The following is a 57,671-nucleotide window of genomic DNA, read 5'->3' as shown; positions in this document are numbered from 1 at the left end:
GATATGTATCACAATAGCAATTGGTAGTTTTTTATTAGGAAAAATAGTATATACATATCAAGATAGCTTCTTCGAAATTCCAATACATCATTTTACAATTTCTGATGTATTTTACATGTTTTTTCTACTCTTTTGTCTTATCGCTTTCTGCTATAAAATCTTAAAAGAATGCGATAAATGGGAAAAAGCGTTCTTTATTTGTGATATATGCATAGTACTTACTTCCATATTCACATTGGAGTGGTATTTATTTAATCAACCAAATTTAAATATATTCTCTCTTTCACTAGGAGATGTTTTCCTTTCATTTCTATATCCAATTGCAGATTTATTATTTCTTCTACTAGGTGTTAGTCTCTTTTTCCGTCCAACAATTTTTAATTCCAAACGGAAAATTTATATCTTTATTTTTGTATTAATAAGTTCTGCAACTTTTAACTATATTTATTTTTACCTAAATAATCATTTATCAACTGAAACGATAACATTATTACGTCTTTTATATAGAATACCTATATTACTTATTGCAATAGCTGGATCTATTTCAGAAGATCATAATAGCCATAAAAATTATTTCATTGTTAACCCTATAATAGGAAAGAAGGCTTTAGTTGTATTTCCTTATCTTGCCGTTGCAATACTAATCGGGTTTACGTTAAAAGAACAAACAGCATCTTCCACTCTCATTACGGGAAATTGTATTACTTTTATTTTCGTACTCATTCGTCATTCTATTGTACGTATGCAAAACAATTCCCTAACCAAACGTTTACAAGTATTTAATGCCCAATTAGAAGAAAAAGTTACATTACGGACTTCAGATTTAGTTCATAAATCAGAGGCTCTATCTCAAAAGCAACAAAAATTCAAATCATTATATGAATATCACCCTGATCCTATTTTTACAATTGATTTAAATGGTGTATTCTTAAATGTAAATAAAGCTGGAAGTATACTACTTGGAGCACCAACGAACGAGTTACTTGGTGAAACATGTTTTTCAATTATTTTAGATGAAGATAAACATAAACTAGCATGTGCATTAGAAAAAGTGAAACAACAAGAATCGGCATCCTTACAACTTAGTTCTCAATATAAAGATGGCTTTACTTATTTTTTATACGTTACTATCGTCCCTATTATGATAGACGGACAAATTTCAGGAAGCTATATTATGGTGAAAGATATTACTGCACTAAAAAAACAACAAGAAGAAATAAAATATTTAGCATTCCATGATACTGTAACGAAAATTGGGAACCGTGCCTTTTTCCATAAGAAATTAAAAAGAATTATAAAAAATGCTAAAACGACAGAAAGCGAGTTTGCATTATTATATTTGGACTTAGATCGCTTTAAAGCAATTAACGATACACTTGGACATTCGGCAGGGGATTACATATTAGAAGAAGTAGCGAAGCGATTCCAATCCTGTCTTCCATCACATACTCATCTGTCAAGAATCGGTGGTGATGAGTTTACAGTCTTAATTGAAAACTATACTGATGAAGATTCTTTATTCGAGTTATGCAACCAGTTATTTGAATGCATGGAAAAATCGTTTGTCATACATGAACATACATTAAGTTTATCACTAAGTATTGGCATCGCTATTTATCCATATTCCGGAATCGATACCGCTACACTTCTGAAAAACGCTAATGTTGCAATGTATGATGCGAAAGCAAAAGAACTTAATTCTGTCTCTATTTATGATGACGTAATTGCAAACAAAATTGAAAGACGATTACGATTAGAAAAAGATTTACCAAATGCAATTCAAAATGAAGAATTGTTCCTTTTATATCAACCTCAAGTTGATAGCGAATCTAACGACATTATCGGTGCTGAAGCTTTAATCAGGTGGAATCATCCTGAATTAGGTATTATTTCTCCATACGAGTTTATTCCGATTGCAGAAGAAACACTACAAATCATTCCAATAGGAAAATGGACATTACAACAAGCATGTCAACAAATGAAACGTTGGCATACACTCGGATATTCTCATTTAAAAATAGGCGTAAATTTATCTGCTAAAGAATTTGAACAAGAAGATTTTGTAAAGTCTATTTCTGCTACATTAACAAATACAGGTTTACCAGCAAGTTCTCTTGATCTTGAATTAACAGAACGAATTGCAATGATGGATGAGCGAGAAACATTAATAAAACTGCGTACACTAAAGAGTTTAGGCGTTCACATTTCAATTGACGACTTTGGTACAGGTTATTCTTCGCTAGCTTATTTACCTTTATATCCAATCGATACGTTAAAAATCCCGAGAGAATTTATTACAATGTCTGAAACATGTGACGATGGAATGGAAATTATTAAAACGATCATCACATTAGCAAATACATTAGGAATGTCAGTTATCGCTGAAGGTGTAGAAACGAAAGAACACGTGCGTTTCCTTCAAAAAAATAATTGTCAATTTATTCAAGGCTACTACTACAGCAAGCCTATTCATGCTGATTCATTTTCTACTCTTCTCAAAAAAGGTGTTCATTCTCTGTAGCGTAAATACATACAAGAAAAGGAAAGAAGAGACGGACTCTTTTTTCCTTTTTTGTACTTTGCAATTTTTCATTTCCTTCACATATCATTTATGTAAGTAGTTACTAATATATTTATGATAACAGACTTGAATAGGAGGGATTTACATGCAACACGACAATCCAAATCATAAACTTTCCAAAAACATTCCTCTATCCCTCTTCTCAATAAAAAACGAGCTAAAACAAAAATGCATCAACGTAAATAACTTCCTTTCTCCCCTTTCGAACGAAGAAAAAGTATTCATACATACAATTAAAGAAAGAACAAAATTATTGAATCAAAATAATGTTACAAGAACTCGTGCTTACTATCAATTTTACAAAAGATATCCTGAAATACATTGGGCATTGCTTGGACATATGGTATCGCGGAACGGCGGTTGGAACATGACAGATTTAAAGGGGGATTTATATACGAAATTGTTATCTGAGAAAGATCAATTTACTTTCTTTTCTTTTTTAGAACGGGGTAATTGGCTTATCTTTCAAGATGTGTATCCACAATTTTTATTATATGAACAGAGTGTTAAAAAAAACAAAAATCTTTTTCATCTCCTCCCTCACCTCAATGTGTCAACATTCATGGAAACAATGTGGAACTTTTTTTGGAAAACTGGAAACAAACAAATATTAACGATTGCGACTATTATTAATGAACAAAACTACTTAGAAAAAAGAGTGATTCAAAATAAATACTTCAAAAAAAATGTACTAAATAGTATTGGATTTAAACTTTTTGATTTCTTTCAATTTAATCATATTCTCTTCCCTTTCTCTGAAGAAAATACTGAACAAAAAACAATATTAATTGGTGATACAATGAAACATTTCACTTCCTTACACGAACGAATTTTGCTCGGAAAACGATTATATACATTATTGTTTCATGATGAACACGTTTTAGCTCGTATACTACAATGGGCTGACACTCATCCACATACTGGATCACGAAAAGATTATTGGCCACATTTATTTTCAAGTGTGAATGAATCCTTTTCAAGAGAGTTTTATAAACGAAGAATAAAGAAATGCCAATTAAAAAGTGATGCCCACCGTATATATAGCCCTGCACTTATGTATGTATGGAAAAATATGAAACATGAAGAAACAGAACATGAAGATTGGTTTAACGACTGGCAAGTCATACATTATTTAACCGATAAGGAGGAAAGGATACATGGACAAATTACAGAAGACTACTGTAAAACACTCGAAAAAATTGAGTTGGCAATTCTTGCAAAGAAAAACGTCCTCCTTCGAGAAGAAGAATAACCTTTTCGCATTAGTTATTACAATCTTATTCTCTTCTATTATCGGAACTTTCTTAGATGCTTTCTTTGTTGCGAAACAAATGTATTCCTTTCCGGTTAGACCTTTCTCATCCATATTTTCAATTAACATTGGCTTTACTTTATTTGTACTACCGATTTTAACAACGATTTTCATACAAATTTCAAAAACATTATCTACAGTTTCTAGAATTCTATTTATTATTTCAATAGGTATTTGTGCTAGCATTTTTGAACAGATTTCTGAAAGATTCGGTTTCTTTATTCATAGTTTGGATTGGAATCATACATATTCTTTATTTGGCTATATGATTTTCTTTTCTTTTATTTGGAAAGTATATTATTTCATAATTAATAAAAAAGAGTACTAAAAGGCTAGCAAACCTTTTCGTACTCTTTTTTATTATGTTTCATATATTTATTACGCATATAATTCGGATAACTCAATTATTTTATTAACAATACTTTGTTCATCTATTTTTAAACATGTGGATGCATGACCCAATAATACTTCATGACTCCCAACACAAATGCTTTCCTTAGCGTGTAGAAACATTGATAAATCGTTCGAATCATTACCAAACACTACGAATTCTCTCTCTTTTATACCCAATCGTTGTAACCCTACCCATTTATCAATATTCTCAGGGCTTATATCCACGATCCCTTCATTATCATGTTCATAAATACGTATAGGAAGTTCTGTTAACATATTCATAATATATTCTTTTTGAACATGGTCAGGAAATAATACCACCTTCACTACTTCCTTAATTTCATCAATATGTACATTATTAGCCAATTGATTAGGATCTATGTTTTTGTAGATAGGATGATTCTCGCTTCCTGTATAAGAATAATTCCAATGACTATCTATCAAATATGAAAGGCTATGTTTCTTTATTATTGAATGTATAGCACTTACCGTTCCTGGATCAAAAGTTATAACTTCAATAGTGTCCTTTCCCTTTGCAATAAATGCCCCATTCCCACCAATCATTGAATAATGATGCATATGATTTGGTAGCACCGGTAATAAGTCCCTAATCGGCCTAGCTGATGCAAATATAACCTCATGCCCTTTACTTTGACATACGTCTAGCGCGTGAATTATCCCTTTCGTTACTGCGTTCCCTTTAAAACAAATAGTACCATCAATATCAAAAATAAATTTCATATACATCACTCCTTTCTTTTTAATGTATATGAATTATTTTATAATAGAAAGGACAGATGTCCCAAAAGGAGAAACATTATGCAAAATATTGTAGATAATACCTTATTATTAAGCTACTTAAATAACGAGTACATAAAAAAGCTATTCCAACAATTCAATCATCCATTTAAGATCCTTAGATATGAAGCGAAAGAAACTGTACTACACGAAGGCGAAATGATTGATGGCCTATATATTCAAATGTCAGGTCGTACAAAAATAACTTCAAGTGTAATTACAGGTAAAGCATTATTACTAAGATTTTGTTCTGCCGTTTCTATCATGGGAGATATTGAATTAATTCAGTCCGTAAACATACAATCTCATGTAACCTCCGAACAACAGACGGATTTTCTTTTTATTGATAAAAATTATGTAACAAGTTACTTATTACAAGATGTAATCTTCCTTCAAGAACTCATTCATCACGTCACTTATAAACTACAAACCTGCACAACAGCTTCACGTATCAATTTACTAGCTTCTGTGGAAACACGCTTTGCTAGTTATTTATGTACAGCCCGAAATCCATCTAATTTATTTGGGCGCGAAATTCATACTAAAGATCATCATGAAATAGCCTCATTAATCGGGACAACTACCCGTCATCTTAATCGAGTCATTGAAAAACTAATAGCTAACAATATCATGCATAAAAATAATAAACAAATTGTTGTTGACGATTGGAAAGCTATTGATACCCTTTCAAATGGACTACGATATGAATAAAAATTTAATAATTATATAACCCACTTTAATAAAGAGACCGTTTTTATAACGATCTCTTTTTAAGCATAATCTTCAGTTATTGCTAATGATGTAGGATTTTGAAGGCGTTTTGAACGCAAACGATAGGCAACGATTTTCTTTTTATACTGCTTTATTACATCAACATGTTCCTCATGACTATACAGAGAAAATCGAATCTCTTTATTCCCTTTCTTCGTGTTAATAACGATTGGTGTTCCTTCCCCGTGCGGCGGAAAATAATGTTTATCTAAAAATAGAGCTTCGTTAAATTCATGAATAACTTGTAGTTTCGTTTCCCCCTCTATATTTTTTCCGTCTATCAATATAGTGGTATTCTCTTCCTCAAGTTTTTGATGCAATTCAAATCTACTAATAATTGATTCTACAACAGAAGTCGGCATACTAGAAACTAGTACTTTAATCGCACCAAAAATAAATAATGTAACTATAAACCATGTTGTCATTTTCATCATCTCCATTACATTTTAAAATATAAATTTCGTTCCATACCGTATAATTATACTAATAAGTATTCCAGTTACAATCATCGTCACCGAACCGATCGTCGCTTCTTTCTCGCCTTCCTTCACAAGACGACTTACCCCGATAATATGTGAGGAGCAGCCCATTCCCACTCCTTTTCCAATTGTACTCGTTATACGGAAAAACTTAAGTACTGTTGGTCCGATAATAGCACCTGTGATTCCTGCAACAACTACAAAACTAGAAGTCATAGACCAACTAAGCTAAATATATATAGCACGCATACTTGAAGCAAAAGTGTCACGTACTTCATTTCTTCTCCTCTTTTCACTATCTCACACCCATGTTATGAAATCTCATTTAACGTATCAGCAAACCGTACAATTCCAAGTTGAATTTGTTCTATATTCACTCTCCCAAAAGTAAAACGAATATATTCACTTTTAGTACCTAAAACACTTCCCGGAACAAACGCTACACCATTTCGTATAGATTCGCCTAATAAATGATATTCATCAAACGTTCCTTGCACTTTGCACCATAAATGTATTCCACCCTCTGGAACAAAAAATTCAACCTGATCCCCTAATATTTCTTTAAGCTTTCTAATTAACGCATCTCTTCTTTCTTTCAATTGTCCACGAAGCATTGTAATATGTGCATGAAAATCTTCTGATTCTAAAAATTGATTTGCCACCCACTGTGTAAATACACTATGGCCAAAATCAACTTGCTGCTTCGCATCCGCTAAACGCTCTATTACACGCGTAGGGCCAATTACCCAGCCAATACGTAATCCTGATGCAACAATTTTTGATAGTGAACTTATATAAAGAACATTCCCGTTTTGATCCATTGATTTTAATGTTGGATTCACTTCACCATTAAATGAAGTTAAACTATACGGATCATCTTCTACAATCGGTATGCCAAATTCAGAAGACAGTTCTAAAATCTTTTTACGTCTTGCCAATGAAAGCACGGTTCCAGTTGGATTTTGATAATCCGGATTTAAAAATACCATACGAATACGATGCTTTTTATGCAAATCAATTAAGTCATCTGGATTCATTCCATGCTGATCAACAGGTAAATGGAATATTTTTAAGCCAGCTGATTTAAATATCGGCAGTGAAAAACAATACGAAGGGTCCTCAATTGCAATCGCATCACCAGGTTTTAATAAGCATTGAACGATAAGATTAAGTGCCTGTTGTGCTCCAGATGTAATAAGGATAGAATTCGAATCTGCTTCAATTTGTTTATATTGCTGAACATGTGCTGCAATTGTTTTTCTCAACATTTCATTTCCAAGTGGATGGTCATAACCGAGGTTTTCCATAAATGTTTTCTCCGACAAAATCGTTCGGAATCTATCACTCGGAATTAATTCTGGTGACAATTCACCACTCGCTAAATTAATTAAGTCGTTTTTTTGTGTTTCCGTTCGAATTTGTTGAACGAGTGGTACATTAGGTAAGAATGACCCATCCTCGACGTACCTACCCCAGTTTGGTATTCGTTTATGCGAAACACCCCATATATCTGTATTCACCCGCGTTCCGCTTCCTTTTTGCCGTTCTACTACTCCAAGTGATTTTAATTCTTCATATGCAGCTACTATCGTACTCCTATTCACCTGTAATTCTTTTGCTAACATACGCTCAGAAGGTAACTTACTGTCAGAAGGAAACTCACCTGAAGAAATACCCCTTTCAATATAACCCGCTATTTGTTTATATACAGGCGTCTTATCTGCACGATTTGGTTTCCATTCCATATAGTTGCCTCCTTTCAAAACGAACTATCCTCAATTTATTACTAACAGTATTCACCATAAAAATAGTATTAATTAGTCACATTTTCTCATCCAAAAATGGATATATTAAAATAGCTCCGTCTCTAATTACTCGATAGCTTCTGAAATTCCAGCTTCATGCTCTCGTTGCAGTTCGGTTACAAACTATCAAATTATTACCGCATACCATGTTACCCCTAGCAGTAGAACAAAAAGAAGGACAATATAGATGGCAGATAAATTTTTCACATTTCTCTTTGTGGACTTGCCGTAATTCTCCTCTACATTTCGTGCAACTAGCACGGTCCCAAACAGTGATACAATTACAATAATAACGACTAGTGAAATCGCAAAGCTCATTGTATTTTCACCTCTCTAAGGCCAGTCTATTTTTATTAAGAACTTCCTCTTTAAAACGTTGATAACATACTACCTTTCTTCTCTTATCATAATAGATGTTTGCAAAAAACGGACCAACCACTTTTATATTTTTTTGCTCATCCACTTTAAAAATAAAAAGCAACTGAACACTTATGATCAGTTGCTTTTTCCCAGGATTATTTATGCCAATTTTCATTTGAAATTAATTCGATTTAAAAGTTTAGTCTTTTCATAATGAAACATCGATTGAGATAAATCGAAAATTGTTCCATTTACAAGATACACTGTATTTTCAATAAGAAGCGACGTATTTTATCGCTTCTTATCCTCATCATCTTTATTCTTTTATAAGTGACTTATTCGCTCTTATAACTTCTTGATACAGCAGTGGTGACCAATTTTCATTTATATAGTCTTGAATAATCCAGCCTACTCTTGTAGGGTTCTTTTGTTTTATATAGTTTGCAATTTCAGGATTTATATAAGAGGCATAGTAATATGGACTATTCCATGCTGTACCACCAGAAGACAAGCTTGTAAAATTAATATATAGATGATTTAAATCCTCACTATCGTTCATCGTTTCATTTATCGTATCTTTAATAGATTTTACTTTCTCATCATAACTCACTTTATATTTATCTTGTACTGTTACATGTACATTTTGATTTACAGTTGTGGTAAATGTCTCATTATCTGGCCAATAGAAATTATTATATCCTCCAGATTCATTACTACCACCATATCTTTTTAGTAGTACAATTTTCCCACGAGCATCTCCCAATTTTATATTTCCTTCTGTTTTTAAAAAGATAGGATCCACAAAATAACTTTTTTCAAACGTATTACTAAAGGAACTTTCTGCTCCTTTCATATCCTCATACTCTTTTTTTAAAGACATAATAATCGTTTCACTTGGGTTATCTTTTAAAAATTGTTTCGCTTCGTTTATGAATTCATGCAGTGTTACATAAAGATATAATGGCCCATGATGAAGGACTATCGTATTATCATCTGTTAAACGTCCTCTTATATCAAAAATACGAGCTCCATGATCCATTTGGTAACGAAAATCATATTCTTGCGTCATTCCCCACACTTGCTTTATTGGATTTTGTAATTTGAACGTCCCGCTATCATGTGTTCCTGGAATTGAAATTCGTGCTAATGAGATATTATCAGGTATAGATTGCATCCACTTTGACCAATTTTCAAACTCATTAACAGAGCTTGCTGCAACTACTTGCTTATCATGTAAAGCAAATACAAATGTGATAAATATCGTACTACATATGAATAATTTCAAAATAAATTTCTTACTGCTCATTATTATTCCTCCTTTTTCTGTTTTATATCAAACTTATTGAATATAATATAATCTGGTGAGTAAAAAATAAATAACATTTCATAAATATGAAATATTACATAGAAGTAAAGTTAAAAAATCATTCACATATCCTAAATTAGAAAAATTTAAAGGAACTTCAACGTATTTTTATATGCAATATTTCATATTCGGACTCTACACTAAATAAATAAGAAACTTATAATGATTATTTATTTTATATGTGCTAATATACTTACATTAAAATATTATATGTAGACATTTTAAGCTACATTACTTAACCGTTTTACCTTATTTTTCCTAGGAGGATTTACAATGAAATTATTAAAAATAAAACATATAATCCCTTTATCTGCAGCTGCAATTACATTCGTATGTAGTCACAGTACAGCTGAAGCTTCTACCATTCATACAGTAAAAAAGAATGATACACTTTGGGGCATTAGTAAACAATACGGCGTTTCAATACAATCCATTAAACAGGCTAATAATAAAGGAAACGATCAAACTTTCATTGGCGAACAGTTACATATCCCGGGTTCCGTCAACTCAAATGAAATCACTGTTCGCCAAAACGCCAAGCCTGCGAACATTTCTGGACAAATTATTTATCAGGTACAACCGGGAGATTCATTAGAAACGATAGCAAAGCGTTACAATGTTACCGTTCAATCTATAAAACAAATGAACAACACAATCGAAAACAAGCTTTATACAGGACAACATTTAAAAATCAACTCAAGTATTTCAGAAAAAGAAAAAGACTTAATGGCACGCTTAGTTACCGCTGAAGCAGGTGGCGAATCATATAAAGGAAAAGTAGCAGTAGCTAAAGTTATACTAAACCGTGTAAACGCAAAAGGTTTTCCAAATACAATAACAGGCGTTATTTATGAACCTATTAAATACGGATATGCATTTACTCCTGTTACAGATGGAAGAATTAATCAGCCTGCAAGCGCAGAAGCAAAAATGGCTGTAGAAGAGGCTATCTCCACAAATGGAATACATTCTGATTGGCTTTATTTCTATAACCCGAAAACATCAACAGACAAGTGGATTACGACACGTCAAACAGTAGCAGTAATTGGTAACCACGTCTTCGCTAAATAACATTTAAAATCATTAACAGACCTCTTCACTTAAAAGGTCTGTTTTTTTGTATGTAAGAATTTATTTATCATGTGATATAGTGGTCTTTGAAAACTAATTCTTCTTGTAAATAAAGACACTTATATTTACTTCATCACTCTAAGAAATTAAAAAAGCGTCAAGTTCAAAAACTCCCCTTTATTAATAAAATTTATTTCTTACCTTCATAAAATTGTTATACACTAGAAAAATAAAAAACAAACTATTCGTTAGCAGGTGAAAGAATATGTATGATGTTACAATTATCGGCGCTGGAGTAAGTAGCATTTTTCTGGCTTATTCACTAGTTAAAAGTAACAAAAAAGTTTTAATTCTTGATAAAGGTAAAGCACTAGGAGCTCGCCATTGTCCTTTAGACGAAGGAAAAGCGTGTAATTGTACTACATGTGATAAATATTTCGGATTTGCTGGTTTAGGAAAATCTGAAGGGAAATTTAATTATACAAACGGATTTGGTGGAGAACTTGAGCAAAAAGTTGGTAAAGAGGGCTTTATACAACTTATGGCTGAAGTAGATGAAATTCTATGTCAGTTCGGAGGAAATTCAGTTTCAAAATATTCTACAGAAAATCCAAATCTCAATAAGAGAGCTGCATCGTGTGGTTTACAAATGCTAACAACAGAAGTACGGCATCTTGGTACTACCCTTTCAAATGAAATTTTTCAGCAACTCTACGAATTTTTACTTACGAAAATAAATATACAATTTCATATAGATGTACAACATATTATGAAACAGAAAGATCATTTTACTATAGATACAAATGAAGGAACATTTCAATCTAGGCAACTAGTATTTGCAACTGGGCGTTCCGGAGCAAATTGGTTAAAGGAGATGTGCACTTCTCTACATATTTCTCAGGAACAAACTCGTGTAGATTTAGGTATCAGGGTAGAGATGAAAGAACACCAATTACGTTCTATATTAAAAGATACATTTGAGACTAAACTTTCTTATGAGCATGAAGATTTCACAGCGACTACATACTGTATGAATCCAAAAGGACGCATTATTAGAAAGTACGAAGAAGGTTTAGTTATGCCTGACGGTCAAAATTTTCGAGAGAAAGGAACTGGTACACCTAACTTAAACTTCACTTTATTTATCCCGCGCTATTTTCCAACTCTCAAAGAAGCAAATGTATATGCAAGTTCAATTATTAAAAACATTAACCAAGGACGAGATCGGATTGTTATACAGCGCTTAGAGGACTTACTAAATAAACAGCCTACAATAGCGAACGACATGAAATATAACCGTATACAACCTACGCTACAAGGAGATTATGGAGATTTGAATACAGAAATTCCTCCATTATATATTGAAGGACTTAAAGAATTTTTATTACGATTAGAACAATTCATCCAAGAACCGATCGATACAGATACTTTATTATATGGAATTGACGGAAAATTTTATGCTCCTACGATAAAACTCAATAATCATTTTGAAACGAGTATAAATGGCCTATTTTTAGTTGGGGATTGTTCAGGCGTCACTCATTCATTATCTCAAGCTGCTGCAAGTGGGTTATATGTTGGAAAATATTTATCTCACATTTAATTTCCTTCATTCAGATTGCAATTAAATATTTTAACTTCCATAGTAATAGCTTACTATTTCCCCACAAAAAATCAGAGTTTTATGAGATACATATTTAACATAGCCATTGACATTCAATTCTCACAAATTGAATGTCAACAGTTTTAAAATCCTCTATTCATTTCCATTTTCATTTGTTCGATATTTTGTAACATCATCATAGTGTTTAATATGTTAGGATGTCTATAAGTATTTTTTACTACAACTATGACTTTTTCTGCTCTGTTCTAAAAAATAGATTTACGCTTTAAATTTCCTCATTGTACGTATGTGAATACTTTATATTATTACCTTTAGAAACCATTAGCTAAATGGTTCAGTATACTATAATAGTTATAAAAATATAATATATAACACAAGTTAAATAAATTACAAAAAGAAGGAGTAAAAATGAAAAATAAAATCAATTTACAAATGCAAAATATAAGCTTTGTTTTAATAATTGCTTTAGCAGTATGGTTAAAAACATATCTTATTACAAGATTCAGTTTTGATTTAAAAATTGAATCTTCTACACAAGAGCTTATTTTGTTTATTAGCCCGCTCGCTGCATCATTAGCTTTTGTCGGATTAGCATTATTTGCAACCGGTGAAAAAAGAAATTATATCGCGCTATGTATCAACTTCGTATTAACAATCGTACTCGTTGGAAATGTAATGTTCTATGATTTTTATAGCGATTTCGTTACGTTACCAGTACTTGGACAAACATCAAACTTCGGCCAATTAGGCGGCAGTATTATAGAAATATTGAACTACAAAATTATACTCGCATTCGTAGACATTATTTTCTTCTTTATTTTATTGAAGAAAAAATCAATAGTCTTCCAAACAGGACGTGTAACTCATCCGGCACGCTTGTTATATTTTCTTTTAACGATTGGTGTATTTTTTGCTAATCTACATCTTGCAGAAAAAGAGCGACCTGAACTATTAACAAGATCATTTGACCGAGTTATGCTTGTTAAAAATTTAGGACTATACACGCATCAAGTTTATGATTTAACACTGCAAGTAAAAGCAGGATCACAAAAGGCACTTGCTGATAGTAGCAAATTACAAGAAACTGAAAACTACGTGAAGGCAAACCAAAGTGAGCCGAACCCTAATATGTTTGGTGTAGCGAAAGGAAAAAACGTAATTGTTGTCACTCTTGAATCCCTGCAAACCTTTTTAATAGGAGCAACAGTTAACGGACAAGAAGTTACACCATTTTTGAATGAATTCATAAATGAAAGCTATTACTTTGATAACTTTTTCCACCAAACTGGGCAAGGAAAAACATCCGATTCTGAATTTCTAATCGATACGTCATTGTATCCATTAAATCGAGGAGCTGTATTCTTCACACACGGTAACAACGATTATACTGCGACTCCAGAAATTCTACGTCAGCAAGGTTATTTCACTTCTGTATTCCATGCGAATAACGCCACATTTTGGAATCGTAACATCATGTACTCTGCTCTCGGTTATGATCGTTACTATAATGAACTTGATTACAAAATTACGCCCGAAACAAATTTAAATTGGGGCTTAAAAGATATCGAATACTTTGATCAATCAGTAGATATATTAAAAACTGTTGATCAACCATTTTACGCTCGTTTTCTTACTTTAACGAACCATTATCCATTTACGTATGATGAAGATACACAATTCATTGAACCATATAACTCTGGTAATGGCGTATTTGATCGTTATATTGTAACAGCACGTTACTTAGACGAATCAATAAAAAAATTTATTGAGCGTTTAAAAGCCGAGGGAATGTATGATGATTCTATTATTGTTTTATATGGTGATCATTATGGCATTTCTGAAAAACATAATCGCGCGATGGCACAGTTTTTAGAAAAAGATCAAATAACAGAATTTGATACTTTAAATTTACAACGCACACCTTTATATATTCATATCCCTGGACAAACAGAAGGTCGAACGATTTCAAAGCCTACGGGACAAATCGATATGAAACCTACTATTCTCAATTTATTAGGAATTGATACTACAAACGATATTCGTTTTGGCCATGATATGTTTTCGGATGAATATGCCGGTTTTGTTGTTTTACGTGATGGTAGCTTCATTACAAACAAGTATGCATACAAAAACAATACTTTCTATGACCGCATAACAGGTGAAATTGTAGACTTGCAAAAAGAAGAAGCAGAAGCACTCATTAAACGTGCACAAAATGAATTACGAATGTCTGACAAAATTATTGAAGGCGATTTATTACGTTTCTCAGAAAGTAATAAAATTAAAACTGGTGAAGTACAAACTAAAATTAAAGAGACTGAAAAATAATCTTAATATGAAAAGGGAGCAACTCGTTATAGTTGCTCCCTTTTATTCTCCTATAATACATGATGCAGTTTCATATATTTCATTTTTATTCTACGCTTGTCTCTAAACTTACATCTGTATAAGCATGATCATCACCTATATGTAAAATCACTTCACATTGACGTAATCTCAATTCAAAGAGCATGATGGAATCATGATAAACTTCAGGGTTTGATTTCATTTTATGTAACATCTCTTGTTTTTCTTGTATTTCTAATTGTATATTCTCTACAGCTTGTTTCAAGGAGTTAAATGGATTCCTAAAGAATATATGAATATCTCGCTCTTGTGTGTTTTCGAATAGCTCAAATTGCAAGAAAAATTTCTTCATAATAGAATCAGTTACCTCGGTATAATCTTCATTTTCTACATACTGTTTGTATTTGCTATATAGCATAGTTTTGTTTTTCGGAAGAACTCCAAATAATTTACCGGCACTTTTCAATAAAAATTGTGCTGGCGTAAATCGACGTAAAATATTTACTTCATCCATTTGTATTCTAGTCGTCATTCTGTCAGTATCTCTGCGCCAGTCATCAAGCACTTTAAAGTCACATTCTAACTGTATTCGATTTTCTCCAAATAAAGAATTAAGTCCTTCACTAAGTTCTTCTAAGTACGATTGACTTTGAAGGAGCTCATTATGAGAAGTGGCAATCCAATTTTGCATAGAAAGAGCAAGATTAGGTAATACAGTTTGTTCTAAATATTTATGCACTCTTTCGTTCATTGCTTTGTTTAGTTCTGTATCCATGTGACCGAAATCACTGTCTTCACTCATTAAATCAGAACAACTCTGTAATATCTTCGGTATATTTTCAGTAAGATCGTTTGTAATTTCCATTTTCATTGTACGATATGACTGTGTAATGAAATGAATTTTTTCCCTCTCAAATGCAGTAAGGTTATTCATGCTACCGTTTAGTTTCACTAGCATATCTTCATTCCAATTAATAGCATCCACTAGATTATTTTCTTTCTCAACTCGTTTATCCAAAAGATATGTAATTGTTTTTCGAATGAAAAATAATAGCTTTTCAGTACGTTCTGCATCGATATTTTTATGATTAAAGTTAAAATGAATAAACTCTGTTAATTCATTCAATTGTTGATTACTTGTATATAACGAAGAGTAAGGGAAAATCCTCGCATGCGGGAAATATGTGTTTATTCTCGTTGCCGTATCATGTAGTACTCTTTTTACTTCTGCTTCACTATAAATGTTATCGATTTTATTTAATAAGAAATGCACTTGTAAATTTGGTGTATGCTCTTGAATGTTTAATAGAATATCACGCTCTTTATCAGTAAAAGGTGAATCTGCATTCAATACAAACAATAATTCATCTACAGAATTTAGATATTCAAATACCTCATCCCTAGTGTCGTTATTCCTATTAAAGCCGGGTGTAACTACAAATGTAAGTTTATTTTCACTTAAAAATCTGCATGGTAATTTAAATTCGACACATGCTCTATCTCTATATGTTTGATGGTGCTGAGACATCATATTATGGTAATCAGAGATATCTTCCGTTGTTGTAATTGCAGCGTCTGTTATGGCGTTAATTTCTGTATGAGCATCATTTTTTAAAACTACTACATTTGAAATTGATTTTTCTACTATATTTTCTCCTAATATAGAGTTAATAAATGTAGTTTTTCCGTTCCCTGAAGTTCCCGTTACTAAAATACGATTTGTTCTTAAATCCGCAAGTTCGTCAACTAACCATCTAAATCGGTGACCTATTTCTATATTTTGCTTTTGTGCCCACTGTGTAATAGATTCAAAAAGATGTAGACTGTACTCTAAAGCATTCACATGATTCATAGAATATGACAGTAGGTTTTCCGCATGTTTTATATTTGATGAATCTATTTGGGTAGGAAAAATTTCATCCCATGCCAATACAGCTGCTGATGGAAATACAGCATACGATGGATTAACTACTTTCAACCAATTTGTTAAAAGATTGGGAATGATATCGTGTAATTGTCTAAGCGTATATTTCCCTTGAATTAATGCAAAGTATGTTTCTTCGTAAAGAGAAGAAATTTTGTCCCATATATCGGAAGACTCTATTTCAATATGTAAGAAAAATTCATTTATTGTGTTAAGCCACAATAAGTAATTTTGTTCATTTTTATAACTGTTCCAAAGTGATGAAACCATTTGCGTAAATTGTACTTGATCTACATTATTTAATGTAACTAATGCATCATAAAAATAATCTGGTGAAATATGTTTAGTAAATCCTTTATCGATATATCCTTTTAACACCTCAAACCACGGATAAGATTCTGTTCGAATCAACTCATTCACAGCAAGCTCTACTGCACTATCAAAATCTTGTTGTTCCTCATAAAAGGAACGGGCAATTTTTGTAACATTCGGATAGTCTGGATTTAAAGAAACTGCTTCTTTAATAACAGCGAAAGCTGAATCAAAATTATTTTGCTCTATGTAAAGAGAAAGTAATTGTAATCTAATTTCAGTCATCAATATTTTATTATCAGTAGTAATGGAAGTGTATACATTTTCAGCAATTGATAATTGATTCAGTTCGAAATACGCATCCGCAATATTTTTTTGTGCCCACGGTGCTAATTCATTACTAACCTTCTCCCATTTAAAAATAGCTGCTTCAAAATCTTGATGGCGATAATAAAATTCACCTTGTGCAAAACGAATATAAGATCCATCAGAAACCTCATTTTTTTCTTCGTTTACATAAGCTTCTCCAAGTACGTCAAGAGGTGATTTTGTTACATTCTCCATTAGAAATGTTTCATAATACATCTTTTTTATTAATTGTTTTTCTATTCTCATCTTTTCCCCCACTATATCTTGAAAATACATTTTTAAGATATGTCAACACTTTATTTATGTATGCTTTTTATCTTAACAAAGAATATCTTTTGGAAAATTTCATTTTCCTTTCATTTTTCAAGTTAGATTGAATTTTTATGAGAAAAGTTTCAGTTTTTTTTCAATTCCCTTTCAGTTATGAAACAGCATTAAATGTTCCTAATAACATAATAACACTATAATATTCCGCATTATATTATCAGGAAAAACCTATATGAATCATATTATAAAAACAATTTATAACGAATATATATACAAAATTCACTTCACCTAACATAAAAGAGTTCATCACATAGTGCTTGTTAGATAGACATATATACTAAGTCTCTTCAGAATTTCACATACACCATGATAATTTAAACAACAACAACAATAGCGAGCAGCTATTCATACAATATCTTTCTCGAATTGTTTTCCTTTAGAACACTTCAGTAGTTACGTAATTAAATTCCATTAACCTATATAAATAACTAGTCCAAAAAAAATCTATATGCATATCATGTTATAGTAAAGAATTCAGGAAATCCTAAAAGGAGGCTTTTTCATGTTTGAAGATAAATCTAAAATCAACTACCCATATGAATTTACAGAAACTACAACAATCCCTCTAAAGAATCCTATCAATAAAAATTTCAAAAACGGCTCTGGTACACATACTTTCCCAATTAAAAAACACTATAAGGAACAGGTGCTATATACGGAAAAAATTAATAATAATAAAAACAAATAACCTTATAGACCCTTATAGCAATGAATCAAATAATAACCTATATTAGGCCTTGTATAGTTAATAAATCTTTCTTATACAACTCATGTACTTTTAAAAAGTGCTGATATACAGCGCTTTTTTATACATAGATAATGGAAGAACAAAAAAGGTATGGATATTTTCCGCACCTTTTTTGTCCTTTACTATTTATAAATAAAGCCTACCAGCAAAACTTTACTTGTTGAAGTAATCGGAGAAAGGAGTAGATTTATGATGAATCACAAAGTTAAAGAAGCACCCATGAATTATATAGGCCATTATTGTTCTATTATATATATTTAAAAATTTACCAAACGTTGTTTCAAAGCTACTTAGTTTTCGTAAAATATTTTTTGTTTCCGTTGGAACGGATAGGCTTTAATCTCATCTGTATCTAAATTTTCATGAAATAAATGAATGGCTATAATTTGTCTACAATCGTAAGTATGATAATAATATGTTCCGGACTCCATACACATTACACTTGTATATATGGTATTATCTAGTGCACCTTCTTCTGTTATTACTCCACCTTTAGGAACCTCGCAATTTGATAAGATATGAAAAAGAGCTGATACTCCCTCTTCTTCACTATCTATACCTTGAATGTTTTGTTTGCCATATGCTGCCCGCACAAATCTTGATGGTGGAGTGAAATCCCCTGGAAGTCCCATTGAGCCCGATCCCTGACCAAAAGCACTTAATGGTAAGTTACTCCACTCTGTTGGCGCGAATGGCTGCGATTTAAGACCTATGTATTGTCTTAAATTTTGCAAATGCCAATTAAACTCCGGACTATTCGTCATCACTCCTAGTGGGTTGTCATACATTTTTAATCCTTCATTTGTCGGCTCCAGTACAATACAATCTCCCCATTTATCTGCCAAAATCCAATGTAGTGGTGGCGTAAGTCCTAAATCCGGTAACGGTATGTCCAAAAAGGTAAGGCTATCTACAGATTTCTTTAACTCTTTGACAGAATTGAATTGTGTCAGACTCCAAGTTACAAAATCAAATGGAGCTAAATTCGTTTTGTTGTCATCTATGCTTTGACTATAAGTAGCGAATCCTGGAAAATAGAGTGTTGCACATGTCATACCTGCTTCATTTACTCCGTCCGCCATAATGATCCTTCCTTGATGATTAATTCCCATTCCGACCGCAGCATGTTTCGTATTAATGATTTCACCAGTTATATTATTCCACTGGTAATGCCGAGGAATGATTATTACTTCTTGATTCATATCTAATGTGAAGTCCATCGTTCTTGCAAAAAGATGCTGATCGTTTTTTGTCTGTAATGTCAAACTAGTACACATAGATAACACCCCATTTTATGATTTTATCTATACTTTACATAATTCTGATAAATCTGTAAAATAAAAACCTCTTTCCTTACAAACAAATTGAGAACGCACATATAAAGTATACATAAGTTGAGGTTATCTCTAGTTTATAAATTTTTAAAATATAGTTGCAAAAGAATTATATGAAAAAGGAGCGAATTGTTACTATCGCTCCTTTTTATTTCTTTCTATATTTTATTAAAATAACTAGAGACCATTTTCTCTATGAACAGTATCCCTACATAACCCTCTTAAACATCTTCTCCAACTCATAAGTAGAATGATGCACAATAATTGGTCTTCCGTGCGGGCACGTGTATGGGTTTGTTGTTGTACGAAGTTCTTCCAGTAAAGCAAATATTTGATCGTTTGTTAAATATTGATTAGCTTTAATGGACGCCTTACAGCTCATCATGATGGCTGCTTCTTCACGTAGTTTTTTAATATCAACTTTTTTTAGTTTAACGACTTGTTCCATCATTTCGTCGATAATTTCTGTTTCTTGTCCTTTTGGGAACCACGTTGGATGTGAGCGGACGATAAAGGATTGATGACCGAATTGCTCCAAAAATAGTCCAACTTTTTTTAGTTCTTCTAGTTGCTCTTCAACACGTAAAAATTCGGTAAGAGATAAATCAATACGGTATGGTACGAGTAGTTCTTGTACTTCTTGTGCTACTCGTCCTACTTTATCACGGAAGTATTCATAATTAATACGTTCCTGCGCAGCATGTTGGTCAATCATATATAAGCCTTTATCATTTTGAGCGAAAATATATGTTCCATGCATTTGTCCAATTGGATAAAGTGGTGGTAAGTCATTACCGTTCATTTCGATCTCTTTGATTTCCTGAACTTCTTCTTCCAATTCCTCTAATTCAAAGTCTTCATCGTTACTGTCCCACGATTTCTCTTCTCGAATCGGTTCTTCTATTATCGATTTTGTAGATGGTTGCCAACTTTGTTCTTCCCTTACGAGCGATTGTGGTGGTTGCCATTCTTGCTTCGGCGGTTGCCACAGTTGTGCTGGCTGCTTCACTGCCAGCGGTTCTTCTTGTTTTTCATCCATGCCTGTCGGTAAAATAATTTCCGGCATAGATGGCTCCTTCGGCTTCGCATGCTCAAACTTGAACTGTTCTTGCACACTTTCATCTTTTTCTTTTTTCTTCGTTGTCACACCCGCATCTGGAATGAGCTGTATTTTTTTGAATGCTGCTTGCAATGTTTCTTCGATAAGCTTTAGCAATTCTTGTTCTTTACTAAAACGAACTTCTAATTTCGCAGGATGTACGTTAACGTCAACTAGCATTGGATCCATTTCAATCGATAAGAAGCCGATTGGATATCGTCCGACTGGCAATAATGTATGGTATCCTTGCTGAATAGCTTTCATTAATACGAAATTTCGAACGTAACGACCATTTACAATCGTTGACATATAATTTCGAGATGCTCTCGTTACTTCTGGTAATGTTACATAGCCTTTAATTGTGAAATCTAAAGATTCCGCTTCAATTGGAACAAGCTTCTTCGCAACTTGAATGCTATAAATCGATGCAAGTACTTGTCTTACATCACCGTTTCCTGATGTATGAAGCAATTTCTTTTCATTATGAAATAGCTTTAACGATACTTCTGGATGTGACATTGCAATACGATATACGATATCTGTAATATTACCAAGCTCTGTATGAATGGTTTTCATATATTTAAGACGCGCTGGTGTATTAAAGAATAAGTTTTGTACTGTAATATCTGTTCCTTTTCGGCTCGCTGTTTTCTCCTGCTTTATAATGTCTCCACCTTTAATAATAAGGTGCGTACCAGGTGCATCACCTGTGCTAGTGATTAATTCTAATTCACTAACTGAGGCAATACTCGGCAATGCCTCACCGCGGAAACCGAGTGTTCTTATGCGAAACAGATCGTTTTCATCTTTAATTTTGCTCGTCGCATGTCGTTCAAAAGCGACAATACAATCTTCTTCTGCAATACCATCACCGTTATCAATGATACGAATTTTCGATAACCCAGCTTCTTCTAAGTGGATTTCAATAGATGTACTATTCGCATCGATAGAATTTTCCACAAGTTCTTTTACAACTGAGGCAGGACGCTCTACTACTTCCCCTGCCGCAATTAAGTTTGAGAGTTGGTCATCGAGTTTGCGAATTTTCCCCATCTACTTACTCATCCTTTCTTTAACTTTTTCTGTAAGCGATACAGTTCATTCATCGCTTCTAAAGGTGTCATATCAAGTAAATCAATTTTTTTAATTTGCGCAAGTACTGCCGTTTCTTTTGTATCTAGAACTGGCTTGTCTTGTTTTTTCGGGGACTGTTCTCCACCAAAGAATGATAGTTGTGATTCTTCTTCATTCTCTACCTTTGTTTCTTCTATTTCTACTGGCGCTTCTTTTACAACTACAGGTTCTGGAATTACTTCTTGCTCTTGCATTTTCACTTCTACACGCTTTGGAATAATAATTTCTTCTTGTCCTTCTAATTGCGCTAACACTTCTTTCGCACGAGCAATTAAGCTATCTGGAAGCTCCGCAAGTTGCGCAACGTGAATTCCGTAACTTTTATCTGCTGCCCCGTCTTGAATTTTATGAAGGAATACTACTTTTCCGTTCTCTTCAATAGCTGAAACGTGTACATTCTTCAGTTGATCCAAACTTTCTTCTAGCACTGTCAATTCATGATAATGTGTAGAGAATAACGTTTTTGCACCAATTTGGTCGTGAATATGTTCAATGATGGCTTGTGCAAGTGCCATACCATCATACGTAGATGTACCGCGTCCAATTTCATCGAATAAAATTAAACTTCTTTCTGATGCGTTTGCAATGGCATTTTTCGCTTCTAACATTTCGACCATAAATGTACTTTGACCTGAAATTAAATCATCCGCCGCGCCAATTCTCGTAAAGATTTGGTCAAATACAGGTAATACTGCTTCTGTTGCTGGTACGAAACAACCGATTTGCGACATAACCGTTACAAGTGCTAATTGTCTCATATACGTACTTTTACCAGACATGTTCGGTCCTGTAATTAAAAATACATCCATACTCTCTGGCATAATACAATCATTCGGTACATACAATTTCCCGTTCAATACTTTTTCTACGACAGGATGACGACCATCTTTAATAAAGATTTCGCGCTTCGTTGTTAGTACAGGTTTTACAAACTGTTCTTCTTCACTCACTGTCGCAAAACTTTGCAGTACGTCTAATTCACTGATTACTTTCGCTAAATGCTGTAATTTCGGAATAAATACTTTTACTTCTTCACGAAGTGCTGTAAATAGATCATATTCTAGTTGTACAATTTTTTCTTCTGCTTCTAAGATTAATGTTTCTTTTTCTTTTAGTTCATCTGTAATGAAACGTTCCGCATTAGCAAGCGTTTGTTTACGCTCATAGCGGCCTTCTGGTAATGCTCCAAGGTTTGCTTTCGTTACTTCAATGTAGTACCCGAAAATACGGTTGTATCCGATTTTTAACGATTTAATTCCTGTAATATCACGCTCTCGTTTTTCAAGCTCAGCAATCCACGTTTTTCCGTTTTTACTCACGTAACGATATTGATCAAGCTTGTCATTATAACCATCTTTAATAATATCTCCATCTTTAATAGAAAGTGGTGGATTTTCTTGAATACTTCTTCCTAGTAATTCTGTTAAGCTCTCACATGGATCTGCACCTTGAATTAATCTCGCTGCATACGCGTTATCTAACAAACTAATCGCTTCTAAAATAGCTGGCACTTGCAGTAACGAGCGTCTCAACTGCAATAAGTCCCGTGCATTCACATTACCAAATGCAACTTTCCCTGCTAAACGTTCTAAATCATATACTTCTTTTAACTTTTCTTTTAAATCTTCACGCAAGAAGTAATCATTTACAAACGTTTCAACCATTTCTAAACGCTCTTCAATTCGTTCCTTCTGTATAAGTGGACGTTCCATCCACTGTTTTAACATACGACCACCCATAGCAGTCTTCGTCTTATCTAATAGCCATAATAATGATCCTGTTTTTTCTTTCGTTCGAAGTGTTTCTGTCAGCTCTAAATTTCGCTTTGAATGCACATCAATCTTCATAAATTGATTCGTATAATAAATTTCCACAGGCTGCAAATGATCTAATGAACGTTTTTGCGTTCTTATTACATAGTTAAATAAGCGCCCAACTGCTTTAATTAACTTTGCTTGTGAAACATTTTTCACAAGATGTTCTAGCCCTTCAGGAATTGCCGTTGCATCTTCATATGAAATCGTCATTTTTAACGTTTCAGTTAACTTGTTTAGTTCATCTTTAGAAAAGGAAGAATCTACAACAATTTCTTTCGAACCAGTTGCATACACTTCTAATAAAATATCTTCTACTGAACCAGTCAATAACGTTACTGTATTTTGCCCAGTCGTTAAATCGTTACAAGCTAACGCATATGATCCATCTTCAAAATGTGTTAATGCGGCTAAAAAGTTATTTTCTTTCTCATCAATCGTACGCCCTTCCATCATCGTTCCTGGCGTAATTAATTGTACTACTTCACGGCGCACTACACCTTTAGCTGTTTTTGGGTCTTCTACTTGCTCACAAACCGCTACCTTATATCCTTTTTCAACAAGTTGTTCAATATAGTTTTTAGCCGCATGATACGGTACACCGCACATCGGTATACGTTCACTACTACCACCGTCTCGGCTCGTTAATGTAATTTCAAGTTCATGGGCTGCTTTAACCGCATCCTCAAAGAACATTTCATAAAAATCACCTAAGCGGAAAAATAAAAAGGCATCTTGATAGTCTGCCTTAACTTTTAAATATTGCTGTATCATAGGCGTATATTGCGTCATACTTATCCTCCATAATTCTTACATAATAATCTATATTCATATATGTCACATTTCACGGACACTCTTATCTCCTATTTCAGGAGTCTTTCTTCATTATAGCACATTTCATTAGCAATCATGTTCATCTAAGCACCACTTATGTAAAGTAAAAAGCTAGGAAGAACTTCTCCCTAGCTTTCTATTACTCTTCTTCTGCATCAACGATAAAGTTCGGATCTAACTCTTCAAACTCATCATCTTCAATTTGGAAAGCATCATCTGATTCTACACAACCTTCAGGGTTTACACTTACACAAATTTTCGTTTCGCCAACTACTTCTGTTACAAATTCACGTTCTACCGTTACAACAATTTTATTACCATTTGGTGATACAAGAGCTTCTAAACAATTTGGTGGCTGAATGACACGAGCAATAATTTCTAAATCATCACCAGAAAAGTTTTTATCACGATATCCAATGCTTACTTCATCTGTGTAGTTTACACGTTCTGTTACAACTTCTGTCTTTGTATTGCCATCGAATGAATACCAAGTGTTCACATCGTAGAAACCTTCAATTTCCACATGTTTTCCATTCTTTCTTGCTTCGTACGAGTGGTTAATTACCCAGCACCCTAAAATACTTGTTGGCTCATTATTCGATTCACATGTATGCGTTGACTTTGTATACTTACGTCCTTTTCCAACCACTGCTTTTGTAATAATCTCTCTAAATTCGGACATTCGTAACCCTCCTCAATCACTATTCACTTAATCATATGCGTGACAATAGCGGAATGTGTCATTCTTTTTTTGAGAAGAACTTACGTTTAATCCACTAAAAAAAGAGATGTCAATTCGACATCTCTTTAACAACCACAATTTCCTTTTTTACTTTCTACCGCTGCGCCCGTTTCACCCTTCAATACATCGCCATTAGTTGAAATTAATATTTCATCTGTTACGTTGTTAGAAATCGTACTTGCAACTAGCTGTAGTAAGTCATTTACATATGTTTGTGAAGATTTAAATTCTTGTACAACTGGGATACTATCTAACTTATCTTGCAGGGCATCAATTTCAGCTTCTACTTTTTTCAAAGCTTCCCATTTCCCGTAATGTTGCAAGTTTACTGCTTGTTTTTGCAGTGCTTTAATTTCATCAATTGCGCGCTTCACATTTTCATTTTTATGAATTTGCGCCTCTGCTTTCTTAAAGAAATCAACTTCTTCTGTTTCAGAAATCATTTTTGCTAATTCTTTCGCTTGCTCAACAATTTCATCTTTCGAATATACTTTCATCTATTATTCCACCTCAATCGGCTCTTCAACTAATTCTCCGTTAAGAGACCAAGTTTTTGCATCCGTTACTTTTACTTTCACAAGCTGACCAATTAAAGACTTTGGAGCAACGAAATTTACAAGTTTATTCGTACGAGTATAACCTGCAAGTACTTCTGGATTATTTTTACTTTCCCCATCAACTAACACTTCTACAATTTGACCTTTATAACGATTATTCTTTTCAATTGCCAATTTATTTACTAATGCATTTAAGCGTTGAAGACGTTCTTTCTTTACTTCCATCGGTACATTGTCTTTCATTTTTGCAGCTGGTGTACCTTCACGCGGAGAATAAATAAAGGTAAAGGCAGTATCAAACCCTACTTCACGATATAACGACATCGTTTCTTCAAATTGCTCATCTGTTTCATTCGGGAAACCGACGATAATATCAGTTGTTAATACCGCATTTGGAATTGCTTCTTTAATTTTTCTTACAAGCTCTAAGTAATGCTCACGTGAATATTTACGTGCCATAATTTTTAACATTTCTGTGCTTCCAGATTGAACTGGTAAGTGAATATGTTCTACTAAGTTGCCGCCTTTTCCAAGCACTTCAATTAAGTGATCATCGAAATCGCGTGGATGGCTCGTTGTAAAACGAATACGGGCAATATCAACTTTACGGAGTTCGTCCATTAAATCGCCAAGACCGTATTCTATATCTTCAAAGTCTTTACCATATGCATTTACGTTCTGTCCAAGTAACGTAATTTCTTTATAACCATTCGCAGCTAAATGACGAATCTCTTGGATAATGTCTTCTGGACGTCTGCTTCGCTCTTTTCCGCGTGTATACGGTACGATACAATATGTACAGAACTTATCACAGCCATACATAATATTTACCCAAGCTTTAATATCACCACGACGTACTTTCGGAAGATTTTCAATTACGTCTCCTTCTTTGGACCAAACTTCAACTACCGTCTCCTTCGAGAACATTGCATCTTTTAGAATGTACGGTAATCTATGAATATTATGCGTTCCAAACACCATATCTACATGCTGATTTTTTTGCATAATTTTATTTACAACAGATTCCTCTTGAGACATACAACCACATACACCAATTAAAAGATCAGGATTTCTTCGTTTTAGCGCCTTTAAATGCCCTAGTTCACCGAACACTTTATTTTCAGCATTTTCACGAATAGCACAAGTATTTAATAATACTACATCTGCTTCTTCAGTTGAAAAGGTTGGTTCATATCCAAGTGCAGTGAAAATACCTGCCATTACTTCTGTATCATGCTCATTCATTTGACAACCATATGTACGAATATAGAACTTTCTTCCTGTACCGAAATTGCGAAACTCTTCAGGTAAGCCAAAATCCCGTTCAATTTTAACTTCTTCTTTCCCTCGTTTTTTCGCCTCTTTTAAGGAAGGTGGTTGGTATACACTTTCAAAGTATTTACTATAATCTTTCTCTTCTTTTTTCTTAGAGGAATTTGCTTGTTGACTTGCTAATCGTTGTTGCTCGTTCATCGGTAATCTCCTTTCACCCTTAACTATACACACTTTATAGTCCATTTTAATGCGCTTAGACCCACCTCAAAAATGGTTAGATAGCTTGAGAGATAACTTGTCCTTTGAAACTTGAGTAACCAATCTAATCATCTATAAGAATGAAGTCTTCCCCACACAAATAGACATTCCCTTTTTATATTTCTTTTTGTCCTACTAAAAAGCATATTGCTTTATCTCTATAAACATTACCATAGTATGAAGCGTTTCGCCAATTTTAACAAAAAATTGGCGCTGTCTTATCTTACATTTTATTAGCAATGAACTTGCCATTTCCATACAACGATTTACATATTATTGTACCATTCTGAATTTTCTAAGTAAATAAGACTACCTTATTTTCACTCATAAAAAAAGGTTGCCAAATGGCAACCTCCTCTTCTTATATTACATAAATTCAGCAACAAGTTCATCAAACATTTTCTGATCCATATTTAAATCAGATTGCACTAAAGGCTTCTCACTATATCCTTTTACTAGTTCTTGGTATGAAGGTTGCGCTGTATTTTGATAAATTAAACCTGTTACTAATCCGTTATTTTCCATTAATGTTTGCATAGCCATCATGCGATTAGACGGATCATATCCCTCTACTGTACTTAGTTTTGTTAAATTCTCTTTAAACCAATCGTAAGTATTTACTTTATTGTAAGTAACACATGGGCTGAACACGTTAATTAATGAAAATCCTTTATGATTAATACCAGCTTCAATAATTTGTGTTAATTCTTTTAAATCACTTGAAAAGCTTTGCGCCACAAATGTTGCACCAGCTGTTAAAGCCATTTCCATAACATTTAGTGACGGTTCAATTGAACCTTGTGGTGTACTTTTCGTTTTGAATCCAGCTTCACTACGTGGTGAAGTTTGCCCTTTTGTTAATCCGTAAATTTGGTTATCCATTACGATGTACGTAATGTCAATGTTACGACGAATAGAATGGATCGTATGTCCCATACCAATCGCAAATCCATCACCGTCACCACCTGATGCGATAACTGTTAAATCACGGTTTGCCATTTTCACACCTTGCGCAATTGGAAGGGCACGACCATGAATACTATGCACACCATATGAATTAATATATCCTGAAATACGACCTGAACAGCCGATACCAGAAATAACAGCAAGTTCATCTGGATTTAGGCCAACGTTAGCTGCCGCACGTTGAATTGCAGCTTGCACTGAGAAGTCTCCGCAACCTGGGCACCAGTTTGGTTTTACACTGTTACGAAAGTCCTTAAATGTTGCCATTTAATACAACCCCTTTTTTGCATTCGTTGTAAATCTCTTTCGGCAAGAATGGGTTCCCATCATATTTTAAAAGACTAGAAATTTTCTCACCGTTACCAAGATTCATTTTCATAATGTTAGCAAGTTGACCTGTTGCATTGTTTTCTACCACTACAACACGCTTCGCATTTTTCACAAGTGGATCGATTTCAGCTGTTGGGAACGGGTGAATTAAACGCACATGAGCATGGTTTACTTTCATACCCTCTTGTTCTAAGCGTTCCATTGCTTCTTCGATTGCACCACGAGTTGAGTTAAATCCAACAAGCAATACGTCTGCTTCTTCATGCTTAACATTTTTATAAACAGGGGTATTAAACTTCAAGTTCTCCATTTTACGGAAACGTTTGTCCATTTGATCTTTACGGTTTATAGCTGATTCAGATGGTTTACCAGTTTCATCATGTTCTACACCTGTAACATGGTGAACACCATTTTTCATACCAGGTAAAACACGTGGTGAAACACCATCTTCTGTTACTTCATAACGCTTGAAGTATGCTTTATTTTCACGTTCTGGTAATTCCGCTTCTAAATCAAGCTTACCGCGACGAATTTCCACTTTATCTAACTTAAGTGGTTCTACTGTCTGTTTCCCTAAAGAAAGCTGTAAATCTGTTAAGAAAATAACAGGTACTTGATATTCTTCAGATAAGTTAAACGCTTCTACAATATCATAGAAAGCTTCTTCCACTGTACTTGGCGCCATTACGATTTTTGGAATTTCACCGTGCGTACCGTAAATCATTGCCATTAAATCAGACTGCTCTTGTTTCGTTGGTAATCCTGTACTTGGGCCACCGCGTTGTGTATCAACAATTACTAATGGCGTTTCTGTAATACCTGCTAAACCGATTGCTTCCATCATTAAAGATAGACCTGGACCAGCAGACGCAGTTAATGTACGAACACCAGCATAGTTTGCACCGATTGCCATTGTACAAGCTGCGATTTCATCCTCAGTTTGGATTACTGTTCCGCCGACTTTTGGCAATTTTTTAATTAAGTATTCCATAATTTCTGATGCAGGTGTAATTGGATATGCAGACATAAAGCGAGCACCACCAGCTACTGCACCAAATGCAATTGCATCGTTCCCAATCATAAACATGCGTTTCTGACCATCAGCTTTTTCAAGCTGCATCATGTTTACTTTTTCACCTAGTAACTCTTTCATATATTGAGAGCCGCGCTTAATTGCATCCATGTTCTTTTGAACGACTTGCTCTCCTTTACGACCAAAGATCTCTTCAACAACATCTAAATAAGCTGTTTCATCTAATCCTAATACCGCACTTGATGCTCCAACAGCAACCATGTTTTTCATTAATGATGTGCCTAATTCTGAAGCAATATCTGTAAACGGTATCACATATAGATTTACATCTGTATTGTCAGGTATTGTCGGATTAAATTTCGCATCTGCAACTACAATCCCACCTGGACGTAATTCGTGGAAGTTAAAATCAATTGTTTCTTGATCAAAAGCAATTAAAATATCTAAATCATCTGAGATCGCGCGTACTTCTGTTGTACTTACACGAATTTTATTATTTGTATGGCCGCCTTTTATACGTGATGAGAAGTGGCGGTAACCGTATAGGTAATATCCTAATCGGTTTAATGCAATACAGAAGATTTCTCCTGTACTTTCAATTCCTTCACCTTGTTGGCCTCCAACTTTCCATGAAAGTTGACTAATCATCTCCTACACCCCTTTTGGCTGCATTCATTGTAGTGTATTTTTTTACAGTAATAGTTTAGCATTTTTTATGCAAATAAACTACAATGGACGCAAATTATGCCTCTTCTGATTTCCCTGAATCTTTAGTATAAAGCTATTTTGTTTTTCATTCTAGTATTAGGTCTTAAAAAAAGCAATAATATCAAATGAATTAATTCTAATTTTTCTGGATTTTTAAAACAAAAATTTTAAAAGCTTATATGTTCAACAAAATTATCATATAAAAATCGCTCTACAGTAGATGCAGCATAGTGTTTACAAAGCTCGTTAATTACATTTTCATAATCTCCATACGCTGATACATCTACAACCGTTTCTAATATCCCATCAAAATCCGAACCAAATCCTATATTGTTCTCTCCCCCCAACGAACAAATATATTCGATATGTCTTATTATATCTGTTATATTCGCTTGTTTTTCACTTGTTAGGAACTGTGGTACAAAAGTAACACCAATCACGCTATTTCGCTTTATAAGAACTTTAAGTTGTTCATCATTTAAATTACGTGGATGCTGACAAAGTTTCCTACAATTTGAGTGGGAGGCAATTGGATTTCTTGCAATTTCAATCACATCCCAAAAACTTCTTTCATTCAAATGAGAAACATCAGTCCATACATGTAATGCATTCAGTTCTTGTACAACATGTTTACCAAAAGTCGTTAAACCTGCCCCACGCGTCTCTAGTGCACCATCAGCTAATAAATTGGCATAATTCCATGTTAGCCCAAAAGAACGTACTCCTAGGCGATAAAACAACCGTAATTTCATTTCATCTTTTCCAAGTGCTTCGCATCCTTCTAGTGTTAATATCGCTCCAATCTCGTCTTGTTTTAACATGTTCATATCATCTTTTGTTCGAATAAACTTTACACCCGGTAGTGATAGAATTTCATTATAAAAAATATCTACCATTTGTAATGCCACTTCAAATCTTTTTTCATACGCCACTATTTCTGGAACATATATAGCAAAACATTGTATACTTCCTTTTCTTCTCTTTAACTGTTCAAACGTAATATGTAATTGCGAATCATGTTTAAAATCCTTTTTCCCCTTCGCATTCCATAACTGAAAGAGTACATCACAATGGGCATCAAATATTTTCATTTCCATTCCTCCATTATAAAAACAACCTGTTTGCATACTGCAAACAGGTTGTTTAAACTTAACGAGGTTCTACAATTAATTTTATTGCTGTACGCTCTTCCCCATCAATCATAATATCCGTAAACGCTGGGATACAAATCAGGTCCAAACCACTAGGCGCTACAAATCCTCTTGCAATTGCTACTGCCTTTACCGCTTGGTTCAATGCACCTGCACCAATGGCTTGAATTTCTGCTGTTCCGCGTTCGCGAATAACACCTGCAAGTGCACCAGCTACAGAATTAGGGACCGACGTTGCTTTAACTTTTAATATTTCCATTCCGCGTTTCCTCCTCGTTTCTATAAAAAGTATTAGCAATTATTTCACTTTAACTTATATTCACGAGGAATGACACGTATTCCTGCTAAATTTCTGTAATTTTTCTAAAAAATTAAAAAATAATAACTTATCTAAATTTTAATAGAAATTACTCAAAAAATGGCTGATCATCATTAATTAAGATACGCTCAATTTTCTTAGCTTTTCCTGTATTAGGATCCACATCAATTAGCACTGCACTTAATTGTGTTCTACCATTTGTCACTTCAAATCGTACTGGTAAGTTTGTTAAAAACTTCTTCAATACTGCTTCTCGGTCCATACCTAAAATTCCATCGTACGGCCCTGTCATACCAACATCTGTGATATATGCCGTTCCGCTTGGTAAAATGCGATTATCTGCTGTAGGAACATGCGTATGTGTACCTACTACCGCTGTAGCACGACCATCTACATACCAACCTAACGCTTGTTTTTCGCTTGTAGTTTCCGCATGGAAATCAACAAAAATAATATTCGTACGTTTTTTCGCAATGTTAATTAATTCATCCACTTTACGGAATGGACAATCAATTGGAGGAAGGAACGTACGTCCTTGTAAGTTAATAACTGCAACTTCTGTTCCATTACAGTTCACAAAAATAAGCCCTTTTCCTGGAGTCCCTTCTGGGAAGTTAGCTGGTCTTGCAAGATATTTTGCATCATCAATAAATTCAAATACTTCACGGTTATCCCAAGCGTGATTTCCAAGTGTAACCGCTTGTGCTCCGCATTCTAAAAAGTTACGATATATTTTTTCCGTAATTCCACGTCCACCTGCTGCATTTTCTCCATTAATAATGGTTACTGTAGGTGTATATTTCTTCTTTAGTGCCGGTACGTATTGTTGAATCATACCTCTACCCGGAGATCCTACTACATCCCCAACAAATAATATTCTCATATGTCTTACCCTTCCTATGTACTACATTTTTTATTACTATAGCTTCAAGTAATTATCTTACAATATATTTATTATAAGTTTGTTTCACTTGTATGCTAGGTATAACTAATTTCCTTTATTTTAACCAATTCCAACACAAAAAAATAAAGTGGTGTTTCACCACTTTATTTTGCGTATTCCACTGCACGTGTTTCACGAATAACAGTTACTTTAATATGCCCTGGGTAATCCAGTTCATTTTCAATACGTTTTCGAATATCACGAGCTAAACGATGAGCTTCTAAATCATCAATTGTATCTGGTTTTACCAGAATACGAACTTCTCGTCCTGCTTGAATTGCGAAAGATTTTTCTACGCCTTCATAAGACTCTGAAATCTCTTCTAACTTTTCAAGACGACGAATATAGTTCTCAAGTGTTTCACTACGAGCTCCAGGTCTTGCAGCTGATAATGCATCTGCTGCTGCAACTAAAACTGCAATGATAGAAGTTGGTTCTGTGTCTCCGTGGTGAGATGCAATACTGTTTATAACTACAGGATGCTCTTTATATTTCGTTGCGAGTTCAACACCAATTTCAACGTGGCTACCTTCTACTTCATGGTCAATCGCTTTACCGATATCATGTAATAGACCAGCACGTCTTGCTAGTTTTTCATCCTCACCAAGCTCTGCTGCCATAAGTCCAGTTAAATATGCCACTTCCATAGAGTGTTTTAAGACGTTTTGCCCGTAACTTGTACGGTATTTTAAACGACCTAAAATCTTAATTAAATCTGGATGTAATCCGTGAACACCCACTTCAAATGTTGTTTGCTCTCCGACTTCGCGAATATACTCGTCCACTTCACGTCTTGATTTTTCGACCATCTCTTCAATACGCGCTGGGTGAATACGTCCGTCCTGTACTAGTTTATCAAGAGCGATACGAGCTGTTTCACGACGAATTGGGTCGAATCCAGATAGGATAACCGCTTCTGGTGTATCATCGATAATTAGGTCAATACCTGTTAACGTTTCTAACGTACGAATATTTCGACCTTCACGTCCGATAATACGTCCCTTCATTTCGTCATTTGGAAGATTTACAACCGAAACGGTTGTTTCAGCAACATGATCAGCTGCACATCTCTGCATTGCAAGAGATAAAATCTCTTTTGCTTTCTTATCTGCTTCTTCTTTCGCACGAACTTCACTTTCTTTTACCATTACGGCAATTTCATGAGAAACTTCACTTTCTACTTTACCAAGAATAATTGCTTTCGCTTGTTCGCGTGTCAGATTGGAAATGCGCTCTAATTCTGTTTGTTGCTTTTGAACTAACTCTCCCACTTTGCTTTCCAACTCTTCAATCTGTTGTTGTCTCGCTACAAGAGATTCCTCTTTCTTTTCTAACTGTAGCTCGCGTTTATCGAGCGTTTCGTCTTTACGATCAAGGTTCTCTTCTTTTTGCATTAAACGATTTTCTTGTTTTTGTAATTCGCTTCTACGGTCACGAATTTCTAATTCAGCTTCTGTACGAAGTGTATGAATTTCATCCTTTGCTTCTAAAAGCGCTTCTTTCTTAAGTGCTTCAGCCTCACGATTCGCTTCGTCTAGAATACGTTTCGCTTCATTGGCTGCACCATTAATCTTCGCTTCAGCAATAGACTTTCGAACAAAAAAGCCAACAACTGCACCGACTGTTGCAAGCAAAATGGAGATGAGTATCCAAACTGTACTACTCATGATTTCACCTCCCCTTGCTATGAATGAAAAAAGACTGTCGGCATGTACATTGAATACCAACATACAGCAAAGACCGTCGTCCCGCTTTTTTAAGGGACTTTCTTCATTTCACAATTAAAATGTCATATTATTATTTCGGCAAGATTTAAGTCTTACTCCGAATATTACTTCTCTTCTTGAGAAGAGTGTTTCGTATATAAGAAAAAATATACATTCTCATTGTATCTATCGCAATTTTCATTGTCAAGCGTTGTCTACTTTTACTTTCTTTACCTTCAGCTCTAATTTATATAGGAATGTAAAAAGCAGAGAGCATATTATCCTGGAAAACCTTAGTAAATTCCAGTTTATTCATGTAAAACACGCATATATCCCTCTGTACACATAATGATTTAGATGGATTAAATATTTTATCTCCAACAATATACAACGCTTTCATAATGATACAAAAATAAAAGACACGAAGCCGTGTCTTTTATCCCACTTTAATCAAGAAGACTTGGATCTTCCATATCTTCAGCACCTGAATCTTCGCTAATTCCGTGATGCTCACGAATAAAGAAGGCAATTTCTTCTCTTAAATCCGTATTTTCTTTTAAGAACTGCTTCGAATTTTCACGACCTTGTCCTAAGCGTTCTTCATTATAAGAGTACCAAGCACCACTCTTTTGAACGATATCAAGTTCAGAAGCCATATCTAAGATTTCACCTTCTCTTGAAATACCTTCTCCGTACATAATATCAACTTCCGCAACACGGAATGGTGGTGCCACTTTATTTTTAACTACTTTTACTTTTGTTTTATTACCAACAATGTCGTTACCTTGTTTTAATTGCTCCGCACGACGTACTTCAAGACGAACAGTTGAATAGAATTTCAAAGCACGACCACCTGGAGTTGTTTCTGGGTTTCCGAACATAACCCCAACTTTTTCACGAATTTGGTTAATAAAGATTGCGATTGTTTTTGATTTATTGATTGCACCTGAAAGTTTACGAAGTGCTTGAGACATTAGACGAGCTTGTAAACCTACGTGTGAGTCACCCATGTCTCCTTCAATCTCAGCTTTTGGTACAAGAGCTGCTACAGAGTCAATTACGATAATATCAACCGCACCACTTCGTACAAGTGCCTCTGCGATTTCTAAACCTTGCTCCCCTGTATCAGGTTGTGATAATAGTAATTCATCGATGTTAACACCTAATTTTTGTGCATATACAGGATCCATTGCATGCTCAGCATCGATGAACGCCGCTTGTCCACCTTGGCGCTGTACTTCTGCAATTGCATGTAATGAAACTGTTGTTTTACCTGAACTTTCAGGTCCGTAAATTTCGATAATACGGCCACGTGGGTATCCGCCTACTCCTAGTGCCACATCTAGTGCTAAAGAACCACTAGAAACCGTAGAAACTTTACGCTCTGCTTGTTCTCCTAATTTCATAATTGAACCTTTACCGAATTGCTTCTCTATTTGTTTTAACGCCATATCTAACGCTGCTTGACGATCACTCATTCAAAATTCCTCCTTAACTGAATTGCTAATCTTATTATACCTATTTTCAATTCAATTTGCCAACAAAAATCGAACATTTATTCGATTTTTTTATTTTTCATTAAATATAACCGCATTTAACCATTAAAAAAAGCTAAAAGAGACTTATATCTCTTCTAGCTTTTTATACAAATGATAAAATCCATATTTTGCTGAGCGTTCCCTAATTTGTTGACGACTTCCGCTTAAATTTAGAGGAAAGACTACAGTTGGTTCATCTTTAATCGCCAATCCAACAAATACAGTTCCCGGCTCTTTATGTTCTGAAGCATCTGGTCCTGCTACCCCAGTGAAACTAATTCCGATATCCGCTTTTAATAATTCTTTAACATTTTCAGCAAGATAACGAGCACATTCTTTACTAACTGCACCGTCAGTAGACAACACTTCCTCAGGTACATGTAATACATGTTGCTTCACATCATTATGATAACAAATGACACCGCCTTTAAATACGGAAGATACACCAGCACTTTCTGTTACTTGATTACCGAAGAGACCACCTGTTAAACTTTCCGCACACGCTAAAGTTAATCCTTTTTTCTTCAATAACTCTATCGCCTTATAATGCAGAAACTCTTGGTCATACCCGTAGAAAAACTCTCCTACTCTTTCTAAAATCAAATCTTCCACATGCTGAATGAGTTTCTCTGCTTCATCAACATTTTGATGTTTAGCAGTTAAACGTAATGTCACTTCTCCATCATTGGCAAGCGGGGCAATTGTCGGATTCGTTTGTCCATCAATTAAATCTTGAACTTTCACCTCTAATTGAGATTCTCCAATTCCGAAGAAGCGAAGCACGCGAGAATAAATGTTTTCTCCTGTTGTAAAGTTACGTAAAAAAGGCTCTACATAACTTACATACATTGGCTTCATCTCTTTCGGTGGTCCTGGTAATAAAATATAAACTTTTCCGTTCTTATTTAACCCCATACCAGGTGCCATACCGTGATCATTTGCAAATACATTTGCCCCATTCAAAACGAGTGCCTGCTTTTTATTATTTTCAGTGAACTCACGACCTGTACGCTTAAAATAATCGCTTATTAATGCTAATGCATTTTCGTCATATACAAGCTCTTCCCCTAAGCTAGACGCAATTGTTTCCTTCGTCAAATCATCTTTTGTCGGGCCTAATCCACCTGTAAAAATAAGCATGTCCGCACGCTCTTCTGCAACTTCAATCGCCTGCTGTAATCGTTTGTTATTATCTCCAACTACAGTATGGTAGTACACATTAATGCCAATTGAAGCTAACTTTTCAGATAAAAACTGGGCGTTTGTATTTGCAATTTGTCCAAGTAATAATTCTGTTCCAACCGCAATAATTTCAGCATTCATCCCAATTCCCCCATAAACTTCTATTTTGAGTTTACAAAAGCAGCTCTATTTTTCCAGAAATAATCCCATCCTGAAATAACAGTAAAAATTAATGCAATCCATATAAAAATATCAGCAACTGGAATATGGATTAAATTTAAAGGCACATCGTGTAATAAATATGCCGCAATCGCGATGATTTGTGTCCACGTCTTAATTTTCCCTAGTTGATTTGCCGCAACTACTTCCCCTGTTCCAGCAAGTACAAGACGTAAACCAGTTACCGCAAACTCACGGCTTATAATGACAATAACGATCCAAGCAGGTACGTATTGCATCTCAACTAACGTGATAAGTGCCGCTGAAACAAGTAATTTATCAGCTAACGGGTCAAGGAACTTCCCTAAATTCGTTACAAGATTATACTTTCTTGCGTAATGTCCATCAATCCAATCTGTAGCCGAAGCAACAATAAAGATAAGCGCTCCTACTAAATGTTGAATTGGTAAATTAACATCACCAATTGTGTATGAACCCCAATCAAAGGGCGCTAACATAATTACCATAAAAATTGGAATTAAGCAGATTCTAGATATTGTAATTTTATTTGGTAAATTCACAGCTATTCCTCCATCATATCAAAAACATTTGTTCATTGAAAAAAGTCATCGAAGCGATGACTGTTATTGTGCAGGTTGCTCTATCCCTAGATTTTTAATCAAGAATTTTTGATGATAATTCTCTTCTGGATTCAACGGGAATGTAACGACTTGGCCATTTAATTTAAATTCAACATTCGGTGCACTTCCTATATTAAGGTTTACCACTTTCGCTGTTGATAAATCATATTTTTGAGTTTGACCTTCCTCTATTGTTCCACTAAAGATATCATTTCCTGCCTCATTTTTAATACCTACATAACTTGCGCCTTTTGTTGTAATTTCTAGTTCTAACGTTTTATTATTATGAATTTCCAAAGTGGATTCCTTACCAGTTGTCCCAATTACTTTGATTTCTTGTTGTCCCGTTTGTTGCGCTGGTTGTTCTTCTTTCTTTGGCTCTTCTTTTTTCGGTTCTTCTTTTTTCGGCTCTTCCGCTTTCACTTCATCTTTCTTCGTATCTAACGGAGAGTTTTCCGCTTTTTTAACTTCAATTTTCTCGCTTTGAGCATTCGGAACTTTCTCATCATCTTTTCCAGTCAACGCTTGGAAAACAAACCAAATTACTACTCCAATTGCAATAACTAACAGCGCAACTAAGATTTTGGGCATATGATCTGCAATTGGCCATGATGAAGACTTTTGCATTGTTTCTTGCGTTTTTTGTCCAGTTGATACTTGCGGAACGTCACGCTTTTCAGATTGCGGTATCGTACTCTGATATTCCACAAGCAGTTCTTCTCCATTTAATCCAACCGCATCTGCGTATTGTTTAATGAATGCACGCGCATAAAAAGCTCCTGGCAATACATCATAATTGCCTTCCTCAATCGCTACTAAATGGCGTTTTTGAATTTTTGTAATCTCATGCAGCTGATCAATAGACAAGCCTTTCGTTCCTCTTGCTTCTTTCAGCTTTTGTCCTAATTCTGTCACTACTAACACCTCAATATTTCTTTAAAAGTCAAACATAGAGAAATTATTTTGCGTACCTTGCTCAATTTCATCTACTAAATTATATTGAATCTCTTCATCATAATCGTTACGCAACTCGATAATATAATCAAAATCATCCAATGTGTATTCTGACTGACTCACAAATACGTCAGGATGTTCCACAACTTTCGTTGCAGGCAATCTCATAATTTCACGAACAAGCTGCCAATGCCTTTCGTTAGCACGCTTTGTTGACACGATTCCATCTAAGATGAAAATATTGTCGTCGCTATACTCATCTTCAATCAATTGACTACGAACAGTTTGCTTAATAAGAGTAGACGATACAAATAACCATCTTTTATTTGCACAAACACTTGCGGCAACAATGGATTCTGTTTTTCCAACACGAGGCATTCCTCGTATACCAATTAGCTTATGGCCTTCTTTTTTCATTATTTCAGCCATAAAGTCTACAAGTAACCCTAATTCATCACGCACAAACCGAAATGTCTTCTTATCATCTGCATCTCGTTGTATGTACCTACCATGTCTAACCGCTAGCTTATCTCTTAGCTTTGGCGGACGATATTTCGTTACCGTTATGTTATCCATCGTATTTAAAATTGATTCAAGTCTAGAGATTTGCTCTTGATTATCACACATAAGGAGTAATCCACGCCTTGCATTATCTACACCATTAATTGTGACAATATTAATGCCGAGCATACCGATTAACGAAGAAACGTCACCAAGCAAGCCAGGTCGGTTTTTATGTATTTCATATTCAAAATACCATTCAATCATCCAAGATCACTCCCCTTGCTTACTTTACACCTACGTACTATATTATATGATTTCACCTTAATAGGGAAGCTAAATGTATAATCTATCCCTTTCAATTATTATACAAAAAAAATAGAGAGGAGAATCTCCTCTCTATTTTTTACTTATGTTGTACAAACTTTACCATTAAGTTTGCGATTGTATGTTGCTCTTGTTCGTCAGCAACTTTCCAAAGCTCAGCTAATAGTTTCTCTTGATCGTTGCGTGCTTCTACTTCATTCGCTAAATAGTCACCAACACGAAATGCCATATCTGATACAGCACCACCATCAAGACCTTTTCCTTGCGCTTGCTCTAAACGTTCTCCTAAAAAGCTCTTCCATTGATCAAAATTATCTAAAACTGACATGTGTAAGCACCTCACTACTTAGTAATAGAATCATGCTTAATTTGTACAGTTTTTCATTTTTTATGTAAGAAATTTTTAGCAATGCCAACCGCCGTTCACTCCGATAATTTGTCCCGTTATATAAGATGCACCTGGAGATACAAGAAATGACACTGTTTTTGCTACTTCTTCTGGCAATCCCAGCCTACCTAACGGAATCTCTTCTGCAATTTCATTCTTATCCTCTTCTGAAAATACGTTTAACATTTCCGTTTCAATTGCACCTGGCGCCACCGCGTTCACCCTTATTCCACTTAATGAAACTTCTTTTGCTAAAGCTTTCACATATGAATTTTGCGCACCTTTTACCATCGAGTAAAGCACTTCACATGATGCACCAATTTGTCCCCATATAGACGAAACAAGTACAATATTACCGCTTCTCCGCTGAATCATTGAAGGCAGTGCCATTGATAATAATTTATAGATACTCTTCACTTGAAGTTCTACCATATCATTCAATTCATCGTTCGTTACATCTGTTACGAGTCCAAATATACTCTTCCCAGCTGCATATACGATAACATCAAGAGGATGTTCAATTTGTTTCCACAATTGCTCTGCCCCATTAGTAGAAGCTAAATTCGCTTGCACAGGAATTACTTCATCCCATTCTTTCTGCAACTCATTCACTTTCTCTTCACTGTTATTATAATGAACATATACTGTATATCCATCTTGAATTAATTGTTTCGAAATAGCAGAGCCAATCCCTCCGCTTCCTCCAGTTACTAATGCATACTTTTTCATACAATTCCTCTCTTATCTCAAAAAATCTTTTCCCCACAAATAAATAATACCCTCATCTTACAATTTATCAATGATAAGATGAGGGTATTATTGTGAAACCTTTTATTTTTTCGGTAAAACTTGACAAACGCTCATTTTTTCTTCTGATAATAATAATTTTGCTACTTCTTGTAAATCTTGAACCGTTAAACTTTCTAATACAGTCAATGCATCAAACAAACTCGATTCATTAAACGCATATCGTGTAAATTGATTTGCAATATATTCTGGTGAATTCAAGGAGCGTAAAAAGCCACCTATTTTCTTTTTCTTTACTCGTTCTAATGCCGCCTCATCTAATTGATCATAATTTGTGTGTAATAAAATACCTTTCAAACGCTCTTCCAGTTCATCAGGTTGCTTCGTATCGCCGCCAACCATTGCAAAACCGAAGTTATTCTCTTCCGTATAATCATACGAGAACGAATCATCAATGAGTCCTTCATTATATAAAGATTCGTAATGAACAGAACTTTTCCCAAATAAATAATCTAAAAGTAACGTAAGCGCAATTTCTTGTTTTAAAAGGGCTTCTCCTTTTTCTTTTAAGTTTGTCGCTTTAATACCAACTAGACATTTCGGTGTTTGTACAGGCATTGAAATAATTTTCTTCTTTTCATTTACCTCATCTGGTTCTTCTTCGAATGAACGTACTATTTCCGGTTGATTTTTATAATCTTTTTTCGCTTGATTTTCACGTATCAAATCCATCGTTTTCTCTGGATCGATTGCACCTACAACAAACATTAACATATTACTTGGATGATAAAACGTTTCATAACATTCATATAGTAGGTCTTTCGTAATTTTACTAATAGACTCGATTGTACCCGCAATATCAATTTTAATCGGGTGCTTTACAAACAAGCTATCAATTAACCCAAAATATAAGCGCCAATCTGGATTATCTTGATACATTTGAATTTCTTGCCCAATGATACCCTTCTCTTTTTCAACTGTTTTTTCAGAAAAGTAAGGCTCTTGTACGAAATTTAACAATGTATTTAAATTTTGTTCTACATTTGATGTACATGAAAAAAGGTAAGCTGTTCTTGTGAATGATGTGAAAGCATTTGCCGATGCCCCTTGTTTACTAAACAATTGGAACGCATCGTGATCTTCTTTTTCAAATAATTTATGCTCAAGAAAATGAGCAATCCCATCCGGCACACGAATCATCTCTTCTTTACCTAGTGGTACGAATGTATTATCCACAGAACCATATTTTGTCGTAAACGTTGCAAATGTTTTATTAAATCCTTGCTTCGGTAAAATATATACATCTAATCCATTAGGAAGTTTTTCATAATAGAGTGTCTCTTTTAATTGCTCATAAACAATTTTCTCCATTTATTCTCCCTCCGTTCCTTGTAAAAAGTAAATTGTATCTAGTTCAATATTTTTAGCAACTTTCACAATCTCTTCTTTCGTCACACTTTCAATACCTGTAAGCCATTCTTCAACCGGACGCGTACGATCTGAAATAATACCATGATACAGCATTTCCACAAATCCGCGCGGTGTATCAATCGCTTCTAATATTTGATTTCGAATGACACTTTTCGTTTGATGCATCTCCTCTTCAGAAAAATCACCATTTTGCATTGCAAGCATTTGCTCTTTAATAATCTCAACCGCTTTTTCATAATTTTTCGCTTCGATTCCTGACATGACAAATAATAAACCTTTATGACTTTCAAAGCGAGATGCTGCGTAGTACGCTAAACTATTTTTTTCACGAACGTTAACGAATAACTTCGAATGAGAAAATCCTCCAAACAATCCATTGAACAATTGCAGCGCAAAATAATCTTCGTCTTTATACGTAATAAATGTACGATAACCGATGTGTAATTTACTTTGTTTTAATTCTTGTTTTTCCACAACTTCTTTTTCTTCATTATTTCTCTTATGAAGAAGTACATTTCTTTCCCTCACAGGACGTGCTGAAATAGAAAAATACTTACTTACAAGATCAACTGCGTTTTCTGAAATATCACCAATAATGTATAGGTCCATTTCATCTTCCGCTAACACTTTTTGATAATATTGATACAAACTTTCATTTGTAATAGAAGAAACACTCTCTTTTTTCCCATTTGCGCTTAAACGATATGGTTCTACTTTGCACATTTCTTCAATTAAACGCTCGTTTGCATAACGCATTTTATCATCATACGTCGCTTCAATTCGTTGTAAGAGCGCTCTCTTTTCACTTTCTACAATAGAAGGCAGAAAACCATTCCCCTCTTTCGCTGGATGTAAAACGATATCCGATAACATAGAAAGCGCTTTTTCAAATAACGGTGGTGCATCATGTAAATATACTTCATTTGCAATGTCTACATAAATAGAGATGATATGGTCTTCTCCTTTTTTACTTACATCTACTGCCAAAGAAGATCCATATAATTCTTCTAAATATTGACGAAGACGAATTACAGAAGGAAGCTTTTCTGTCGCACTTTGCAATACATATGGCAATAGGGCACGCTCCGTCACCGTCTCCTCATTTAAAGGTGCTTTCAAACGAAATACAAATGTATTTGTTTTATATTTATCAGTTGGAATAATATGTACTCGTAAACCACCTAACTCATGTAACTGTTGTTCCATCAGTTTCATTTATAGCCCTCCTTTACGTATATAGGAATATTCCTCTTCAATATACAGTTTTTAGAAATAAAAAATCAACTTTTCTTCCTCACTATACTTACATTAAGCTCTTTCTAAAAACTGTAATATGTAAGGAACATAGTAAAATTCCGTATTAAATATAGTCTATGTAAGAAAGCCCGCACTAATGTGCGAGCTTTTTTATACTTATCGTTTTCCTTTTTCATAAGGAGTTCCTAATGCTTTCGGAGCTTCAGAACGACCTACAAAACCAACAAGCGCTAATATTGTGAATACATACGGCAATATCGTTAAGAATACACTTGGAATTTCTTTTAGTACTGGAATTGTACCGCCTGTTATTCCTAATGATTGAGCAAATCCGAAGAACAGAGCCGCTCCAAGAGCACCGAGTGGATTCCATTTACCGAAAATCATTGCTGCTAACGCTAAGAAACCTTGTCCAGTAATTGTAGCACCTGAGAAGTTACCAGAAATCGACATAGCGAAGACCGCTCCACCAACCCCTGCAAACATTCCAGATATAGCAACTGCAATATAACGCATTTTATATACGTTAATCCCCATCGTATCCGCCGCCATTGGATGCTCACCAACCGCACGAAGACGAAGACCGAACGGCGTTTTATAAATGATATACCAAACGACAAACGCTAAAATAATAGCAATATATGATGTTAACGGTACATTAGAGAAAAAGATTTTTCCGATTACCGGAATATCCGAAAGACCCGGAACATCGATTTTTTCAATGCGGTATTGAATGAAATCAGTTTGTCCTTTGCCAAAGATTTTCTTAATCGCAAATACTGTTAAACCAAGTGCTAAGAAGTTAATCGCTACCCCACTCACTACTTGATCTGCACGGAATGTAATGGATGCTACTGCGTGAAGAAGTGCAAACAATCCACTACCAATTGCTGCAAATAATAATGCAATCCAAGGAGTCATCGATCCCCACGTATCACCCATTAATAACGTTGTAACAATACCAATAAATGCACCAAATAACATTAAACCTTCTAACGCTATATTTACAACTCCAGAACGTTCACTGAACACTCCACCTAACGCCGTAAAAATAAGTGGCGCTGCCGTATATAACGTACCCGTCACAAGAATGGCTAAAATATCTAAAAAGCTCATTTATTTCCCCTCCTTGCTCATGCGTGTAAGTGCCCAGCGTAAAACATAACTGCACGCTACAAAGAAAATAATACATGCAATAATAACGTTAATTAACTCCGAAGGTACATCTGCTTCGAAATTCATTTGTGGTGCTGCACTTTTCAAACCACCAAACAGTAAAGCTGCTAATAGTATACCAAATGGATTATTTCCGCCTAAAAGTGCTACCGCAATCCCATCAAATCCAATACCAGTAAACGAAGACATTGCTGTCATACTTTGGAATGTCCCTAATCCTTCCATAGCTCCACCAATTCCTGCAAAAGCACCAGCAATTGTCATTGATAATACAACATTACGCGATACTTTCATTCCTGCGTATTGAGAGGCATTTTGGTTAAAACCAACCGATTTTAATTCATACCCTAACGTTGTTCTATCTAATAAGAACCACATTACAATCGCAATGATAATAGCCACAACAATTCCCCAGTGTAAACGAGATCCATCTGTCAATGAAGATAACCAATCAGAAGCTAACGAAGCACTTGCTTGTACGTCATAAGATTTTTCATTACCTTCGTGGATAAAACGTTTAATAAGATCATAGGTAACATAAAGTGCAATGTAGTTCATCATAATTGTAACAATTACTTCATTTACTTTAAGTTTCCCTTTTAAATATCCAGGTATAAAACCCCATAAACCGCCGACAATTGCTGCCACTAAAATAGATAACGGAATATGCAAAATTGCTGGTAACGACACTGCATATCCAAACCAAACAGCAGCAAGCCACCCAACTAATAATTGTCCTTCCACTCCAATATTGAAAAGACCTGTACGAAATGCAAATGCTACTGAAAGACCAGCTAATACAAGCGGAATCATTGTACGCAACGTCTCACCGATAGCTTGTGGATTGCCAACCATCCCTTCCCAAAGCGCGGCATATCCAACAATTGGATCATATCCACTAACTAACATTACAATGGCACCAACAAGTAAACCGAAAACTACGGATAACACAGGTACTAAAATATTAATTGTTCGTTCTGTTAAAAATTTTTTAGCCATTTGTGTTCACCTTCTCTTTCCCTGTCCCGCCGGCCATTAATAATCCAAGCTGTTGTTCATTTGTTTCTTTCGCATCGACAATCGCTACAATTTTCCCTTCGTATATAACAGCCACTCGATCACTTACATTTAAAATTTCATCCAGCTCTAAAGATAAAAGTAATACTGCCTTACCATTATCTCTCTGCTCAATTAATTTTTTATGAATAAATTCAATCGCACCTACATCTAAACCACGTGTTGGCTGTGCTGCAATTAATAAATCTGGATTACGATCTACCTCACGTGCAATAATTGCCTTTTGTTGGTTTCCACCAGATAGAGCGCGAGCTAACGTTTGTTCACTAGGTGTACGTACATCAAACTGTTCAATAAGTGCTTTCGCTTTTTCTGTAATTTTACTAAAATTTAAAATCCCTTTCTTTGAAAATGGATTTTTATAGTATGTTTGTAAAACAATATTGTCCCGAACAGAAAAATCGAGAACAAGTCCGTGTTTATGACGGTCTTCAGGAATATGACCAATCCCCTCTTCTGTTATTCTTCGAACAGGCCAATTCGTTATTTCTTTTCCTTTAATTGCAATAGAACCTGACTCAACTTTTCGTAAACCAGTAATCGCCTCTATTAATTCACTTTGACCATTTCCATCAATCCCTGCAATCCCAACGATTTCTCCTGCACGAACAGTTAAGTCAAGGCCTTTTACAGCAGGTAACTTGCGCGTATCATGAACAATTAGGTTTGCAATAGATAGTACTTCTTCCATTGGTTTAGCTTCTATTTTTTCTGTTTTAAAATTCACTTGACGTCCGACCATTAACTCTGCAAGTTTATGCTCATCCGTTTCCGCTACATCAACAGTACCAATCCCCTTACCTTTACGAATAATTGTACAACGATCGCAAACTTCCATAATTTCTTTCAACTTATGTGTAATAAGGATAATAGATTTCCCCTCTTGCACAAGCTTTTTCATAATTTGAATCAACTCATGAATTTCTTGAGGAGTTAACACCGCGGTTGGCTCATCAAATATTAAAATCTCAGCACCACGATAAAGAGTCTTTAATATTTCAACCCTTTGCTGCATCCCAACAGAAATATCTTCAATTTTCGCATGTGGATCAACAGCCAAACCATACTGTTCAGATAATTGCTTAATTTCTTTTGCCGCTTCTTCAACAGCAATTTCCCCGTTTTTCTTCGGCTCATTTCCAAGAATAATATTCTCTGTAACTGTAAAATTATGAACAAGCATAAAATGCTGATGGACCATCCCAATACCAAGGTCATTTGCTATATTCGGATTTGTAATTTTTACAGGTTTTCCTTTAATTTTAATTTCACCTTGTTCTGGTTGGTACAAACCAAATAGTACATTCATCAATGTGGATTTCCCTGCACCATTTTCTCCAAGTAAAGCATGTATTTCTCCCTGTTTTACTTGCAGCGTAATATCATCATTCGCTACAATGCCTGGGAATACTTTTGTAATATTGTTCATCTCAATTACGTATTCCATTTTGTTCCTCCTTTTAGCAGGGAACACTCCCTAATTACACTCTATTAAAAGTATTTATATATATGCAAAGGTTAGTTCTACGAACTAACCTTTGCTATTTCTCTATTATTATTTCTTTAGAGAAGCTTCATATGTTTTATATTCTTCGTCAGTTGCAGGGACTTTAATTTCACCGTCAGTGATTTTCTTCTCAAACTCTTCTACTTTTGTTAAGATTTCTGGATTTACTTTTTTCACATTGTCAGTAGTTTTCGCAATACCAACACCGTCATCTTTTAATCCGAATTCTTCTACTTTACCGCCTTTTAATTTACCATCTTTCGCTTCTTGTGCTACTTTTGCTACTGCAATATCAACACGTTTTACCATTGATGTTAAAGTTACGTTTTCAGGCATACCTTCTTGATTTTGGTCACGGTCAACACCGATTACCCAAACGTTTTCACCTTTTTTCTTACGGTTTTTCGCTTCTGTGAATACACCGTTACCAGTTGCACCTGAAGCATGGTAAATTACGTCAACTCCACCACCGTACATTGCTGAAGCTAATACAGAGCCTTTTTCTGGTTTATCAAACGCATCAGCATATTGTGATACGATTTCGATATTTGGATTTACTGCTTTTGCACCAGCTTTAAAGCCTGATTCAAATTTTGTAATTAATGGGCTTTTTACACCACCAACAAACCCAACTTTATTTGATTTTGTCGTCATCGCTGCTACAGCACCAACTAGGAATGAACCTTCATGGTCTTTAAATGTAATACTTGTTACGTTCGGCTTCTCTACAACTGTATCTACAATCGCAAATTGCTCTTTTGGATATTGTTCAGCTACCTTTGCAATTGATTTTTCCATTAAGTAACCAATACCAAATGTTGTGTTATAATGATCTTTCGCAAATTTCGTTAAATTCGGGATATAATCCGCATCTTTACTAGATTGAAGATAACGATATCCTTCATTTTTCTTTAAGTCATTGTCTTTACCGAACTTCGTTAAACCTTCCCAAGCTGATTGGTTAAATGATTTGTCATCAACGCCCCCAACATCTGTAACCATACCAACCTTAAACTCTTTTTTGTCGCTACTCGCTTTATCCGAGTTACCACATGCACCTAACACCGCACTTGCTGCTAATGTTAATGATAATAAAAGACCTGTTTTTTTCTTCATACTAGAAACCCCTCCTGAAATGATTTGTCTATTTTTTTATACGCCGCTGTCCCTAACTTCTTGCTGTCACCTCCCTAAAAAGGAACTCACCTACATACGTTTTCTTAATACGTGGAAGCTAAACTTATCAGCTCTAAAGTAATTGATAGAATATAAGATTGGCTCATCATTTTGATCATAGTGCATTTGTTTTAACACTAGCAGTGCCGTTTCCGGTTCACATTCCAAAATCGGTGAGATTTTCGGATGATAGCCAATCGGCTCAATGTGAGCAACTGCGTATGTGATACGTTTGTGCGTATTGTTATGTATCACTGTAAGCAATGATTCTTCGTTGTATCCCGATAAATCTGGCAATATCTCTTTTGCAAGTTTATCGATACAATATACAACAGGTTCCCCATCTGCTGTACGCACACGCTCAATCATCACTGCATTAAAACCATCTTCACTATTAAACTTCTCTTTTTCTTCTTCTGTTAAACTTGTTGTAGATGATGATAAAAAGATAGTTCCTGGTGTTTTCCCCACACTAGAAATCATATCTGTAATACTAGAAAGTTGTTCAATCCCAGAAGAAAATAACGGCTTTGCATTTACAAATGTTCCTACACCATGTCTGCGAATGACAACATTTTCTTCTTCTAAAATACGCAGCGCTTCCCTTAAAGTCGCTCTACTTACGCCAAGTTCTTTCGCTAAATCAAACTCTGATGGTAACTTTTGTCTTTCTTTGTAAGCCCCATCTTTAATTTTTTCTTTGATGTGATCAATCACCCGTAAATATAGGTGACGACTATCGGATTTTACTGACATAAGACTCCCCCGCATTTCAATTATTCGACCTCTGATGTAAGACTTCTTTTCTCTTTTTTCAACTTACAACATAATAAAAATTGCTAAATACTAAAAACAGGCATAATTGTCGAATAAATATTAATAATTTTTTAAGATGAAATTTTCACTCTTTACTGCATAAAAAAAACTTTGCACCACAAACATTCCTCATAGCGAGAAAAAGTTCGGCACAAAGATCTCTTACATCCTTTGTTACACACTTTTCCCCTCATAGTCTAGCAATTCATGGTTGCCAGGTAGAAACTTATGGACCTTATCTCCAAGATTATATGAGGCAGTGATTCTTTTCGAAGTAATCTTACCACTTGCTCCCATACGTGTCAATAAAATTTAACAATTTTCTACATTAAATATCGAACGTTCACAAAAAACCACACCAAAGTATTCGTATTCTAAAGAATCGTCTTAAATGTAAGCCCTTTCTTTATTGCTGAATATAGTATATAACAAAACCAGCATATAAAAAAGCCTAATTGTAAAAACAATTAGGCTTTTTTTATGAACTTTTTTCTTGTACATCATTAATGAGCACTTCACGTGGTTTACTACCTTCATACGGACCTACTACACCATTCATTTCCATTGCATCAATTAAACGGGCAGCACGTGTATAACCAACTCTAAACCTACGTTGTAACATAGAAACCGATGCTGTTTGCATTTCCACTACGAGCTGAACTGCTTCATCATATAATTCATCTTCTACTTCCTGCTTCGTATCAGGAACATCTTGCGGAATCATATCTTCTTGATATTGCGCTTTTTGTTGACCAATAACATATTCTACAACTCTCTCAACTTCATCATCTGATAAAAACGCACCTTGTACACGTACAGGCTTCGATGCACCAATTGGTATAAATAGCATATCTCCACGACCTAGCAGTTTCTCTGCACCACCGCCGTCAAGAATTGTACGAGAATCTGTTTGAGAAGATACAGCGAATGCAATACGTGATGGAATATTTGCTTTAATAACTCCCGTAATGACATCAACTGACGGACGCTGCGTTGCAATAATTAAATGAATACCGGCAGCACGAGCCATTTGCGCTAGACGCATAATCGCATCCTCTACATCCGATGAAGCAACCATCATTAAATCTGCTAACTCGTCCACAATTACGACAATATAAGGTAATTCGGGTTGTTTCGCTTCTGATTGATTATTATGCTCTTTTATATAGTCATTATATCCTTCAATATTTCGCGTGCCACTATGAGCAAATAATTCATAACGGCGCTCCATTTCACTCACAACTTTTTTCAATGCTTGCGATGCCTTTTTCGGATCCGTTACAACTGGTGTTAACAAATGAGGCACACCGTTATATACATTTAACTCTACCATTTTCGGATCAATCATCATTAATTTTACTTCATGTGGTTTTGCACGCATTAAAATACTAACAATAATACCGTTAATACATACACTTTTCCCGCTACCTGTCGCACCTGCCACTAGCAAATGGGGCATTTTATTTAAACGGGCTAATACAGCTTCACCTGTAATATCTCGTCCAAGACCTATTAACAACTTCTCTTCCGGATGATTGTTAGCTTTAGAATCAAGAACTTCTCTAAGCGTTACCATAGAGACTTCTGAGTTCGGAACTTCAATTCCTACAGCTGATTTCCCGGGAATAGGCGCTTCAATACGAATGTCTTTCGCCGCTAACGCAAGTGCTAAATCATCACTTAAACCGACGATTTTGCTTACCTTTACTCCCATATCAGGATACACTTCATATTTTGTAACTGCAGGACCTCTATGTACTTTTGTTACTTTCGCTTTCACTCCAAAACTTTGGAAAGTACGTTCTAATTTACGAGCATTCTCATAAATTTCCGCATTTTCATTTGTAACTTGCTTATTCTTTGGAAATTTCAATATATCAAGCGCAGGAAGCTTGTAATCTTTATTTTCTACATTTGAAAATTGCATAGGAGGTGCTTGTGTTTCCCCCTCTAGCGATTCAACGATTTTTTCTCCACGCTTTTTCTTCGGCTCTTCAACTGGTGGAGCCTCTTCAATAAACGGTGAAGTGATTAACTCTTCTTCCTCTACTTCAATTCGTTTATCCTCTTCTTCATTTACAGGATAATTCTCAGTGAAATTCGAAATAATCGGAGGATCAATTGAGATTTCTTCCATCGGCTCAATAATTTCTTCATGTTCTGCAGCGCGTTTGCTCCTTGTGCTTCTTGTTGTTTTTTTCTTTTCTGTTTGTTCAGCCGTTCTTTTGGCTCTCCAATCTTTATAGTCCCCTTGCATCACTTGAAATTGACTTCTAAGAATTCTGCCAACTGGAGCTAACACTTCTCCAATATGCTTATTTGTTATACAAAGTATACCGAGAATAACTAAAATAATACCAATAATATAAGCTCCTACTTCGTCAAATAAGAAGTAACAAGTCGCGAACATAAGTGCACCAAACATGCCACCACCTAAATGAACGCTATCTGGCCCTTTTTTCATTTCAAGAAAGAAATTATCTTTCGTACTTACAATAACAGAAGTATTTTGCACTGCTCCATCTTTCGTAAGAAGGTTAAATAATGTAATATGACTAAACATTAATATCGCCAATACTATTAAATAAAAACCGATTAACCGTTTATTTAAAAGGTTCGGCCATCCACGTTTTATAACGAATGAAACGGATAAAGCTATTACACCTAACACACCAATTATGTACCACTCACCAAAGAAGAAGCGAAAAAATAACACAAACGATTTTCCTACAACGCCTAGCTGTAAAATCGTAATGATTGAAAGTGCAAAAAGAGTTAAACCGACGATTTCATAATACAAAGTTGGCTTTATCGTACGTCTTGTCTTTGCCTTCGTCCCTCTTTGCTTTTGTTTTGCCATTTCTTCACCTCGTGATCTACATATAAGTAAAACTTCCTAAAAAACTCTGCTTATATGTTTGTTTTCTCTATTTTTTCAGGTCCTTATATCTTCTATTTTTACACTTCTTGTAAAATGTTAAATAAACAGAAGAAAGCAGCCCTCTCATGGCTGCTCAACCGTCTTGTTTTTTATATTATACCATAGCTTCTAAACAAAATCCTTCTTTTTGCTAAAAGGTTATTTTCTGTCCCGGCTCAAACTCTAAGTAGTGAAGCGGATCCGTACTTAACACGCGTACAATAGAATAATACCCATGTTCTTCTTCTGAAACCATTAATTCAACACCATTTATATTTACGACTTTTTGACTTTCACATTGCGAATAATCGGCTGGATACACGAGTTGCTCTGGCATAATTGTATATAAAATCATTGTAACATTGTCCCTTCTGCATGATCATCCGCGCGACCATCTATTAATTCGTTTAATTTTCGAATCGCATTTCCGATACCACCGACATCATCTATAAGACCATACTTCACTGCATCTCCACCAATTACATTCGTACCAATATCTCGCGTCAAATTCCCTTTCGCAAACATAAGCTCTTTAAAACGATCTTCCGTTACTTTCGAATGCTTCGTCACAAAGCGAATGACTCTTTCTTGCATTTTATCTAAATACTCAAATGTTTGTGGCACACCTATAACAAGACCTGTTAGACGAATCGGATGAATTGTCATCGTCGCAGTTTCTGCAATAAATGAATAGTCTGTAGAAACGGCAATCGGTACACCGATAGAATGCCCTCCGCCTAAAACTAAAGATACTGTCGGTTTTGAAAGTGAAGCGACCATCTCAGAAATTGCTAGCCCAGCTTCAACGTCACCTCCAACTGTATTTAACACTAAAAGCAAGCCTTCAATTTTCGGATTTTGTTCAATCGCAACAATTTGCGGAATAATATGCTCATATTTCGTTGTTTTATTTTGCGGTGGCAACTGAACATGACCTTCCACCTGTCCAACAATTGTTAAACAATGAATACGTGATTCATTCATTTGCGGTACATTCGTTTGTCCAAGCTGCTGAATTTTTTCCACTATTGAAGCTTCTTTTCCGGTTTCTTTCGGCTCAGCCTCTTTCTCTTCATTTGTATAACGATCACGTTCTGTCATATCGCATCCCCTTTCACTCGTATATAACTAGTATTTCTTAAGTTATAAATTTCATTCGATAGAGTGAAAAAGAAAAAAGATCACCCGTAAAGGTGATCTTTTTTATACTTCCATAATAATCGGTAAAATCATAGGTTTTCTCTTCGTCTCTTCGTACAAGAACTGTCCTAATAATTCACGAATATTTTGTTTTAACATAGACCATTCAATTGAATATTCTTTAATTGATTGCTCAACAATCATACGTACAATCTCTGTAGAACGGTCAATTAACGCTTCTGATTCACGTACATATACAAATCCACGTGAAATGATTTCTGGACCAGAGATAATTTTCTTTTCATCTTTACCCAGTGTTACAACAACTACTAATATTCCATCTTGAGATAACATTTTTCTATCTCGAAGAACGATATTACCAACATCACCTACACCTAATCCATCAATTAACACATTGCCAGCTTGCACTTTGCCAACTAAGTTCGCTTCATCGTCACCAAAACCAATTACATCGCCTTTTTCTACAATAAAGATATTTTCTCTTGCAATACCTACATCTTCAGCTAAGTATGCATGTGCTTTTTGCATACGGAACTCACCATGTACGGGTACAAAATATTTCGGTTTCATTAAATTTAACATTAATTTTAATTCTTCTTGGCTACCGTGACCTGAAACGTGAACTTTTCTTTCACCGTAATAAACAACTTCAGCTCCCGCTCTAAATAACAAATCAATAATTTTCGATACAGATATTTCATTACCTGGAATTGGAGATGCCGCGATAATAACCGTATCACCTTTACGAATTGAAATTTGTTTATGAGCTTGCTTTGCCATTCTAGAAAGGGCTGCCATCGGTTCACCTTGGCTACCTGTCGTTAAAATAGCTACCTTTTTCTCTGGGAAATTGTCTACTTCTTGTAGTGAAATAACCATACCTTCAGGAACATCTAAATAACCGAGACGTCTTGCGATATCTACCACTTTCACCATACTACGTCCTACAACCGCTACTTTTCGTCCTGTTTCAGCAGCTGCATCAAATACTTGTTGAATACGATGTACATTCGATGCAAATGAAGCAACGATAATACGTCCTTCTGCACCGTAGAACACTTTAGAAATTTCTACACCAACTTCTTTTTCAGAACCCGTATAGCCTGGACGCTCAGCATTTGTACTATCAGATAATAAGCATAGAACGCCTTCATTTCCGATTTGAGCCATTTTCCCAAGGTCTGCTCCACTATTTCCAATTGGAGTTTGATCGAATTTAAAGTCTCCCGTATATACGATTGCACCTTTTGATGTATGGAAACAAACACCAACAGAATCTGGAATACTATGTGTTGTTCCAAAGAACGACACCGTTGTAGTATTAAATTCTACTGTTGAATTTGAATCGATTGTTTTTAAATCTACACGGCCTAACATACCCGCTTCGCCAAGTTTTTCTTGTATAAGTCCTACCGTTAATTTCGTTGCATACACTGGAATTGATAATTTACGAAGTACGTAAACAATGCCACCAATATGATCTTCATGACCGTGAGTAATAAATAAACCTTTTACTCGCTCTTGGTTTTCTACTAAATATGTAATATCAGGAATAACGATATCAATTCCAAACATTTCATCTCCCGGGAACATTAACCCTGCATCTACAATAAAGATTTCAGAATCAATTTCAACACAGTACATGTTTTTCCCGATTTCACCTACTCCACCAAGAGCAAATACTTTAACAGACTCATTCTCTTTTCTCTTCATGTTGTTGCCTGGTTTAAAAATCTTTCAAACACTGATTTCACTAAAATTGCAGAGACACCAGGGGAAACTCTACAACCACCATATATTCACCGTCCAAGACGAATGTCCTTACCGTTATGCGATATCATGTCCTTGTTTATTTTTTAAACCAGGTTTCACCTCTCTTTCATTATATAAATCAAATATCTTATTCGATATGATATGAAAATGTAATCAAATTATAATTTTTACCAATTTTGCTAAGCATACCCGTACTAAGCTACTTAGCCATATTATACCTGATACAAGAAATAGAACACAAGTTAAATCGTGCGAAAGAAAAAGGAAAAGAACGCATTCCCAACAAACTTATCGAACTGATGTCCTTTATATTTACTCCGATTTCGTACCCCATATCGTTTTGAAGAAATAGCTATAAATACTCTAAATTCATTTCATAATATAGATTTTCAAGACTTATTTTTCTAGAATTGAACAAAAAACTTATAAAATGAAGTTTTTTTATGAATTACGTCATATTTGAAGCAATTTATCCGAAAAATAGAATTGGTATTTTAATACGTTTATACAAGTGTTCATTCTATAATAACTATGACTTTTTAATTCTTTTAAAGGGTTACGATTATTTTCTTTTACATGTTGCAATATATAATGAAAAACCAGTTAATGACCTTATAAAAACATATATAGGTAAGATAAGAAAAGAGAGGAAAAGACTTTCATACAAATAAAAAATGACCTAGTTCTACACTAGGTCATTTTTATTAACGAGGGATAGATTGCATAACAGATTGTAACGTTACTCTTTCTTCTTCTGTTAACGGAAGAAGTGGTAAACGTACAGAACCTACATCTAATCCAACCATTTGTAATGCTGTTTTTACTGGTGTTGGGCTTGGCGCCATAAATAATGAATCCGTTACTCTTACAAGTAATTGATGTAATTTTTGCGCCTTCTTAAATTCACCTGCTTGGAACGCTGCAATCATTTCTTGCATTTCATTTCCGATAACATGAGATGCTACAGAAACGATACCTTTCGCTCCAACTGCCATAGCTGGTAACGTTAAACCGTCATCACCGCTGTATACTGCAAAGTCGTCCGCTGTTTTTTCAATGATTTCTGTCATTGTTAACACATCGCCGCCTGCATCTTTAATCGCAACAATGTTTTCTATTTCTGATAAACGAACAACTGTATCAACGGAGATTTGTACAATAGATCGTCCTGGAACGTTATATAGCATAACCGGAAGTGGCGTGCTTTCAGCAATTGCTTTAAAGTGCTGATACATTCCTTCTTGACTCGGTTTGTTATAATACGGTGCTACTAACATTACTGCATCAACACCAACCTCTGTTGCTTTTTTCGTTAAGTCAATAGAAGCATGCGTATTATTGCTACCTGTTCCAGCGATTACGGGCACCCCTTTATCGACAACAGATACGACATGGCGATATAACGCTACTTTTTCTTCTGAAGTTAATGTAGGAGATTCTCCTGTCGTTCCTCCTACCACGATTGCTGTTGTACCGTTATCAATTAAATAATTTACCAATTTCGTTGTCTTTGCAAAATCGATATTGCCGTTTATATCAAACGGTGTTACCATCGCGGTTGCAATTGTCCCAAAATCTATCATGGTCTCACTCCTTATTGTTCCAGTTGCTTTTCTTTTGAAAGCTCAAACGCACTATGTAATGCATTTACAGCCTCCACTAAATCAGTTTCTTTTACAAGAACCCAAATTGTCGTATGGCTATCTGCTGATTGCAGAATTTGAATACCTTTTTCAGCTAAAGCTGTAACGATTTTCGCAGTAACCCCTGGGTATCCTGCCATTCCAGCTCCTACAATAGATACTTTCGCACAATGCTCTGTCACAATTGGCTCATATCCAAGGTTTTGTAATAGTTCAACTGCACGATTTGATACATTATCACTCACCGTATAAGCTACCCCAGTAGGTGAAATGTTAATTAAATCGACACTGATTCCTTCATTCGCCATTTCTTTAAACACATGCTGCTGCAAATCATATGCTGTTTCTTTTGCAAGTACTTTAATTTGCGTCACATTTGATACATGTGCAATACCTGTAACAGGACGTTCTTCTACATCACGGCCTTTTGTAGCGCCGTCAGATGCTGAAATAAGCGTACCTTCACTATCAGAGTACGTAGAACGTACACGAAGCGGTACTTTTGCAT

The 57,671-nt window shown here is 34.9% G+C and carries 46 protein-coding genes, 2 pseudogenes and 1 riboswitch (2 of these 49 only partly in view); of the genes and pseudogenes, 8 read left to right on the top strand and 40 right to left on the bottom strand.

The features are described 5' to 3' along the window. The 3 genes from PDK19_RS04920 to PDK19_RS04910 all read left to right on the top strand — a co-directional run. Window positions 1-2,521, top strand: partial view of a bifunctional diguanylate cyclase/phosphodiesterase gene (locus tag PDK19_RS04920; protein ID WP_000773529.1) — the 3' portion only. It extends 203 nt beyond the left edge of the window; 2,521 of the gene's 2,724 nt are visible here — the last part of the coding sequence; its start codon lies beyond the left edge, outside the window; its stop codon occupies window positions 2,519-2,521. 145 nt (window positions 2,522-2,666) lie between these two features. Then, window positions 2,667-3,833 (top strand): DUF2515 domain-containing protein, encoded by a 1,167-nt coding sequence (locus PDK19_RS04915; protein WP_270706666.1) that lies wholly within the window; start codon window positions 2,667-2,669, stop codon window positions 3,831-3,833. Next, window positions 3,796-4,221 (top strand): CBO0543 family protein, encoded by a 426-nt coding sequence (locus PDK19_RS04910; protein ID WP_139867115.1) that lies wholly within the window; start codon window positions 3,796-3,798, stop codon window positions 4,219-4,221. Before PDK19_RS04915 ends, PDK19_RS04910 begins: the two co-directional genes overlap by 38 nt. Before the next feature lie 50 nt (window positions 4,222-4,271). Here PDK19_RS04910 and PDK19_RS04905 read toward each other — a convergent pair whose 3' ends face one another. Continuing rightward, complete coding sequence (locus tag PDK19_RS04905) at window positions 4,272-5,027, bottom strand: HAD-IIB family hydrolase (RefSeq protein ID WP_062822125.1); 756 nt, start codon at window positions 5,025-5,027, stop codon at window positions 4,272-4,274. A gap of 78 nt (window positions 5,028-5,105) precedes the next feature. On the opposite strand from PDK19_RS04905, the gene PDK19_RS04900 reads away from it, so the two are divergent. After that, window positions 5,106-5,795 (top strand): Crp/Fnr family transcriptional regulator, encoded by a 690-nt coding sequence (locus PDK19_RS04900; RefSeq protein ID WP_001179788.1) that lies wholly within the window; start codon window positions 5,106-5,108, stop codon window positions 5,793-5,795. 59 nt (window positions 5,796-5,854) lie between these two features. On the opposite strand, the gene PDK19_RS04895 is transcribed toward PDK19_RS04900, so the two are convergent. The 6 genes and pseudogenes from PDK19_RS04895 to plcA all read right to left on the bottom strand — a co-directional run bounded on the left by PDK19_RS04895 (window position 5,855) and on the right by plcA (window position 9,805). After that, a complete protein-coding gene (locus PDK19_RS04895; protein WP_087954531.1) occupies window positions 5,855-6,280 on the bottom strand; it encodes a YfmQ family protein in 426 nt (141 codons plus the stop codon). A gap of 21 nt (window positions 6,281-6,301) precedes the next feature. After that, a pseudogene (locus PDK19_RS04890) lies at window positions 6,302-6,553 on the bottom strand (LrgB family protein); the annotation flags it as partial. A 92-nt stretch (window positions 6,554-6,645) separates the two neighbouring features. Then, complete coding sequence (pdxR, locus tag PDK19_RS04885) at window positions 6,646-8,079, bottom strand: MocR-like pyridoxine biosynthesis transcription factor PdxR (protein ID WP_049113016.1); 1,434 nt, start codon at window positions 8,077-8,079, stop codon at window positions 6,646-6,648. 186 nt (window positions 8,080-8,265) lie between these two features. Continuing rightward, window positions 8,266-8,457, bottom strand: a complete 192-nt coding sequence (locus tag PDK19_RS04880; RefSeq protein WP_000006463.1) for a hypothetical protein — start codon at window positions 8,455-8,457, stop codon at window positions 8,266-8,268. 213 nt (window positions 8,458-8,670) lie between these two features. Next, window positions 8,671-8,784, bottom strand: a pseudogene (locus PDK19_RS04875) (GntR family transcriptional regulator); the annotation flags it as partial. A 31-nt stretch (window positions 8,785-8,815) separates the two neighbouring features. Continuing rightward, on the bottom strand, window positions 8,816-9,805 hold the full coding sequence (plcA, locus tag PDK19_RS04870; protein ID WP_000095608.1) for a phosphatidylinositol diacylglycerol-lyase: 990 nt from the start codon (window positions 9,803-9,805) through the stop codon (window positions 8,816-8,818). Between the two features lie 333 nt (window positions 9,806-10,138). On the opposite strand from plcA, the gene PDK19_RS04865 reads away from it, so the two are divergent. From PDK19_RS04865 to PDK19_RS04855, 3 genes are all read left to right on the top strand, one after another. After that, the gene (locus PDK19_RS04865; protein ID WP_016718289.1) at window positions 10,139-10,936 is read left to right on the top strand and encodes a cell wall hydrolase; all 798 of its coding nucleotides are present in this window, start codon (window positions 10,139-10,141) and stop codon (window positions 10,934-10,936) included. Between the two features lie 265 nt (window positions 10,937-11,201). Further along, a complete protein-coding gene (locus PDK19_RS04860) occupies window positions 11,202-12,539 on the top strand; it encodes an NAD(P)/FAD-dependent oxidoreductase (RefSeq protein ID WP_270706665.1) in 1,338 nt (445 codons plus the stop codon). Between the two features lie 429 nt (window positions 12,540-12,968). Continuing rightward, a complete protein-coding gene (locus PDK19_RS04855) occupies window positions 12,969-14,888 on the top strand; it encodes an LTA synthase family protein (protein WP_270706664.1) in 1,920 nt (639 codons plus the stop codon). An 85-nt stretch (window positions 14,889-14,973) separates the two neighbouring features. Here PDK19_RS04855 and PDK19_RS04850 read toward each other — a convergent pair whose 3' ends face one another. After that, window positions 14,974-17,787, bottom strand: a complete 2,814-nt coding sequence (locus tag PDK19_RS04850) for a dynamin family protein (RefSeq protein ID WP_270706663.1) — start codon at window positions 17,785-17,787, stop codon at window positions 14,974-14,976. Window positions 17,788-18,340: 553 nt separating this feature from the next. On the opposite strand from PDK19_RS04850, the gene PDK19_RS04845 reads away from it, so the two are divergent. Next, window positions 18,341-18,526 carry a hypothetical protein gene (locus PDK19_RS04845; protein WP_000461128.1) on the top strand — a complete coding sequence of 62 codons (186 nt, stop codon included), beginning with the start codon at window positions 18,341-18,343 and terminating at the stop codon, window positions 18,524-18,526. A gap of 350 nt (window positions 18,527-18,876) precedes the next feature. Here PDK19_RS04845 and PDK19_RS04840 read toward each other — a convergent pair whose 3' ends face one another. From PDK19_RS04840 to dapG, 32 genes are all read right to left on the bottom strand, one after another. After that, window positions 18,877-19,863 (bottom strand): choloylglycine hydrolase family protein, encoded by a 987-nt coding sequence (locus PDK19_RS04840; protein ID WP_061183980.1) that lies wholly within the window; start codon window positions 19,861-19,863, stop codon window positions 18,877-18,879. A gap of 265 nt (window positions 19,864-20,128) precedes the next feature. After that, window positions 20,129-22,072 carry a DNA mismatch repair endonuclease MutL gene (gene mutL / locus PDK19_RS04835; protein WP_270706662.1) on the bottom strand — a complete coding sequence of 648 codons (1,944 nt, stop codon included), beginning with the start codon at window positions 22,070-22,072 and terminating at the stop codon, window positions 20,129-20,131. A gap of 8 nt (window positions 22,073-22,080) precedes the next feature. Beyond that, the gene (gene mutS, locus PDK19_RS04830; protein WP_270706661.1) at window positions 22,081-24,759 is read right to left on the bottom strand and encodes a DNA mismatch repair protein MutS; all 2,679 of its coding nucleotides are present in this window, start codon (window positions 24,757-24,759) and stop codon (window positions 22,081-22,083) included. Window positions 24,760-24,940: 181 nt separating this feature from the next. Then, window positions 24,941-25,483 (bottom strand): outer spore coat protein CotE, encoded by a 543-nt coding sequence (cotE, locus tag PDK19_RS04825; protein ID WP_001288798.1) that lies wholly within the window; start codon window positions 25,481-25,483, stop codon window positions 24,941-24,943. Between the two features lie 125 nt (window positions 25,484-25,608). Further along, window positions 25,609-26,040, bottom strand: coding sequence for a RicAFT regulatory complex protein RicA family protein (locus PDK19_RS04820; RefSeq protein WP_000870462.1), 432 nt, complete (start codon window positions 26,038-26,040; stop codon window positions 25,609-25,611). A gap of 3 nt (window positions 26,041-26,043) precedes the next feature. Then, window positions 26,044-27,573 carry a tRNA (N6-isopentenyl adenosine(37)-C2)-methylthiotransferase MiaB gene (miaB, locus tag PDK19_RS04815; RefSeq protein ID WP_001005374.1) on the bottom strand — a complete coding sequence of 510 codons (1,530 nt, stop codon included), beginning with the start codon at window positions 27,571-27,573 and terminating at the stop codon, window positions 26,044-26,046. Window positions 27,574-27,999: 426 nt separating this feature from the next. Further along, the gene (locus tag PDK19_RS04810; protein WP_000190154.1) at window positions 28,000-28,866 is read right to left on the bottom strand and encodes a 2-oxoacid:ferredoxin oxidoreductase subunit beta; all 867 of its coding nucleotides are present in this window, start codon (window positions 28,864-28,866) and stop codon (window positions 28,000-28,002) included. Next, window positions 28,853-30,610, bottom strand: a complete 1,758-nt coding sequence (locus PDK19_RS04805; protein WP_000625421.1) for a 2-oxoacid:acceptor oxidoreductase subunit alpha — start codon at window positions 30,608-30,610, stop codon at window positions 28,853-28,855. Before PDK19_RS04805 ends, PDK19_RS04810 begins: the two co-directional genes overlap by 14 nt. 227 nt (window positions 30,611-30,837) lie before the next feature. Continuing rightward, entirely contained in the window at window positions 30,838-31,761 is a 924-nt protein-coding gene (locus tag PDK19_RS04800) for a dipeptidase (protein WP_270706659.1), read from the bottom strand. A 58-nt stretch (window positions 31,762-31,819) separates the two neighbouring features. After that, window positions 31,820-32,080: a stage V sporulation protein SpoVS gene (gene spoVS, locus PDK19_RS04795; protein ID WP_000404341.1), complete on the bottom strand. Its 261-nt coding sequence runs from the start codon at window positions 32,078-32,080 to the stop codon at window positions 31,820-31,822. Between the two features lie 148 nt (window positions 32,081-32,228). Continuing rightward, window positions 32,229-33,023 carry a TIGR00282 family metallophosphoesterase gene (locus PDK19_RS04790; RefSeq protein ID WP_001221095.1) on the bottom strand — a complete coding sequence of 265 codons (795 nt, stop codon included), beginning with the start codon at window positions 33,021-33,023 and terminating at the stop codon, window positions 32,229-32,231. 164 nt (window positions 33,024-33,187) lie between these two features. After that, window positions 33,188-34,750, bottom strand: a complete 1,563-nt coding sequence (rny, locus tag PDK19_RS04785) for a ribonuclease Y (RefSeq protein WP_061183976.1) — start codon at window positions 34,748-34,750, stop codon at window positions 33,188-33,190. A gap of 485 nt (window positions 34,751-35,235) precedes the next feature. After that, window positions 35,236-36,267, bottom strand: a complete 1,032-nt coding sequence (gene recA / locus PDK19_RS04780) for a recombinase RecA (protein WP_001283850.1) — start codon at window positions 36,265-36,267, stop codon at window positions 35,236-35,238. A 144-nt stretch (window positions 36,268-36,411) separates the two neighbouring features. Then, the gene (cinA, locus tag PDK19_RS04775; protein ID WP_000990722.1) at window positions 36,412-37,650 is read right to left on the bottom strand and encodes a competence/damage-inducible protein CinA; all 1,239 of its coding nucleotides are present in this window, start codon (window positions 37,648-37,650) and stop codon (window positions 36,412-36,414) included. Between the two features lie 20 nt (window positions 37,651-37,670). Beyond that, entirely contained in the window at window positions 37,671-38,249 is a 579-nt protein-coding gene (gene pgsA / locus PDK19_RS04770) for a CDP-diacylglycerol--glycerol-3-phosphate 3-phosphatidyltransferase (RefSeq protein ID WP_016718296.1), read from the bottom strand. Window positions 38,250-38,312: 63 nt separating this feature from the next. Beyond that, window positions 38,313-39,224 carry a helix-turn-helix domain-containing protein gene (locus tag PDK19_RS04765; protein ID WP_000137481.1) on the bottom strand — a complete coding sequence of 304 codons (912 nt, stop codon included), beginning with the start codon at window positions 39,222-39,224 and terminating at the stop codon, window positions 38,313-38,315. Between the two features lie 21 nt (window positions 39,225-39,245). Beyond that, entirely contained in the window at window positions 39,246-40,031 is a 786-nt protein-coding gene (locus PDK19_RS04760; protein WP_000574107.1) for a DUF3388 domain-containing protein, read from the bottom strand. Window positions 40,032-40,170: 139 nt separating this feature from the next. Beyond that, complete coding sequence (locus tag PDK19_RS04755; RefSeq protein WP_000114454.1) at window positions 40,171-40,419, bottom strand: DUF3243 domain-containing protein; 249 nt, start codon at window positions 40,417-40,419, stop codon at window positions 40,171-40,173. Between the two features lie 75 nt (window positions 40,420-40,494). After that, window positions 40,495-41,208 (bottom strand): elongation factor P 5-aminopentanone reductase, encoded by a 714-nt coding sequence (ymfI, locus tag PDK19_RS04750; protein ID WP_000759612.1) that lies wholly within the window; start codon window positions 41,206-41,208, stop codon window positions 40,495-40,497. A 102-nt stretch (window positions 41,209-41,310) separates the two neighbouring features. Beyond that, entirely contained in the window at window positions 41,311-42,597 is a 1,287-nt protein-coding gene (gene yfmH, locus PDK19_RS04745; protein WP_270706656.1) for an EF-P 5-aminopentanol modification-associated protein YfmH, read from the bottom strand. Beyond that, window positions 42,598-43,872, bottom strand: a complete 1,275-nt coding sequence (gene yfmF, locus PDK19_RS04740; protein ID WP_049113038.1) for an EF-P 5-aminopentanol modification-associated protein YfmF — start codon at window positions 43,870-43,872, stop codon at window positions 42,598-42,600. Window positions 43,873-44,070: 198 nt separating this feature from the next. Continuing rightward, complete coding sequence (locus tag PDK19_RS04735) at window positions 44,071-45,030, bottom strand: ABC transporter permease (RefSeq protein WP_000008842.1); 960 nt, start codon at window positions 45,028-45,030, stop codon at window positions 44,071-44,073. Next, window positions 45,031-46,089: an ABC transporter permease gene (locus PDK19_RS04730; protein WP_001074499.1), complete on the bottom strand. Its 1,059-nt coding sequence runs from the start codon at window positions 46,087-46,089 to the stop codon at window positions 45,031-45,033. Continuing rightward, window positions 46,082-47,614, bottom strand: coding sequence for an ABC transporter ATP-binding protein (locus PDK19_RS04725; protein ID WP_270706654.1), 1,533 nt, complete (start codon window positions 47,612-47,614; stop codon window positions 46,082-46,084). The genes PDK19_RS04730 and PDK19_RS04725 overlap by 8 nt, the downstream gene beginning before the upstream one ends. Window positions 47,615-47,722: 108 nt before the next feature. After that, a complete protein-coding gene (locus tag PDK19_RS04720) occupies window positions 47,723-48,790 on the bottom strand; it encodes a BMP family lipoprotein (RefSeq protein ID WP_000730592.1) in 1,068 nt (355 codons plus the stop codon). Between the two features lie 90 nt (window positions 48,791-48,880). Continuing rightward, the gene (locus PDK19_RS04715) at window positions 48,881-49,606 is read right to left on the bottom strand and encodes a GntR family transcriptional regulator (protein WP_000114176.1); all 726 of its coding nucleotides are present in this window, start codon (window positions 49,604-49,606) and stop codon (window positions 48,881-48,883) included. 233 nt (window positions 49,607-49,839) lie between these two features. Further along, a riboswitch (purine riboswitch) is annotated at window positions 49,840-49,941 on the bottom strand. 203 nt (window positions 49,942-50,144) lie between these two features. After that, complete coding sequence (locus tag PDK19_RS04710) at window positions 50,145-52,526, bottom strand: DNA translocase FtsK (RefSeq protein ID WP_001118800.1); 2,382 nt, start codon at window positions 52,524-52,526, stop codon at window positions 50,145-50,147. Window positions 52,527-52,737: 211 nt separating this feature from the next. Beyond that, window positions 52,738-52,941, bottom strand: a complete 204-nt coding sequence (locus PDK19_RS04705; protein WP_000605027.1) for a YlzJ-like family protein — start codon at window positions 52,939-52,941, stop codon at window positions 52,738-52,740. After that, on the bottom strand, window positions 52,938-53,687 hold the full coding sequence (tepA, locus tag PDK19_RS04700) for a translocation-enhancing protein TepA (protein WP_000139814.1): 750 nt from the start codon (window positions 53,685-53,687) through the stop codon (window positions 52,938-52,940). Before tepA ends, PDK19_RS04705 begins: the two co-directional genes overlap by 4 nt. 102 nt (window positions 53,688-53,789) lie before the next feature. Beyond that, window positions 53,790-55,460 carry a ribonuclease J gene (locus PDK19_RS04695; protein WP_000823085.1) on the bottom strand — a complete coding sequence of 557 codons (1,671 nt, stop codon included), beginning with the start codon at window positions 55,458-55,460 and terminating at the stop codon, window positions 53,790-53,792. A 764-nt stretch (window positions 55,461-56,224) separates the two neighbouring features. Further along, entirely contained in the window at window positions 56,225-57,103 is an 879-nt protein-coding gene (gene dapA, locus PDK19_RS04690; RefSeq protein WP_270706652.1) for a 4-hydroxy-tetrahydrodipicolinate synthase, read from the bottom strand. An 11-nt stretch (window positions 57,104-57,114) separates the two neighbouring features. Then, window positions 57,115-57,671, bottom strand: partial view of an aspartate kinase gene (dapG, locus tag PDK19_RS04685; protein ID WP_000692473.1) — the 3' portion only. The gene runs 676 nt beyond the window's last position; 557 of the gene's 1,233 nt are visible here — the last part of the coding sequence; its start codon lies off the right edge, out of view; its stop codon occupies window positions 57,115-57,117.

It is taken from the genome of Bacillus cereus group sp. BcHK124, from assembly GCF_027712065.1.
Taxonomy (GTDB): Bacteria; Bacillota; Bacilli; order Bacillales; family Bacillaceae_G; genus Bacillus_A; species Bacillus_A pacificus.
This window is presented reverse-complemented; position numbering and strand designations above follow the sequence as displayed.

Bases quoted from the DNA above. Each gene is read 5' to 3' on its own strand.
- PDK19_RS04915 (WP_270706666.1), top strand. From the start codon at position 2,667: ATGCAACACGACAATCCAAATCATAAACTTTCCAAAAACATTCCTCTA.
- PDK19_RS04905 (WP_062822125.1), bottom strand. From the start codon at position 5,027: ATGAAATTTATTTTTGATATTGATGGTACTATTTGTTTTAAAGGGAAC.
- PDK19_RS04900 (WP_001179788.1), top strand. From the start codon at position 5,106: ATGCAAAATATTGTAGATAATACCTTATTATTAAGCTACTTAAATAAC.
- PDK19_RS04895 (WP_087954531.1), bottom strand. From the start codon at position 6,280: ATGACAACATGGTTTATAGTTACATTATTTATTTTTGGTGCGATTAAA.
- pdxR (WP_049113016.1), bottom strand. From the start codon at position 8,079: ATGGAATGGAAACCAAATCGTGCAGATAAGACGCCTGTATATAAACAA.
- PDK19_RS04880 (WP_000006463.1), bottom strand. From the start codon at position 8,457: ATGAGCTTTGCGATTTCACTAGTCGTTATTATTGTAATTGTATCACTG.
- plcA (WP_000095608.1), bottom strand. From the start codon at position 9,805: ATGAGCAGTAAGAAATTTATTTTGAAATTATTCATATGTAGTACGATA.
- PDK19_RS04865 (WP_016718289.1), top strand. From the start codon at position 10,139: ATGAAATTATTAAAAATAAAACATATAATCCCTTTATCTGCAGCTGCA.
- PDK19_RS04860 (WP_270706665.1), top strand. From the start codon at position 11,202: ATGTATGATGTTACAATTATCGGCGCTGGAGTAAGTAGCATTTTTCTG.
- PDK19_RS04855 (WP_270706664.1), top strand. From the start codon at position 12,969: ATGAAAAATAAAATCAATTTACAAATGCAAAATATAAGCTTTGTTTTA.
- PDK19_RS04850 (WP_270706663.1), bottom strand. From the start codon at position 17,787: ATGTATTTTCAAGATATAGTGGGGGAAAAGATGAGAATAGAAAAACAA.
- PDK19_RS04845 (WP_000461128.1), top strand. From the start codon at position 18,341: ATGTTTGAAGATAAATCTAAAATCAACTACCCATATGAATTTACAGAA.
- PDK19_RS04840 (WP_061183980.1), bottom strand. From the start codon at position 19,863: ATGTGTACTAGTTTGACATTACAGACAAAAAACGATCAGCATCTTTTT.
- mutL (WP_270706662.1), bottom strand. From the start codon at position 22,072: ATGGGGAAAATTCGCAAACTCGATGACCAACTCTCAAACTTAATTGCG.
- mutS (WP_270706661.1), bottom strand. From the start codon at position 24,759: ATGACGCAATATACGCCTATGATACAGCAATATTTAAAAGTTAAGGCA.
- cotE (WP_001288798.1), bottom strand. From the start codon at position 25,483: ATGTCCGAATTTAGAGAGATTATTACAAAAGCAGTGGTTGGAAAAGGA.
- PDK19_RS04820 (WP_000870462.1), bottom strand. From the start codon at position 26,040: ATGAAAGTATATTCGAAAGATGAAATTGTTGAGCAAGCGAAAGAATTA.
- miaB (WP_001005374.1), bottom strand. From the start codon at position 27,573: ATGAACGAGCAACAACGATTAGCAAGTCAACAAGCAAATTCCTCTAAG.
- PDK19_RS04810 (WP_000190154.1), bottom strand. From the start codon at position 28,866: ATGGCAACATTTAAGGACTTTCGTAACAGTGTAAAACCAAACTGGTGC.
- PDK19_RS04805 (WP_000625421.1), bottom strand. From the start codon at position 30,610: ATGATTAGTCAACTTTCATGGAAAGTTGGAGGCCAACAAGGTGAAGGA.
- PDK19_RS04800 (WP_270706659.1), bottom strand. From the start codon at position 31,761: ATGAAAATATTTGATGCCCATTGTGATGTACTCTTTCAGTTATGGAAT.
- spoVS (WP_000404341.1), bottom strand. From the start codon at position 32,080: ATGGAAATATTAAAAGTTAAAGCAACGTCGGTCCCTAATTCTGTAGCT.
- PDK19_RS04790 (WP_001221095.1), bottom strand. From the start codon at position 33,023: ATGAGAATATTATTTGTTGGGGATGTAGTAGGATCTCCGGGTAGAGGT.
- rny (WP_061183976.1), bottom strand. From the start codon at position 34,750: ATGAGTAGTACAGTTTGGATACTCATCTCCATTTTGCTTGCAACAGTC.
- recA (WP_001283850.1), bottom strand. From the start codon at position 36,267: ATGAGTGATCGTCAAGCAGCGTTAGATATGGCGTTAAAACAAATAGAG.
- cinA (WP_000990722.1), bottom strand. From the start codon at position 37,650: ATGAATGCTGAAATTATTGCGGTTGGAACAGAATTATTACTTGGACAA.
- PDK19_RS04760 (WP_000574107.1), bottom strand. From the start codon at position 40,031: ATGATTGAATGGTATTTTGAATATGAAATACATAAAAACCGACCTGGC.
- PDK19_RS04755 (WP_000114454.1), bottom strand. From the start codon at position 40,419: ATGTCAGTTTTAGATAATTTTGATCAATGGAAGAGCTTTTTAGGAGAA.
- ymfI (WP_000759612.1), bottom strand. From the start codon at position 41,208: ATGAAAAAGTATGCATTAGTAACTGGAGGAAGCGGAGGGATTGGCTCT.
- yfmH (WP_270706656.1), bottom strand. From the start codon at position 42,597: ATGGAGAAAATTGTTTATGAGCAATTAAAAGAGACACTCTATTATGAA.
- yfmF (WP_049113038.1), bottom strand. From the start codon at position 43,872: ATGAAACTGATGGAACAACAGTTACATGAGTTAGGTGGTTTACGAGTA.
- PDK19_RS04735 (WP_000008842.1), bottom strand. From the start codon at position 45,030: ATGAGCTTTTTAGATATTTTAGCCATTCTTGTGACGGGTACGTTATAT.
- PDK19_RS04730 (WP_001074499.1), bottom strand. From the start codon at position 46,089: ATGGCTAAAAAATTTTTAACAGAACGAACAATTAATATTTTAGTACCT.
- PDK19_RS04725 (WP_270706654.1), bottom strand. From the start codon at position 47,614: ATGGAATACGTAATTGAGATGAACAATATTACAAAAGTATTCCCAGGC.
- PDK19_RS04720 (WP_000730592.1), bottom strand. From the start codon at position 48,790: ATGAAGAAAAAAACAGGTCTTTTATTATCATTAACATTAGCAGCAAGT.
- PDK19_RS04715 (WP_000114176.1), bottom strand. From the start codon at position 49,606: ATGTCAGTAAAATCCGATAGTCGTCACCTATATTTACGGGTGATTGAT.
- PDK19_RS04710 (WP_001118800.1), bottom strand. From the start codon at position 52,526: ATGGCAAAACAAAAGCAAAGAGGGACGAAGGCAAAGACAAGACGTACG.
- PDK19_RS04705 (WP_000605027.1), bottom strand. From the start codon at position 52,941: ATGATTTTATATACAATTATGCCAGAGCAACTCGTGTATCCAGCCGAT.
- tepA (WP_000139814.1), bottom strand. From the start codon at position 53,687: ATGACAGAACGTGATCGTTATACAAATGAAGAGAAAGAGGCTGAGCCG.
- PDK19_RS04695 (WP_000823085.1), bottom strand. From the start codon at position 55,460: ATGAAGAGAAAAGAGAATGAGTCTGTTAAAGTATTTGCTCTTGGTGGA.
- dapA (WP_270706652.1), bottom strand. From the start codon at position 57,103: ATGATAGATTTTGGGACAATTGCAACCGCGATGGTAACACCGTTTGAT.